Annotated in this window: 56 protein-coding genes (1 of these 56 running past the window's edge); 17 read left to right on the top strand and 39 right to left on the bottom strand. The window is 38.5% G+C overall.

Annotated features, from left to right (window positions below):
- Together BKO01S_RS13370 and BKO01S_RS13365 are read right to left on the bottom strand one after the other, a co-directional pair.
- On the bottom strand, positions 1 to 274 hold the 5' portion of the coding sequence (locus BKO01S_RS13370) for a carbohydrate ABC transporter permease (RefSeq protein ID WP_066054609.1). It extends 1,013 nt beyond the left edge of the window; 274 of the gene's 1,287 nt are visible here — the first part of the coding sequence; its start codon is at positions 272 to 274; its stop codon lies beyond the left edge, outside the window.
- 121 nt (positions 275 to 395) lie between these two features.
- On the bottom strand, positions 396 to 1,679 hold the full coding sequence (locus BKO01S_RS13365) for an extracellular solute-binding protein (protein WP_066054605.1): 1,284 nt from the start codon (positions 1,677 to 1,679) through the stop codon (positions 396 to 398).
- 349 nt (positions 1,680 to 2,028) lie between these two features.
- Here BKO01S_RS13365 and BKO01S_RS13360 point away from each other — a divergent pair, with 349 nt between their 5' ends.
- Entirely contained in the window at positions 2,029 to 3,786 is a 1,758-nt protein-coding gene (locus BKO01S_RS13360) for a glycoside hydrolase family 13 protein (RefSeq protein ID WP_066055023.1), read from the top strand.
- A 98-nt stretch (positions 3,787 to 3,884) separates the two neighbouring features.
- Positions 3,885 to 5,240 (top strand): MATE family efflux transporter, encoded by a 1,356-nt coding sequence (locus tag BKO01S_RS13355; RefSeq protein ID WP_066054601.1) that lies wholly within the window; start codon positions 3,885 to 3,887, stop codon positions 5,238 to 5,240.
- 51 nt (positions 5,241 to 5,291) lie between these two features.
- On the opposite strand, the gene asnB is transcribed toward BKO01S_RS13355, so the two are convergent.
- On the bottom strand, positions 5,292 to 7,145 hold the full coding sequence (gene asnB, locus BKO01S_RS13350) for an asparagine synthase (glutamine-hydrolyzing) (RefSeq protein WP_066054598.1): 1,854 nt from the start codon (positions 7,143 to 7,145) through the stop codon (positions 5,292 to 5,294).
- A 183-nt stretch (positions 7,146 to 7,328) separates the two neighbouring features.
- On the opposite strand from asnB, the gene BKO01S_RS13345 reads away from it, so the two are divergent.
- Complete coding sequence (locus tag BKO01S_RS13345) at positions 7,329 to 7,889, top strand: DUF2777 domain-containing protein (protein WP_066054597.1); 561 nt, start codon at positions 7,329 to 7,331, stop codon at positions 7,887 to 7,889.
- A gap of 33 nt (positions 7,890 to 7,922) precedes the next feature.
- Here the strand turns inward: BKO01S_RS13345 and BKO01S_RS13340 are convergent, their stop codons facing one another.
- The 4 genes from BKO01S_RS13340 to BKO01S_RS13325 form a co-directional block, all read right to left on the bottom strand.
- Positions 7,923 to 8,291, bottom strand: a complete 369-nt coding sequence (locus BKO01S_RS13340) for a YisL family protein (protein ID WP_066054593.1) — start codon at positions 8,289 to 8,291, stop codon at positions 7,923 to 7,925.
- Positions 8,292 to 8,400: 109 nt separating this feature from the next.
- Entirely contained in the window at positions 8,401 to 9,267 is an 867-nt protein-coding gene (locus BKO01S_RS13335; protein WP_066054590.1) for a fumarylacetoacetate hydrolase family protein, read from the bottom strand.
- Entirely contained in the window at positions 9,264 to 10,385 is a 1,122-nt protein-coding gene (locus tag BKO01S_RS13330; protein WP_232311239.1) for a DUF418 domain-containing protein, read from the bottom strand. Before BKO01S_RS13330 ends, BKO01S_RS13335 begins: the two co-directional genes overlap by 4 nt.
- Positions 10,386 to 10,540: 155 nt before the next feature.
- Positions 10,541 to 12,133 carry a long-chain-fatty-acid--CoA ligase gene (locus BKO01S_RS13325; RefSeq protein WP_066054585.1) on the bottom strand — a complete coding sequence of 531 codons (1,593 nt, stop codon included), beginning with the start codon at positions 12,131 to 12,133 and terminating at the stop codon, positions 10,541 to 10,543.
- 179 nt (positions 12,134 to 12,312) lie between these two features.
- Between BKO01S_RS13325 and BKO01S_RS13320 the strand changes: the two genes are divergently transcribed.
- Genes BKO01S_RS13320 through BKO01S_RS13295 form a run of 6 tightly spaced genes read left to right on the top strand, consistent with a single transcriptional unit; the run spans position 12,313 to position 14,267 of the window.
- Positions 12,313 to 12,534: a spore germination protein gene (locus BKO01S_RS13320; RefSeq protein WP_066054582.1), complete on the top strand. Its 222-nt coding sequence runs from the start codon at positions 12,313 to 12,315 to the stop codon at positions 12,532 to 12,534.
- A 15-nt stretch (positions 12,535 to 12,549) separates the two neighbouring features.
- On the top strand, positions 12,550 to 12,813 hold the full coding sequence (locus BKO01S_RS23960) for a spore germination protein GerPB (RefSeq protein ID WP_084362073.1): 264 nt from the start codon (positions 12,550 to 12,552) through the stop codon (positions 12,811 to 12,813).
- 19 nt (positions 12,814 to 12,832) lie between these two features.
- Entirely contained in the window at positions 12,833 to 13,450 is a 618-nt protein-coding gene (gerPC, locus tag BKO01S_RS13310; RefSeq protein ID WP_066054580.1) for a spore germination protein GerPC, read from the top strand.
- Positions 13,450 to 13,632 (top strand): spore germination protein GerPD, encoded by a 183-nt coding sequence (locus BKO01S_RS13305; RefSeq protein ID WP_066055020.1) that lies wholly within the window; start codon positions 13,450 to 13,452, stop codon positions 13,630 to 13,632. Before gerPC ends, BKO01S_RS13305 begins: the two co-directional genes overlap by 1 nt.
- Before the next feature lie 2 nt (positions 13,633 to 13,634).
- Positions 13,635 to 14,009 (top strand): spore germination protein GerPE, encoded by a 375-nt coding sequence (locus tag BKO01S_RS13300; protein ID WP_066054577.1) that lies wholly within the window; start codon positions 13,635 to 13,637, stop codon positions 14,007 to 14,009.
- A gap of 39 nt (positions 14,010 to 14,048) precedes the next feature.
- Complete coding sequence (locus tag BKO01S_RS13295; protein ID WP_066054576.1) at positions 14,049 to 14,267, top strand: spore germination protein; 219 nt, start codon at positions 14,049 to 14,051, stop codon at positions 14,265 to 14,267.
- A 14-nt stretch (positions 14,268 to 14,281) separates the two neighbouring features.
- On the opposite strand, the gene hlpB is transcribed toward BKO01S_RS13295, so the two are convergent.
- From hlpB to BKO01S_RS13270, 5 genes are all read right to left on the bottom strand, one after another.
- On the bottom strand, positions 14,282 to 14,593 hold the full coding sequence (gene hlpB / locus BKO01S_RS13290; protein ID WP_066054572.1) for an HNH nuclease-like protein HlpB: 312 nt from the start codon (positions 14,591 to 14,593) through the stop codon (positions 14,282 to 14,284).
- A 57-nt stretch (positions 14,594 to 14,650) separates the two neighbouring features.
- The gene (gene addA, locus BKO01S_RS13285) at positions 14,651 to 18,424 is read right to left on the bottom strand and encodes a helicase-exonuclease AddAB subunit AddA (RefSeq protein ID WP_066054569.1); all 3,774 of its coding nucleotides are present in this window, start codon (positions 18,422 to 18,424) and stop codon (positions 14,651 to 14,653) included.
- Positions 18,390 to 21,896, bottom strand: coding sequence for a helicase-exonuclease AddAB subunit AddB (gene addB / locus BKO01S_RS13280; RefSeq protein WP_066054567.1), 3,507 nt, complete (start codon positions 21,894 to 21,896; stop codon positions 18,390 to 18,392). Before addB ends, addA begins: the two co-directional genes overlap by 35 nt.
- A gap of 203 nt (positions 21,897 to 22,099) precedes the next feature.
- Positions 22,100 to 22,966, bottom strand: coding sequence for a Cof-type HAD-IIB family hydrolase (locus BKO01S_RS13275; protein WP_066054565.1), 867 nt, complete (start codon positions 22,964 to 22,966; stop codon positions 22,100 to 22,102).
- Positions 22,959 to 23,741 (bottom strand): DeoR/GlpR family DNA-binding transcription regulator, encoded by a 783-nt coding sequence (locus tag BKO01S_RS13270; protein WP_066054563.1) that lies wholly within the window; start codon positions 23,739 to 23,741, stop codon positions 22,959 to 22,961. The genes BKO01S_RS13275 and BKO01S_RS13270 overlap by 8 nt, the downstream gene beginning before the upstream one ends.
- Positions 23,742 to 23,938: 197 nt before the next feature.
- Between BKO01S_RS13270 and BKO01S_RS13265 the strand changes: the two genes are divergently transcribed.
- A complete protein-coding gene (locus BKO01S_RS13265) occupies positions 23,939 to 24,706 on the top strand; it encodes an alpha/beta fold hydrolase (protein WP_066054561.1) in 768 nt (255 codons plus the stop codon).
- 141 nt (positions 24,707 to 24,847) lie between these two features.
- On the opposite strand, the gene fabG is transcribed toward BKO01S_RS13265, so the two are convergent.
- From fabG to BKO01S_RS13250, 3 genes are all read right to left on the bottom strand, one after another.
- Positions 24,848 to 25,588: a 3-oxoacyl-ACP reductase FabG gene (fabG, locus tag BKO01S_RS13260; protein ID WP_066054559.1), complete on the bottom strand. Its 741-nt coding sequence runs from the start codon at positions 25,586 to 25,588 to the stop codon at positions 24,848 to 24,850.
- 57 nt (positions 25,589 to 25,645) lie between these two features.
- Positions 25,646 to 26,275: a TVP38/TMEM64 family protein gene (locus tag BKO01S_RS13255; protein WP_066054557.1), complete on the bottom strand. Its 630-nt coding sequence runs from the start codon at positions 26,273 to 26,275 to the stop codon at positions 25,646 to 25,648.
- 154 nt (positions 26,276 to 26,429) lie between these two features.
- A complete protein-coding gene (locus BKO01S_RS13250) occupies positions 26,430 to 28,418 on the bottom strand; it encodes a S9 family peptidase (RefSeq protein WP_066054555.1) in 1,989 nt (662 codons plus the stop codon).
- Positions 28,419 to 28,629: 211 nt separating this feature from the next.
- Between BKO01S_RS13250 and BKO01S_RS13245 the strand changes: the two genes are divergently transcribed.
- The gene (locus tag BKO01S_RS13245) at positions 28,630 to 29,004 is read left to right on the top strand and encodes a YhjD family protein (protein WP_066055017.1); all 375 of its coding nucleotides are present in this window, start codon (positions 28,630 to 28,632) and stop codon (positions 29,002 to 29,004) included.
- A gap of 23 nt (positions 29,005 to 29,027) precedes the next feature.
- Here the strand turns inward: BKO01S_RS13245 and BKO01S_RS13240 are convergent, their stop codons facing one another.
- A complete protein-coding gene (locus BKO01S_RS13240; protein WP_066054554.1) occupies positions 29,028 to 29,591 on the bottom strand; it encodes a competence protein ComK in 564 nt (187 codons plus the stop codon).
- Between the two features lie 192 nt (positions 29,592 to 29,783).
- Between BKO01S_RS13240 and BKO01S_RS13235 the strand changes: the two genes are divergently transcribed.
- Positions 29,784 to 30,020 (top strand): IDEAL domain-containing protein, encoded by a 237-nt coding sequence (locus tag BKO01S_RS13235; protein WP_066054553.1) that lies wholly within the window; start codon positions 29,784 to 29,786, stop codon positions 30,018 to 30,020.
- 42 nt (positions 30,021 to 30,062) lie between these two features.
- Here the strand turns inward: BKO01S_RS13235 and BKO01S_RS13230 are convergent, their stop codons facing one another.
- From BKO01S_RS13230 to BKO01S_RS13195, 8 genes are all read right to left on the bottom strand, one after another.
- Complete coding sequence (locus tag BKO01S_RS13230; RefSeq protein ID WP_066054551.1) at positions 30,063 to 31,337, bottom strand: M48 family metallopeptidase; 1,275 nt, start codon at positions 31,335 to 31,337, stop codon at positions 30,063 to 30,065.
- A 128-nt stretch (positions 31,338 to 31,465) separates the two neighbouring features.
- The gene (locus tag BKO01S_RS13225) at positions 31,466 to 31,771 is read right to left on the bottom strand and encodes an AzlD domain-containing protein (RefSeq protein WP_066054549.1); all 306 of its coding nucleotides are present in this window, start codon (positions 31,769 to 31,771) and stop codon (positions 31,466 to 31,468) included.
- On the bottom strand, positions 31,761 to 32,492 hold the full coding sequence (locus tag BKO01S_RS13220) for an AzlC family ABC transporter permease (RefSeq protein ID WP_066054547.1): 732 nt from the start codon (positions 32,490 to 32,492) through the stop codon (positions 31,761 to 31,763). Before BKO01S_RS13220 ends, BKO01S_RS13225 begins: the two co-directional genes overlap by 11 nt.
- Before the next feature lie 159 nt (positions 32,493 to 32,651).
- Positions 32,652 to 33,446 carry an ABC transporter ATP-binding protein gene (locus tag BKO01S_RS13215; RefSeq protein WP_066054545.1) on the bottom strand — a complete coding sequence of 265 codons (795 nt, stop codon included), beginning with the start codon at positions 33,444 to 33,446 and terminating at the stop codon, positions 32,652 to 32,654.
- The gene (locus BKO01S_RS13210; protein WP_066054543.1) at positions 33,421 to 34,452 is read right to left on the bottom strand and encodes an ABC transporter permease; all 1,032 of its coding nucleotides are present in this window, start codon (positions 34,450 to 34,452) and stop codon (positions 33,421 to 33,423) included. The genes BKO01S_RS13215 and BKO01S_RS13210 overlap by 26 nt, the downstream gene beginning before the upstream one ends.
- Before the next feature lie 69 nt (positions 34,453 to 34,521).
- Entirely contained in the window at positions 34,522 to 35,514 is a 993-nt protein-coding gene (locus BKO01S_RS13205) for an ABC transporter substrate-binding protein (protein ID WP_066054541.1), read from the bottom strand.
- Between the two features lie 178 nt (positions 35,515 to 35,692).
- On the bottom strand, positions 35,693 to 36,469 hold the full coding sequence (locus tag BKO01S_RS13200) for an enoyl-CoA hydratase-related protein (RefSeq protein ID WP_066054539.1): 777 nt from the start codon (positions 36,467 to 36,469) through the stop codon (positions 35,693 to 35,695).
- A 59-nt stretch (positions 36,470 to 36,528) separates the two neighbouring features.
- Positions 36,529 to 38,082 (bottom strand): fatty acid--CoA ligase family protein, encoded by a 1,554-nt coding sequence (locus BKO01S_RS13195; RefSeq protein WP_066054537.1) that lies wholly within the window; start codon positions 38,080 to 38,082, stop codon positions 36,529 to 36,531.
- 227 nt (positions 38,083 to 38,309) lie between these two features.
- Here BKO01S_RS13195 and BKO01S_RS13190 point away from each other — a divergent pair, with 227 nt between their 5' ends.
- The gene (locus BKO01S_RS13190; RefSeq protein WP_066054534.1) at positions 38,310 to 38,840 is read left to right on the top strand and encodes a nuclease-related domain-containing protein; all 531 of its coding nucleotides are present in this window, start codon (positions 38,310 to 38,312) and stop codon (positions 38,838 to 38,840) included.
- A 508-nt stretch (positions 38,841 to 39,348) separates the two neighbouring features.
- Entirely contained in the window at positions 39,349 to 40,017 is a 669-nt protein-coding gene (locus tag BKO01S_RS13185; protein WP_066054530.1) for a spore coat protein, read from the top strand.
- Positions 40,018 to 40,055: 38 nt separating this feature from the next.
- Here BKO01S_RS13185 and galE read toward each other — a convergent pair whose 3' ends face one another.
- The 3 genes from galE to BKO01S_RS13170 are packed head-to-tail and all read right to left on the bottom strand — an operon-like array spanning position 40,056 to position 42,797.
- Complete coding sequence (galE, locus tag BKO01S_RS13180) at positions 40,056 to 41,042, bottom strand: UDP-glucose 4-epimerase GalE (RefSeq protein ID WP_066054527.1); 987 nt, start codon at positions 41,040 to 41,042, stop codon at positions 40,056 to 40,058.
- A gap of 18 nt (positions 41,043 to 41,060) precedes the next feature.
- Positions 41,061 to 42,050, bottom strand: coding sequence for a lipoate--protein ligase (gene lplA, locus BKO01S_RS13175; RefSeq protein ID WP_066054525.1), 990 nt, complete (start codon positions 42,048 to 42,050; stop codon positions 41,061 to 41,063).
- A 12-nt stretch (positions 42,051 to 42,062) separates the two neighbouring features.
- On the bottom strand, positions 42,063 to 42,797 hold the full coding sequence (locus BKO01S_RS13170) for an MBL fold metallo-hydrolase (RefSeq protein ID WP_066054522.1): 735 nt from the start codon (positions 42,795 to 42,797) through the stop codon (positions 42,063 to 42,065).
- 158 nt (positions 42,798 to 42,955) lie between these two features.
- Between BKO01S_RS13170 and yhfH the strand changes: the two genes are divergently transcribed.
- Positions 42,956 to 43,090, top strand: coding sequence for a protein YhfH (yhfH, locus tag BKO01S_RS23955; RefSeq protein WP_084362072.1), 135 nt, complete (start codon positions 42,956 to 42,958; stop codon positions 43,088 to 43,090).
- Between the two features lie 49 nt (positions 43,091 to 43,139).
- Here the strand turns inward: yhfH and BKO01S_RS13165 are convergent, their stop codons facing one another.
- The 5 genes from BKO01S_RS13165 to hemE all read right to left on the bottom strand — a co-directional run bounded on the left by BKO01S_RS13165 (position 43,140) and on the right by hemE (position 49,622).
- Positions 43,140 to 45,296 carry a YhgE/Pip domain-containing protein gene (locus BKO01S_RS13165; RefSeq protein WP_066054519.1) on the bottom strand — a complete coding sequence of 719 codons (2,157 nt, stop codon included), beginning with the start codon at positions 45,294 to 45,296 and terminating at the stop codon, positions 43,140 to 43,142.
- A gap of 72 nt (positions 45,297 to 45,368) precedes the next feature.
- Positions 45,369 to 45,941: a TetR/AcrR family transcriptional regulator gene (locus tag BKO01S_RS13160; RefSeq protein WP_066054516.1), complete on the bottom strand. Its 573-nt coding sequence runs from the start codon at positions 45,939 to 45,941 to the stop codon at positions 45,369 to 45,371.
- Positions 45,942 to 46,067: 126 nt separating this feature from the next.
- Positions 46,068 to 47,477 (bottom strand): protoporphyrinogen oxidase, encoded by a 1,410-nt coding sequence (hemY, locus tag BKO01S_RS13155; RefSeq protein WP_066054513.1) that lies wholly within the window; start codon positions 47,475 to 47,477, stop codon positions 46,068 to 46,070.
- 34 nt (positions 47,478 to 47,511) lie between these two features.
- Entirely contained in the window at positions 47,512 to 48,447 is a 936-nt protein-coding gene (hemH, locus tag BKO01S_RS13150) for a ferrochelatase (RefSeq protein ID WP_066054511.1), read from the bottom strand.
- Positions 48,448 to 48,578: 131 nt separating this feature from the next.
- A complete protein-coding gene (gene hemE / locus BKO01S_RS13145; RefSeq protein WP_066054509.1) occupies positions 48,579 to 49,622 on the bottom strand; it encodes a uroporphyrinogen decarboxylase in 1,044 nt (347 codons plus the stop codon).
- A 254-nt stretch (positions 49,623 to 49,876) separates the two neighbouring features.
- Between hemE and BKO01S_RS13140 the strand changes: the two genes are divergently transcribed.
- On the top strand, positions 49,877 to 50,392 hold the full coding sequence (locus tag BKO01S_RS13140; RefSeq protein ID WP_066054507.1) for an antibiotic biosynthesis monooxygenase family protein: 516 nt from the start codon (positions 49,877 to 49,879) through the stop codon (positions 50,390 to 50,392).
- Positions 50,393 to 50,411: 19 nt separating this feature from the next.
- Here BKO01S_RS13140 and BKO01S_RS13135 read toward each other — a convergent pair whose 3' ends face one another.
- The 3 genes from BKO01S_RS13135 to liaF are packed head-to-tail and all read right to left on the bottom strand — an operon-like array spanning position 50,412 to position 52,896.
- A complete protein-coding gene (locus tag BKO01S_RS13135; protein ID WP_066054504.1) occupies positions 50,412 to 51,059 on the bottom strand; it encodes a response regulator in 648 nt (215 codons plus the stop codon).
- A complete protein-coding gene (locus BKO01S_RS13130; RefSeq protein WP_066054501.1) occupies positions 51,052 to 52,101 on the bottom strand; it encodes a HAMP domain-containing sensor histidine kinase in 1,050 nt (349 codons plus the stop codon). The genes BKO01S_RS13135 and BKO01S_RS13130 overlap by 8 nt, the downstream gene beginning before the upstream one ends.
- 9 nt (positions 52,102 to 52,110) lie before the next feature.
- Positions 52,111 to 52,896: a cell wall-active antibiotics response protein LiaF gene (gene liaF, locus BKO01S_RS13125; RefSeq protein WP_066055014.1), complete on the bottom strand. Its 786-nt coding sequence runs from the start codon at positions 52,894 to 52,896 to the stop codon at positions 52,111 to 52,113.
- Positions 52,897 to 53,147: 251 nt separating this feature from the next.
- Here liaF and BKO01S_RS13120 point away from each other — a divergent pair, with 251 nt between their 5' ends.
- On the top strand, positions 53,148 to 54,542 hold the full coding sequence (locus BKO01S_RS13120; RefSeq protein WP_066054498.1) for a hypothetical protein: 1,395 nt from the start codon (positions 53,148 to 53,150) through the stop codon (positions 54,540 to 54,542).
- A gap of 37 nt (positions 54,543 to 54,579) precedes the next feature.
- Here BKO01S_RS13120 and BKO01S_RS13115 read toward each other — a convergent pair whose 3' ends face one another.
- From BKO01S_RS13115 to BKO01S_RS13100, 4 genes are all read right to left on the bottom strand, one after another.
- Complete coding sequence (locus BKO01S_RS13115) at positions 54,580 to 55,362, bottom strand: Cof-type HAD-IIB family hydrolase (protein WP_198158819.1); 783 nt, start codon at positions 55,360 to 55,362, stop codon at positions 54,580 to 54,582.
- 53 nt (positions 55,363 to 55,415) lie between these two features.
- Positions 55,416 to 55,682 (bottom strand): phosphocarrier protein HPr, encoded by a 267-nt coding sequence (locus BKO01S_RS13110; protein WP_066054495.1) that lies wholly within the window; start codon positions 55,680 to 55,682, stop codon positions 55,416 to 55,418.
- A 21-nt stretch (positions 55,683 to 55,703) separates the two neighbouring features.
- Complete coding sequence (locus BKO01S_RS13105) at positions 55,704 to 57,140, bottom strand: glycoside hydrolase family 1 protein (RefSeq protein ID WP_066054493.1); 1,437 nt, start codon at positions 57,138 to 57,140, stop codon at positions 55,704 to 55,706.
- A gap of 124 nt (positions 57,141 to 57,264) precedes the next feature.
- Positions 57,265 to 57,591 carry a PTS lactose/cellobiose transporter subunit IIA gene (locus BKO01S_RS13100; RefSeq protein ID WP_066054491.1) on the bottom strand — a complete coding sequence of 109 codons (327 nt, stop codon included), beginning with the start codon at positions 57,589 to 57,591 and terminating at the stop codon, positions 57,265 to 57,267.
- Between the last annotated feature and the right edge of the window lie 80 nt (positions 57,592 to 57,671).

The raw sequence follows: 57,671 nt of genomic DNA, 5'->3' as shown, positions 1-57,671 counted from the left end.
CTCCTAATCCTAAGACTGTAACAATCAAGGCGATTATTCCATCAATTAAAAGAAAGATGGAATGGTCCACTTTAGGTATTTCACCTAGTGTAAACAACCCCCAAAATCCCATGTTCAAAATGTCTCCGAACACAATACCAAATGATGCTGCTAATACGAGAAAAATGATACCTTTTAAAAACTGACGATTGTAAATCTGTCCCATTCCAGGGACAATTGATAGCAACGTTGAATTTCTAGCATGCTTTGTTGTTATTACTTTTTCCGCTTCCATTTGACTTCTATCCCCTTTCTAACTTGAGGAGGAATGTATTTTTTATTGCGCAACCGTTTGCCTAAATAAATGTAATGATAGGCAATACCAGAGGTACTGCCTATCGATTGTACCACAAAATTTATTTTGCGTGGTTAGTTTCAATCTGCTTCTTAATTGTATCTACTGCAGAATCTAAAGCTGCTTTAGGCTCTGACTTTTGAGTAGCGATTTGTTGTAACGCTGATGCCATTGGAGACCAAACCTCAGCCATTTCTGGAATATTAGGCATTGGAATTGCATATGAAGACTGAACAGCTACTGCTTTTGCAGCTTCGTTTTCAGCAATAATTGGATCTTCAATTAAAGTTTTAACCGGTGGAATTTCTCCTGTTGTTTCAAAACGAGTTTTAGCACTTTCTTCGTTTGTTAAGAATTCAACAAGTTTTGTAGCCCAGTATTGATTTTCAGTGAAAGCTGTTACGTGCCATCCTTTAACACCCATGAATGTTTTCACGTTTTCACCATTTGGAAGAGTTGGAAGCGGAGCTACACCATAGTCAATTCCAGCATCTTTCATTGCTTGGAACGCCCAAGGTCCGTTCATAACAGAAGCAACTTTGCCTTCGTTAAATAGCCCGTCCATAGCGGATCCACCAGATTCACCGATGATTCCTTTAGGGAATAAACCTTCTTTATACCATTGTTGAATGTATTCAGCACCTGTTACAGCGCCCTCGTTATTAAGTCCAATATCCTCACGGTTTAGAGCACCATTTTCATCTTTAAATACGTACGCACCATTCCCACCCATAATACCATGAGCAAAGTAATAGTTATCCCAAAGAGCTAAGAAACCATAGTTATCACCTTTAGTGAAGTCCTTTGAGAAAGTGTATAACTCATCAAAAGTTGCTGGAGCTTTTTCCATTAACGCTTTGTTATAAATAAATACAGGTGTTTCTGTAGCTTTTGGTAGTCCATAAAGCTTACCATCATACATTTGAGCTGAAACAGAAGATTCTGTGAAAGTATCAAGTACATCTTGATTGACTTCAATTTCAGAAATTAATCCTTCAACAACTACTTGACCGATTTGATCATGTGGCAAAGTGACAACATCTGGAGCATTACCAGCAGGACCATCTAGACGAAGTTGGTCACGGATTTTGTCAGCCATACCTAGTGTTTTATATTCAACCTTAATGCCATATTCTTTTTCGAAAGCTTCAATTGCAGGTTCTAACGCAACCTCTTTATCTGTATCTTCCCATACAACTAGTTTTTCTGGTTTTGCTGGTTCTTCACCGGCATTGTTTTCAGTTTCCTTCTCTGTTGAAGTGCCTTCTTCACGATTTGGTCCACATGCAGCAAGAACTCCAAATACTAACATGATCATCATGAAAAGCGATAATGCTTTTTTCATTATTGACCCCTCCAAAATTGTATGTTTTTTATATTTCTCCAGCTGTACAAACGATTGCACAAATCTATAAAAACAGTACTCTATGAAAACGTTGCCACTAATAGTTAAAAATACATAACTTATTGGTCTTACACGCACGTCTGAAAGAATTGATTCGTGAAAACGATTGCACAAACTATATTTTTTATTATACCTAGATTTTTCGTTTTGACAACTATTTTCACATAAAATACATAGAAAAAAATTTATAAAAGATTTACCAGGTATTTGTTGAAGGGTTTTCATATATCTGCTAACGTTAAGAAAGTAGAATTAAATGCAATCGATTGCACTAGGAGGATATAATATGATTACTCGCTCTTCCATCTATCATCGCCCTACAGATGAATACGCATATCCCGTTGATGAACAAACATTACATATAAAACTGCGTACTCGTAAAGAAGAAATCCAAACCGTTCAGTTACTATTCGGTGATCAATATGAATGGAAAGATGGAGCTTGGATTTCCCAACAAACAGATATGGAGAAAGTAGCAACAGATGCTCTTTTTGATTACTGGCTTCTAAGTATCCAACCTGTTCATAAACGAATTCGCTACGGATTTTTCGTTTGTGATGGTGAAGAAACAATTCTATATACGGAAAAAGGATTCTATGAAAAGGCACCTGAGGATCCAGGCTATTACTTCTCTTTCCCTTTCCTTCATGCAAGTGAAGTGTTTCGTGCTCCAAGCTGGGTAAAGGATACTGTCTGGTATCAAATATTCCCAGAGAGATTCGCCAATGGTGATCTTACCAATGACCCGGAGGGAGCACTACCATGGGGAAGCGAACCACCAACACCTAAGAACTTTTTTGGTGGCGACTTCCAAGGGATCATTGATCATATTAGCTATTTAGTTGACTTAGGTATCACTGGTATTTACTTTACTCCCATTTTTAAGGCATATTCGAATCATAAATACGATACGATTGATTATATGGAAATTGACCCTCAATTTGGGGATAAGGAAACCTTTAAGAAGCTCGTCCAAACTTGTCATAAAAACGGAATAAAAGTAATGCTCGATGCCGTGTTTAATCATAGTGGATACCACTTCCCTCCTTTCCAAGACGTGTTAAAGAATGGGGCAGACTCAAAGTATGCAAGCTGGTTCCATACGAAAGAATTCCCGTTAAAGGGTGGAGAGCTTCCAAATTACTCTACATTTGCTTTTGAGCAAACAATGCCAAAGCTTAATACACAAAATGAAGAAGTTAAGCAATATTTGCTCGAGGTAGGAAGATATTGGGTACGAGAGTTTGATATTGATGGATGGCGTTTAGACGTTGCTAATGAAATAGACCATCAGTTTTGGAGAGAGTTTCGTCATGCTGTTAAAGAACTCAAGCCTGAACTATATATTCTAGGAGAAATTTGGCATGATTCCATGCCATGGCTTCGGGGAGATCAATTTGATGCAGTTATGAACTATCCATTCCTTACAAATGTGTTAAATTACTTTGCTAAAGAACAGATTACAAGGGATCAGTTTATTGAGAACATGACCTCTGTTATTCAAATGTATCCAAGCAATGTAAATGAGGTAGCTTTTAACCTGGTTGGTAGCCATGATACACCACGTATTCTGACAGAGTGTAATGATAACATAGATAAAATGAAGCTCATCTATACTTTTATGATGACTTTTATTGGCACACCATGTATTTATTATGGAGATGAGATTGGCTTAAGTGGAGTGATGGACCCTGGTTGCAGAGAGTGCATGCCATGGGAAGAAGAACGATGGAATCAAGAAATGCGTACACATGTCCAATCATTGATTAAGCTTAGAAAAGAAGAAAAGCTTCTAGCAAATTCAGGAACCTTTTCCTTCCTTTCTCATTCCAAAGAGGACGTGTGCATTTCCTACTCGAAAAAGGACGAAAACAAAACAATTGTAATTATTTTAAACCCTACTTCTAAAGAAGCAACATATGCCTTACCATTTAATTTAAAAGGAAAAAAGCTCACTGACTTATTAAAGAGTGATGAATTTGCTGCTGAATCTGATCAACTTTCAGTTATGGTTGCTCCTTTCGGCTTTGAAATAATCTCCTTTTAAATAAACACACCATCTGTTAGAATGAATTGTTTCCTAAGTAGTCTTAAGCACTCCGCTTAAGACTATTTCGTTTTATTATGTCAGGGGGTCAAAGAATAATGAACAAAAATCGAAAAAAACAAAAGATGACCCTAGTTGCTCTAACATGGCCTATCTTTATTGAAATACTATTGTATATGCTAATGGGAAATGCTGATACATTAATGCTCTCACAATACTCTGATGAGTCTGTTGCCGCTGTTGGTGTATCTAACCAAGTCCTTTCGCTAATAATCGTTATGTTTGGTTTTGTTGCAACAGGAACAGCTATTCTGGTTACTCAGAATTTGGGAGCGAAGCAGGAAAATATAGCTGCAGAAATTTCGATCGTTTCCCTCGGAGCAAACCTCGTTTTCGGAATTCTGTTAAGTATTGGAATTTTCCTCTTTAGTGAACCTATTTTAAAGATGATGGATTTACCTGCTGAACTAATGGATGAGGCGAAATCTTACTTATTAATTGTCGGAGGGTTTTCCTTTGTTCAAGCCTTTATTATGACGATAGGTGCCGTTATTCGTAGTTATGGGTTTACAAAAGATGTTATGTATATCACTATTGGTATGAATATTATTAATGTGATTAGTAATTACTTTTTCATCTTTGGTCCTTTTGGATTTCCGATACTGGGTGTTGAAGGGGTAGCTATTTCAACTACCGTTAGTAGGCTCCTAGGCTTGACTATAGCGATCATCGTGATGATTAAAAGAATTCCTGTCAAGCTGCCGTTTCATATGCTCTTCCGTTTTCCGAAGGTGCATATTAGAAACTTACTCAAAATCGGCATTCCATCCGCTGGCGAACAGCTTTCCTATAATGGTTCCCAGATGGTTATTACTTTCTTTATCGCTACGTTAGGTACGGAAGCACTAACATCTAAAGTGTATGCTCAAAATCTCATGATGTTTATCTTCCTATTTAGCATCGCTATTAGTCAAGGTACACAAATATTAATAGGTTATATGATTGGCGCAAAAAAGTATGAGGATGCCTATCATCGTTGTTTAAAAAGTCTACGACTCGCTATTATCATTTCCTTAGGCGCAGCCATACTCTTCTCGTTTTTCGCAAAAGACCTAATGAAGTTATTTACAAGTAACGAGGACATCATTGCACTTGGAAGCACGTTGATATTACTAACAATTATTCTAGAGCCAGGACGCTCGTTTAATTTAGTAATTATCAATTCATTACGAGCCACTGGTGATGTGAAATTCCCAGTATATATGGGGATACTATCAATGTGGGGAGTGGCTGTAACCTTTTCTTATTTGCTTGGGATTACCTTTGGTCTTGGTCTTGTCGGAATATGGATTGCATTTATTGCTGATGAATGGCTAAGAGGATTACTTATGCTTTGGCGTTGGCGCTCAAAGGTCTGGATTCGCCATTCCTTTATAGAAGATAAGGCAGTTTAAACGAACAAATTAAGAAGCCTACACATATGTGTATAGGCTTCTATTTTTTTATTAAGATTCAACAATATTAATATTGTAATCGTTAAACCAGATATGAATTTGAGCTAAATGGGCTAATAGCTGTGGGCCGGTCATTAACTGGCCGAACCAAGGTTCTTTAAAGGCAGCACCTTCAGTAGTAATGATTTCCTTTAATTTTACTTCATCAAAGAACTCATAAAGAACAGAACTTCTGTCAGTCATGATCTCTGCTAGCATCTGCTGTACAGCTTTTGTATATTTAGGATTATGAGTTTTCGGATATGGACTTTTCTTTCTATACAATACTTCCTCTGGGAGAATCCCTTCCAACGCTTTACGTAGCAATCCTTTTTCACGGTTATTATAATTCTTCATATCCCAAGGGATATTCCACACGTATTCAACTAAGCGATGATCCGCAAAAGGTACCCTTACTTCAAGACTTGCTCCCATACTCATACGATCCTTACGATCAAGTAGGGTAGTCATAAACCAAATCATATTCAGATAAAATAATTCTCTTCTTTTTGCTTCTTGCTTTGATTCTCCGTCTAAAGCAGGAGTCTCTTGAACAGTCTTATTGAATTGTTGAAGCATGTAGTCCTTTAGCTGTAACTTTTTACGCCATTCTGTACGTAACAAGCCCTGCCTTTCTTCAATCGATCTCATCCACGGAAAGCCTTCTCGAGTAAGGTCCGCTTCACGTCGGAACCAAGGATAGCCACCAAAGATCTCATCCGCACATTCACCAGATAGACCAACAACAAAATCCTTTTTTATCTCCCGGCAAAACCAAAGAAGAGAAGAATCTACATCAGCCATCCCTGGTAAATCTCTTACATGGACAGCTTCAATTAAATGTTCAGCGAGCAACTCTTGAGAGATTACACTATTGTGATGAGTCGTTTGAAACTCATCAGACATCTTTTGAATATAGACTCCGTCAGAATTCGGTTGAAATTCATTTGCCTTAAAAAATTGGTCATTTCCTTCATAATCAATGGAATACGTATGGAGGCTCCCTTTTCCTTCCTTTTGATATTCCATTGCGGCAATAGCTGTAATCGCACTTGAATCTACTCCGCCTGATAAAAATGTACAGAGAGGAACATCCGAAACTAACTGGCGTTTTACTGCATCAGTAAAAAGAAAGCGAACCTGATCAACCGTATCATTCAAATTATCTGTGTGCTTCTCACTTTTTACATTCCAGTATCGCCAAATTTTTAGTCCCTTGCTTTTTGATAGAGTAAGCGCATGAGCAGGTCTTAGCTCTGATACTCCTCTAAACACCCCATTTCCAGGTGATCTAGATGGTCCTAATGCAAGGACCTCGGCTAACCCTTCACGGTCAATTTCCGTTTTCACTTCCGGATGAGCAAGGATTGCTTTAAGCTCAGAACCGAACATAATCCCCTTTTCTGTTGATAAATAAAAAAGCGGCTTAACGCCAAGTCGATCCCTACCAATAAAGAGCTGTTCCTTTCTCTCATCCCAAATTGCGAAAGCAAATATGCCATTCAAATGCTCCACACAATTTTCTTCCCATTCTATATATGCAGTTAATAGAACTTCTGTATCAGAATGACCGTTAAAGGAATATCCTTTTACTAACAGTTCTTTTCGGATATCTTCGGTATTATATAGTTCACCATTATAACAAATCGTATATTTATGGTTATTTTTTGACTTAGACATTGGTTGCTTTCCACCCTCAGGGTCAACAACAACTAAGCGTTTATGTCCGAATCCTGCATGAATATCTGTCCATACATTTGTATCATCTGGACCGCGCTTTGCCAAGGTTTCAGCCATTTTCGTAATCGAGTCGCGTTCTTTTCTCATATCTCTTTGGAAGTCAATCCAGCCTGTTATGCCACACATATGTTTTCATCCTCTCAAAGTAGTGCGTTTGTTTGGTCAGTCCGAACATATACCCATACTATGCTGGGCGCGAAAAATGGTTAATTGTCCAATTTTTAAATGTGGGCGTTTAAAATACAAACAAGATGTCAAAGTTTATGAAGATAACTCTTTAAACCTTTAGCCTGTAACGGAGGTCTTACCATGAATAGACAGCAACGACTAAAACTTTTTGAGTATCAAACGAGAGCATTTATTGAAGGAACGGTAGAGAATATAAACAACCAATGGATTTTTTTCGATGAGGAAACAGATGAAGCATCCATTTTAGATGAATTTTTACACCAAGAAATTGAAGTATTTCGATTTAATCGATGGAAAAAGGGAATTTTATTTGAGGATGGGAAAGTAACTTTCGGAAATGAAACCTTTCATCTAAAAAACCAAGATGTAGTAAGAATCCGCAAACACTTAATGTATTCACTTGAACGATTGCTTGAAGAGATAAACGATGACTCGTTTCATCAGTTTATTTCCCATTTAAATTCGATTGGCTTTTCGATTTTTGATTGTATTTATTGCTACAATCATTTAACTTTTTTAAAGGATACCGAAAGAAAAAGTGGTGTGAATTTTATGATCTTTGATAACCAAGAAGATATTTGTAATGTCCAACACCATTTCTGTTATTATAAAAAGCAAACCGACCGTTTTGAATTTACACTTAATGCTGGTAAAAGAACAATCATTGAAAAATTTATATAAAAAAACCTGCTCCCGTTTAGGAGCAGGTTTTCATTAAAATAGTTGAAATCCAAGTGGTAGACGAAGTCCTAATAAGATTGCTAAAACAGCAGCAACATAAAATTGGATCCATAGTGACTTCGTTGCTTTTCCTTTTACGGTACGAACGAGAACCATTTCCATTGCTGCAATTACCCATATCCCAATTAAAACCTTAGCAATGTACTCACCTGGTTGCATGGAGAATAACGTATGAACAAGCATTCCACCTGTTGCAAACACAATGATATACAAAACTCTCAAAATCATATGGACGATTTTCGCAGCCTTTGCTTTTCCGCTCTTATGTAATGAGTTTGCTACAAAAAATAGTACTAGTGCGAGAACCCATGCAGTAATATGGGCATGTGTGTTAATCGACATAAATTAGCCTCCCTATTAAATATCGACTTTATCATACCATAACAGTGTTAAAAAAACTAAAAAGAAAGTCGGTATCCAATTCTAGATTATTCAAACGTTCACATTATTTTCAAATCTCCAAGCTTACTTTATTTGTAAGAGTTCCAATGCCCTCAATTGTAATTTCTATTTGGTCACCTGGTTTAAGAAAGCGGGGTGGTTTGAATCCTTTTCCTACACCTGCAGGAGTACCAGTAGCAATCACATCTCCAGGTTCGAGTGTCATTCCCTTTGAAATGGTAGAGATTATTTCTTCTACAGAAAAAATAAAATGTTTAGTATTGGAACTTTGTCTTACTTCTCCATTTACTCTCGTTTCAATTTGTAATGAATTCGGATTTCCAATGCTCTCCTTATGAACGAGAAAAGGCCCCATCGGGCAACTGGTATCTAGGCTTTTTCCAAGAAAAAACTGCTTATGCTTTTCCTGAAGGTCCCTTGCTGTAACATCGTTTACGATGGTATAACCGAAACAATAGCTAAGGGCCTCCTCTATTTTAATATTTGTCCCTTTCTTTCCAATTACAATGGCTAACTCCCCTTCATAGTCTAACTGCTTCGTAATGGATAGATGATTTTTGATAAGATCAGCTGGCCCAATAATCGTAGTAGGAGCTTTACTGAACACCATAATATGCTCAGGAATATCCTCCTTGCTTCCCATCTCAATCGCATGATCCACATAATTTTTACCAACACATATAATGTTTTTTGGTGGATTTGTAATAGGAGAAAGCAATGTCACTTCTTCTATTTGAAAATAATCCTCCTCGCTTGCAGCTTTGATTTTTTCATGTATTTCCTGTAAAAATTCTTCTCCCTTTGCTATACAGTCAACCATGGAATCTGTATGGCTAACAGCAAGAACCTTCCTTTCTGTGGAATCTAAAACACCAACAAAAACTTTGTTTTCTTTTTTTCCGGTAATTAGCTTCATTTAATATCTCCTTCTTTCCTTATCTTTTGCCACTGCCAATACGAAACCGATCTCCACACCCACTCGAAGGGGCCGATACGAAAGTACTTTAGCCATATATAACTATAAATTAATTGTATTAGAAATATCATTAGAGCTAAAATCGTTCCTTCCACAACCGACACTTGTCCATATAGACCAAGACCGTAAGAATAAAATATCGTCGTCGATACTAATGATTGGACTAAGTAATTAGTAAAACTTAGCTTCCCAACAGGTCCAAAGACTTTTAGTACTTCTAAGCCTCGATGATTATTCGTAATCAATACGATTATCAGTATGTATGAAATGGAAAGAAGAGGCCCACCAAGCATATCTTGAGCATACTCTGTTGCCCAGTTTCTTGGTATCCAATAAGGAGAACTTTTTATGGATATTCCAATGAGCAAAGCTATGGCTAAGGTCACTTGAAAAGGTCTCGTCAATTCTATTCCTCTTCTTAACCAGTCCTCCTTTGCCGCTCCTCCGCCAATCAAAAACATTGGAAAGATGGAAAAGAGCATAAAAAACATATTTCCTGGGTTATTTACTAAATACCAGTCAAGAGATCTCTGTTCACTAATTTCCTCAAAAGTCCCCATTTGGTAAACGTTATACGATGCATTAGCACTTGTTTCATTAGCCATCGTAAAATCCCCATTCCCAGTAACGGAAGATGCTAAGATCATCAATATCGTAATAACCACATTAGGCACAAAATATAAAATAATACCCAATAATACAAGCACTTTTCCGCTTAACCTGATAAAGAGCAGTAGGAGGAATCCAAACAAAGAATAGGTAAAGAGAATATCTCCATGCCAAATATAGTTGGCATGGGCCCATCCTATGAGTAACAAGAAAAGTAATCTTCTTATTGCTATAGCCGGAAAGCTTTCACCCTTTGCCATTGTCCTCTCTCGTAAAATAATAAAACCATATCCAAATAAAAAAGAAAATAAAGGGTATATGCTTCCTTGGATGAACAAATCAATCAGCATGTAAAACACGTGGTCACTAGTGGTTGTCCATGTTACATGTGGGTCAATATAAAGGATTGGTGAATGAAAGGATATCATATTTACTAAGAATATCCCCAATATCGACAAACCCCTCATTATATCAATGGAAATAATTCTTTTTTGATTACTCATTTCTTTTACATATCCCTTCCTCTGTCCCTTGAAACCTATTATACTTGATAATTTTCCCAATAAACATCAAAACCGTTCCCTAAAACGGGAACGGCAAAACTTTAGTTAACAAATCTGCCTGATTTACCATATGACTCCCAGTAATCATTTCTAAGATGCACCTTTTGAATTTTTCCAGATGCAGTTTTTGGCAATTCTTTAACAAACGTAACACCTGTAACCGCTTTAAAATGAGCAAGTTTTTCACGTGAGAAAGAGATGAGATCCTTCTCTTCCACCGAGTGACCTGATCTAACAACGACAAAAGCGTGAGGTGTTTCTCCCCATTTCTCGTGTGGAACAGCAATCACTGCAGCTTCTAGTACACTCGGGTGCTCATATAACACTCCTTCTACTTCAATAGAAGAAATATTTTCCCCACCACTTATAATGATATCCTTCTTTCGATCCACAATGTCAATAGTGCCATATGAGTCAACTGTTGCCATATCACCAGTATGAAGCCATCCATTTCGTATGGTCTCCATCGTAGCCTCTGGATTTTTCCAGTACCCCTTCATTACCCCATTGCTTCTAGTTACCACTTCACCTATTTCCTTTCCGTTCTTTTCCACCTCCTGACCACTATCATTAATAACGCGAACATCACATCCAATCATGCTGACACCAGCCTTCGCTTTTAAACGATACTGATCATTTAATGGAAGATCACTTAAATGAGAACGAATGGTTGAAATGGTACTTAAAGGAGAGGACTCGGTCATTCCGTAAACTTGAATAAACTCCCATCCAAGCTCTCTTTCTACCCTTGTTACAAATGCTGGTGGTGGTGCTGAGCCAGCAATGACAACTCTTACCTTATGATTGATTTGAGGTATATTTTGCTCATAATATTGGAGAAGGCTATTTAAAACAGTTGGTGCCATATGCATGACGCTTGCTTTAAATTTCCCTACGGCCTTAAAAATCTCCTCTGGAGTAGCTTTTCTCAAACAGATTTGGGTAGATCCGTTAGCTGTATAGTAAAAAGGTGACCCCCAGCCATTCACATGGAACATCGGGAGAATATGAAGGAGAACATCTTGATCACTCACTCGCAAATGATGCATCGTCGTTAGTGCATGTATATAATTATTACGGTGAGTTAACATAACCCCTTTGGGATGACCGGTTGTACCACTCGTATACAACAAGCTACAAATGTCATCCTCATGAAGCTCTTCCCTTGGAAACGCTTTCCCTTCTTTACTAGCCAACCATTCGTCGTATCCAATTTCCTTCGTCCCATCATCTTTATAATGTACAATAATTGTCTCAACCGTTTCTAGTTTTTCTTTAATAGGGAGTATAAGATCATAAAGCTCTTGGTCTACAAATAATACCTTTGATTTACTATGATTTAAAATAAACAAATAGTCCTCAGGCTTCAACCTAATATTTAGCGGTACCATCACTCCACCAAGCAAGAAGACGCCATAAAAGCCTTCAAGCATCTCAACGGAATTAGGAGCTAAATAGGCTATCCGATCATTTTTATTTACTCCGAGTTCCTTTAATCCATGTGCAAGCTTGTTTACCCGTTCTCCTAATTGACGGTATGTAAAGCTCCTTTCTCCACAATATACTGCTTCCTTTTCTCCATAAAGAGACACCGCACGGTCTAAAAACTGGGTTAACACTAAAGGTACATTCATTGCACACCCACCTTTATCAAAATATTGGTAATTATATAAATATTTTACCATAACACAACGGAACTTAGTGGAATTCTGTTATAGTACAAAACTCGCAATTCAACTTTTTCCCCCAAATAATTCACATCTATTATCTAGGCACATACAATGTAAGGAATCTTAAACAAAGGGTGTAGTGTATGCCAGCAATAGTCGGTGTAGCTCAAGTGATATCAATCGGAAGTAGCTCTGTCTTTCATATTGGAGATGTATATAAAATTATGCCTATTTCCAATGCCAAGACGTACTCTGGGGCAGGGTCCTTTAATACCGGAGATGGGTTACATGTGTACAACAGGTTTAGTTCAACGAACACGTATGACCATGATGGAATAGATCAAGGCAATATTTTAAATGCTTAGTTAGAAGGTGATGAAATGAACTTCTATATTCAACAAAATATATCTATTAATCTCCTAAGAATTGATGCAATAACGAATTCATCCGTTCTACAAATAGGGAGTGCAGGGATTATCAAACCAACCTCCCATTTATACAATACAGGGGGGTTTACAGGGCCAGCACCCGACCCCATTCATCCCGGGGGTACATTCGTTTCCACTCAAGATGAGGTAGGTTTTGTAGGGGATGGTACAGGATCCCCTATCGAGGCTCCATCTGTACCATTATCCATTTCATAAAAGAAGGGAAGATGTCGCTATGAATAATGAATTCTACGAATACTTAAGACAACTTCACCAACTTGTGAAAAACCAGGAAAACCGAATACGAATGCTAGAACACAGCTTACTTCAAGTGCAAACAGAGATGTCTAAACTTAAAGAGAAGCCCCCTATTCATGTCGATCGAATTGAATATAAATTTGATCAACTTAAGGTAGAATCCCTTGATGGTACATTAAATATCGGCTTAAATCCTTCCGATTTACAAGGAATCGATGAATTTTCCGTTCCAAATCAATCGGTTAAGACTCCTTATTCTCCAAAGCAAATGTTCCAAAGATCCATGGAATTAGAAGATAAAGTATATGATTATATGGGTCATCATCTTCCTTCCATTTTCGAGACCACTCAAGCAAAGCTACAAACAACTCTCGATGAATCGTACTATCACTTTATTGAAGAAGATATCAGAAAACAGATACCTAAAAGATTGGAACTTTATTTACGAGAAATTTCTGCAGGAGAGAAAGAAACACTGGACACTCAACAAATTGATGATAAAGTTCTTGAGCGGTTCCACAAAGAAATGGAGTATGGGGTTGAGGCATTTATTAAAAATTTACCTAAGAATGTGAAAGGGATGAAGCAAGAATGATGAATTTTCAAGTATACAATCGTGACTTACACGTTGGAGATATCCGTGTAATCGGTGTATCTAGTTCTTCTATAATGATGGTAGGGGATGCCGAAATCATCCAACTCGTGTCAGCGTTTGATACTCCTGCTGAGTCCCTCATTATTGGACCTTTTGTTCCTTTAGCAGTGGAAGGTAGGTAGCAATGCTTCAACGCTCAAGCTCGGTTAAGAATATAAAGATTACCAATGCAGCTCTTTCATCTGTCATTCAACTAGGAGATTCTAGTATCATTAATGGTCTAAATAGAGCAATAGCTGTTCAACGGGAAAAGCAGTTATTTATAGGGGATGAGGAGGATTTTTTTAAATATCCTATCTTTCGACGCCCGATTGTGATTCCTCCAGATAAAGAGGAAATAATGATTTCCTCCTTTCATCAAAACCCAATGATTCATGTGAACTCTATAAATGTTATTGCCTTTTCTTCCTCCTCCATTCTTCATGTTGGAAACACAAAAACAATCAATATGGAAGCGCGAATCAAACATATTCGTCAGCTCTTACCAAGAAGTACTTGAAACTGACTGGTTGAAAATTTTTAAAAAAGGATGTTTTTCATGCCGGCAATTATTGGCCCCGTTCAAATTACAACTGTAAGTGGAGGGATCGTCCAATTTGGTGATTCTCTCTATATTTCACCAAAAAGTAATTCTAAATCTGTCACTGGTGCTGGTGCTGCCAATACAGGCGGATTAGTCATAACGAATAACGGAGTATCAGCAAGCAATGTGTTAGATACGAATTTGATTGACCAGCCAACACTTGGAAATAATTAGGTGAGACACCCGTTTCACCTCTTTTTTTGTCTTCTTTCCTTTGATTTCGTTACACTGATTAGCTTTGTAGAAGGCTGTTTTTGAATCCAGCGGACAAACTTCTTTATCGTATCATCATCCCGTAAACGTTCTATTGTGTTCATTCGAGTAGCTAATTCCTCATTTGTATATATAGCATGGATTTGCTTATGACAGGGTAAACATAGCTTGGCCGTCGGTAAAAACGTACCCCCCAGCTCTTTCGGTGTTAAGTGATGGATGGTGATTTCCACATTTGTCCGATAGCAAAGCTCACAATCCCCTAGAAGTGTTTGTTTCTTCCCCATAGCCTTCCCTCCTAAAAGAATAGCCAGCAAGAGTAATATCTCCTGCTGACTACATATTTAATCCATTTTCATGATATGTGCACCGTCGAAGAAGAATAAATACGACTCATTCACTGTCTTCTTCCAAATTTCCTCTAATGCTTTTTTATATAACTCAATCTGGACTTTGTATCGCTCTTCAAGAATCGATTTCGCCTCTTCAAAGCCACCTTTGTATCGATCATGAATTCCATCCGTCTTAAAATCAAGTAAGACAAGACCTTTCTCATCTTCAAAGACACAATCTATGATACCTTGAAGGAGAACCGCCTCCTCCTCTCCCTTCCAATTAACATACACTTCACTAGCTGGAAGAGATAAACTGAATGGAATTTCACGTAGAACAGTGTTTGCACTTAGTAGTCTAGAACCAAGTGCCGATTCAAAAAATTGCACAATCTGATCAACATCTATTACCTCAAGCTGCTCAAGTGTTAACAGTTCATGCTGAACCATATCATTTAATTGACTGTTAATACTATCATTTGTAATTGGTTTATTTACATCTATCTGCTGCATTACTGCATGCATAGCTGTTCCTCGTTCCGCTGGTGTTAAGGATTTCTCTTGCATAAAACGTGGACGGTTCATTAGTGGTTTTCGGAATTTGCTTTGCATGTCTGTCGCACTCTCTTCATCCTGCAATTCTCTTTGCCTTTTCACCTCTGAGACAGATTGCTTAGAACGATGAACCGATGGTGCAAAATATTCATACTTGAAATTCAATTGTGATAGAACTTGTTCGTTTCGCTCCGATTTGACTGGAAGCTCCTTCCCATCAATCACAAGATCCAATAAGCTGTCCTTTTCTTCTTCTAACATTTCCTTCAAAGAAGCTAATTGGACTCCATCAACGATTTCTATCTTCCAGCACGATGAATGGTTTGAGATCTCCGCTGGAACGTGTTGTCCGATATCCTTTCCATTTCGTAACTCCAGACAATCTTGATGTCTTATTAGAGATGGTCCAATCCAGTCTAAGTAGCCCTTCGCTGATTGACGGTCGTACTCTTTTAGTAGCCATTCCGAGTGAGTTGAGAATTTCCCCCAATCCTCAAGCTTCTTGTCTGCATCCTTTACCGTTCCAATCAAATATAAGTACTCTTTTGCACGGGTTAATGCTACATATAAAACACGCATTTCTTCGGCCAGCATCTCAAGCCGCTTTTTCCGTTTAAAAGCAAGCTGCGGTAACGATGGATAAGATATTCTCTTTTTAGGGTCGACATATCTGGCAGAAAAGCCGAGCTCCTTGTCGAGCATATAGGATTTCCTTATATCCATCATATTGAACTGACGGCCTAATCCAGCAACAAATACAACTGGGAATTCTAATCCTTTACTGCTGTGAATAGTCATGATCCGAACAACATCTTCACTTTCCCCCAGTGCGCGAGCAGCGCCAAGGTCGTCCCCACGTTCTCTCATGCGTTCAATAAACCGAAGAAAGCGGAACAACCCACGGAAGGATGTTTCCTCATATTGACGAGCTCGGTCGTACAGAGCACGTAAATTTGCTTGACGTTGTTTCCCCCCAGGTAATCCACCTACGAAGTCAAAGAATCCTGTTTCACGGAATAACTGCCAAAGTAACTCTGATAAAGCACCTTGTCTAGCAGAAGCCCTCCATTTCGATAGATTCTCCATAAACGGAACGATTTTCTCATGAGCCTCTTCCGTTGCTTCTGTTGGAGCTTTTCGATAAAAGGCTTTGAGAGCTTCGTAATACGAACCACTTCGGTCCTCCATTCGGATATGTGCGAGGTCTTCTTCTGTTAGACCAACGATAGGAGAGCGCAGGACAGAAGCAAGTGGGATATCCTGATATGGATTATCAATAACATTTAATAGTGACATCATGATCACTACTTCTGTTGCTTCAAAATAACCTGATGATAGATTCGCATAAACGGGAATTCCCTGGTCCTTTAATTCCTCCATAATTTGTGGAGCCCAAGTCATGGATCTGAGCAATATGACGATATCTTTATATGAAGCTTGTCTAGAGCTTTTTGTTTTTGGATTATAAACCGGCTTTCTCCCTTGAATTAGACCATGTATTTTACTTGCAATTAGTTTTGCTTCAAGCTGAGATTGTGCTAGTTCTTCTTCATCAAAAGAATCCCCTTGAATCTCACTTTCCCCTTCTTCATTTGGAGGGTCCTCTTTTCCGTCGCTATTGATGATAAACAACTCAACCGGGACAGCTTCCTCTGGGTATGACGCTCCATTAATTAATTCCGCTGTTTCATCATAGGTAATTTCCCCAACCAAAACGCCCATGATTTGCTTAAACAAATAGTTTGTTCCATGAAGCACTTCCTTGCGGCTCCGGAAATTTCGAGCTAAATCAATTCGAAGTCCTGAGTCGTCACCATGTGAGGTAAAACGATTGTATTTTCCTAAAAATAAATTTGGTTCAGCTAAGCGGAAGCGATAAATCGATTGCTTTACATCTCCCACCATAAACAAATTCCCTGTCTTTTCTTCATCCTTTGTAACTAAGTTTAATATTGCTTCCTGAACCATGTTTGTGTCTTGGTATTCATCCACAAGCACTTCTTTAAATTGACGACGATAGGATAGTGCTTCCTCAGAGGGTTTGAAGTCATGATCCGTACTCTCTTCTGAATCGGATAAAATCTGAAGGCAATAATGCTCTAAATCAGCAAAGTCAACTAATCCTTTTTCCCTCTTAATAGAGTCAAATCTATTAGCAAATTCCTCAACAAGTCTTACTAGTGTTTGAATATAAGGCTTCATTTGTTTCATATCATGAATGAAGCTTTGTGGTTTTCTTGAAAATAATTCCGCTTGAATCGCTTGAACCATTTTCTTTCCTTTGTCTCTAAGTTTTTGAGATTTTTCAATTAGTACTTCATCATAATCTGTTTTTTTACAGGTCTTAAGCTTAGAAAACGATTCACTGAGAAGTGTATTATACAATTCTTCCCACGAATGGTTACTCGCTTCAAGTAGCCGATCAATAATTCTTATATCATCTGTAAAATTTTCTGCTCGAGGACTTGGTCCTTCCGGAAGCTTCGTTAAATCAAGGGCAGCCTCAAATAACCCTCTAGCACCTTGAAGCTGGAGGCGAATGTCGAATATAAGAGTTGGATAAAACGGCAACGATTCAATCGTTGTTGCTTCATTTACATCATACATATCAATAATTGATTGTAGATACGACTTTGTCGAAGGATTTGAGCGTGCAAAGTCATAAAGTTCTCGAATAATAACTTGAAGCGCAGCATCACTTCGGTCATTTGAAAACATATCAACTAAATCAAAAAATTCAGTATTAGCTTCCAACCCATACTCTTCTTCAAATAATGTATCTAGTACCTCATCTCTCAAGAGCTGTGCTTCCGTTTCATCGGCTATTCTAAAACCGGGGTCCACTTCAATTTTATAATAAAATTTCCTAATCACCTCTAAACAAAAAGAATGGAGAGTTGATATGCTTGCCTTATTTAATAGACTTAGTTGTTTTCTCAGGTGCCTAGATGTGGGATTTTCATCAATCGCCTTCTCAAGTGCCTCTCCCATACGATGCTTCATTTCTGCTGCAGAGGCATTTGTAAAGGTAACGACAAGCATCTCATCAACGTCCATTGGGTGATCTTCAGAAACAATTTTCTTGATCATTCTCTCTACAAGAACAGCTGTTTTTCCAGACCCTGCTGCTGCCGCAACTAATATATCTTGTCCGTTTGCAACAATTGCTTTCCATTGATCATCTGTCCAGCTCACATCACTCGGCTTCGGTGGCAGATTCATTCTCGCCATTTTCAACACTCTCCTTTCTCATTTTTTCTACGACAGTTTCCTTATTTTCTACCTTCAACACCCTGTATTTATTATCCTGTAATGATTCATCAAATTGACAGACAGACTTGAAAGAACAGAAGGTACAAGGTGTCTGTTCCTTCATTTTATAAGGAGAGATTTGAACAGCCCCATCGACTATACTGTTTCCCGTTTTCACGTACATACTTCTAACATACGATCGCAATTGATTAAATTCTTCCTTACTTGCCACTTTTGACCTCTTCGTTAGTGACCCGTCTTTTTTAATCCCTGCTGAGATAATCGTGGATTCGCCGGATTCCAATGTTTGATCCATGAGTTTGATTACATTTTCTTCCCCTAACAATAAACCGTTCATCTTAAATTTTTTGAAAAGCTCTGCTTCAATCTCATCTAACGTTAGCATTTTGCTCGTGCTTATCATCGGATTATGCACGTGAAAATAAACAACACCAGCAGGGCTAGCCTTGGATCCAATGAAAGATTCAGAGTTTGAAATAATAATATCTAAATACGTAAGCATTTGGAGAGCCAGACCATAATAGACTTCGTTTACATTTATGTCTTTTGCACTGGATTTATAGTCAAGAATTCGCAGGAACACTTCACCGTCATGGGAGGCCTTGTCTACTCGGTCAATTCGACCCACTAACTCCATCTTTGTCCCATTTTTCAGCGTAAATGGTGCAGGCTTTATCTGTTCTGCAGGTCCAAATGGTAATTCCAGTCCTACCGGAGCAAACCCACTTGCCTTGGCATGGTCACGCAGAATAAGCGAAGCCCTTTGAATAATTTGTTCAAGCTTTCTTTTAATATAATGATGACGATTCGAGCTTAATAAAATTTCATTTTGTAACTTGGGTGCAAGTACATCCACTGCTTGTTTTGCTAACTGTTCCATTTCATCCTTAGATACATCGGACCATGACAACTTGCTTGCCATAATGGTTTCGGTAATATACTTTAATGCCGCATGGAATAGTTCTCCAATATCTGGTGCTTCCAGCTTGAATACTTGGCGTTCTCTAAGCTTTAACCCATGCTGAGAGAAATGTGAAAACGGGCAGCTATGGAACATCTCCATTCTACTTACACTAGATTGGATTTGTTCTCCATACAATTCCTTGCTGGTCTCCTCGGATAGCTTGGTTGTCCGATTTTCATACGTTAAGCTGGAAAGTACCTTCCGTACATCTCTATGGAAATGTGGTTTCGATTGGTAATAATTATACACATCCCACCATAAGTCATAGATGGGGTAATTTCTTTTCTTAAGTTGCAGCTGTGAAGTTAAATAGGCAAGAGCTGTATTTTCATGTGCTACAAATTTAAGCTGTTCTAATTCACCAAGTTCTGAAGGTTCAGACATGAATGATAGAGCTTCACTATCAGGGAACATATCAACCATTCTTTTAATATATGGAGAGGCAATTAACGCTTTTCCTTCAGAGTTTGCTAATGGATAAGAAACATACAACCGCTCAGACGGAGTCGTAAATGCCTTATAGGCGATAAACTCCTCATCTAATAAGCGAGTTTTACTGCTAGCAGCAATCTTTAAACCATTTCCTAATAACTGTTCTCGATCCTCGTCAGCAAATATTCCATCCTCCGAAAATTTTGCAGGAAGAACACCTTCAGTTATCCCAATGATAAATGCAACCTTTACATCAGTTAGACGGGATTTTTCTAGATCTGCACCTAGCACTTGATCCATTGCAGGGGGCACTAATGAGAACTTCAGTGATTCTAGCCCTGCATCCAAAATCGTTAAAAATTGCTTCGAAGATACTTTTTCATCACCTAACATTTCAACGAACTGATCAAGAAGCTCAATAACCCCGTTCCACGCTTGGTCATGCTCTCTTGCTTTCGTTAATTCGCCCTTTTCTTCTTCAGCTATTTTCCATCTTTCAAGCTTTGCAGGTATCTCTAGTTCCTCCAGATATAGAAAAAGTGCCTCAGCTAATTTGCTTCCATTCTCAGCTTTTTTCAATCTTCTTGATAATCGAAGAATCGGTGCTGAAATCATTAATCGTAGCTCATTTAACTTCTGTTCACGTTCTTTTTCCTTAGTGGTTTGGGCTACAGATTCTAATTCCAGTCCCCTCATTCGGCGATATACCCAACGGTCACGCCTTGTCCATTTATCCCCTTGTATTCCGAATGCGAGGACAAAGTTCTCAAGCTGATCCATTTGTTCTCGCATTTTATTAGGATCAACATGAAGGGGATAAAGAAGTTCTGTTTTCACCGCTCGAAATACTGGCTCATACCGCCAGTATCCATTAATCACTTCAAGTGTAGAGCGAATAAGTTCAATAACTGGATGATGAAGCATCGTACGTTTTTGATCCACAAAAAAAGGAATCTCGTAATCATCAAAAACCGTTTCAATTAAATCCTTATATTCATGACCATTCCTCATCATAATAGCAATGTCTTTGTATCTATATTTTTCTGTTCGAACTAGCGAGAGGATTTCGCGTGCAATTCCTTCAATTTCCGCTCGACGATTAACCGCTTGTCCTATGCTGACAGCAGTTCCCCCTGTATATACATTTGTTGGCCGTGTATCAAAAAATGTTTCCAAATGCTTGAGCGATGGATGCTTCCATCTCTTTTGTTCAGATAAAATGGTTTCTTTTATTTCTAATCTTTCTACTCTAGCAATCTCATAAAGACTTTGACAGGTCTCAGCATTCATGCGGAATAAATGCAATTCATCTGGATATTTTTCATTATAGGGCTCATCTAATGTAAGAGTGATTGTAACTTTTTTGCAGTGCTTCATGAGTTGGCTAATAATAAAATATTCTTGAGGTGTAAAACTGTAAAACCCGTCAATATATATTTCTGCGTTTTTTAAATAAGTTGATAACGGAATTTTTTCAGCTAATAATTTGAAATAATCCTCGGAGTCGACGTACGAACCAAAAAGAGCATCTTCAAAATGTTTATAAATCAGCTCTAAATCATGTAATTTGTCCTTAAGGACTTTATTCATTTGCTCTGATTCCTGCTGAATGAGTAATTCTTCTGGTCTAACTAAATATCGTTTAAACTCAACCAACATTTGCTCAAGCTGCCCAATAAACCCATTTTTATCAGCGGAAAGATTAAAAAGCTTTAATTCTGCTTTTCTCTCTTCAACAATCTTTCGAATTAACATATTAATACCGACACTATTTAAGTGGTATCTAGTATTTCCACCTGTCTCCTGCAACACTCGCCACGCTAGTCTTGAAAAACTAAAAACCTGAGTTCGAATCATTCCCCCAAGCCTAGGTGTTGTAATCAATTTATATTCAGAAGAAAAAGTCATTTGGTCAGGTACTAGGTAAACAATTGGATTTCCTACTGGCGATTGAAGCATTTCCTCTCTTATCTCTTCCAAACAAAAATGCGTTTTTCCAGTTCCAGATCTCCCGATAACTAAATGAACTGCCATAAGAAAACCTCCCTCGTCGTTCCTTCTCTATCCTATTATCTTACCATAGGTATTGCCGGAAATAGGGTATAACCTACTTGATGTGAACCGCTTTTTCTTTCCAGTTACAAATGACGCCTAGAAAGTAAATAGGCCAACCGATATGGTTGACCTTATATCTAGGTTGTCACGCCTTACCTTCAAGTTACGCCAACCATTGATACCTATTTTTTTAGAAGACGATAGATAAAATGAGCCACTCCATGCTCGTGATTTTCAAGAGTTACTTCATGTGCCTTCTCTTTTACTGCATCATCTGCATTCCCCATGGCAGCACTTCTGCCTACCATCGTTAGCATGGATATATCATTGTAATTATCTCCCACTGCTGCCATTTTTAGAAGTGGAATTTGTATGATTTCTCCTAATTTTTCTAAAGCCTTCCCTTTGGAGGCATTTTCATGAATAAATTCGAAATTATGTTTACCTGATGAAACGATATTCAACCCTTCCAAAGCGTTAAAATTCTCTTTTCCTCTATTTAATTTTTCATCATGAAAGGAAAACGCAAGAATATTATAAAGATCCGCATCATAACTAATAATGTCTTGGTAGGAGGATACAAATTCAAATCCTGTTTGACTGTACTGAGTGGCTAATGCTCGTTCAATATCTTCTTCTTTAATAGAAGGATTTTCTTTTCTAAGTCGATCAGCTTCCTTCGATAGTATATCTCTACCATGCTGTGGAGTAAGTAGTCGATTGTCGGCAAACACTTCATAGTAGTACCCTTCATCCTCTAGCCATTTTAATATCGGTTCTGCCGTTTTTTTATCAATGGGTACGGAATGAACTTTTTCACCATTCGGATGATGAATAGTTGACCCATTGGCTGAAATAATCCACGGATTAATGGGAAGGCTATACTCATTAAGTATATTCTTAACATCGTGATAAGAACGCCCTGTCGCAATCACGATCATTACCCCTTGTTGATGAGCATAATCTAAAGCCTTGATATTTTCTGAGCTTATTGTATTTTCATGGCTTAACAATGTACCATCTAAGTCAATTGCAATTAAATTAGTCATTTCCCTCTTCCTCTCCCTCACCAGCTATCACGAGCTCGACCCCATTTTCTTGCAAAAGCTGGATAAAATCACTACTCGGCATACGGTCCGTTATTAGTACATCTATATCTGTAAAATTCCCATATTGGAAGAACCCATTGACTCCAAATTTCGTATGATCTGCTAAAACAATCACTTGTTTTGCTTGCTGCATCATTTTTTTCTTTAACATTCCATCCTCTTCATGAGCACTTGTCAAACCTGATTCAGATATACCAACTGCTCCAATAAAGGCTTTATCTACAGAATACTGAGCCATTTTCTCAATAGCCTGCGATCCAAACAAATAACGGTGCTTCTTATGGAACTCTCCTCCTACGAGATGGATGGAAACAAGTGGGTGCTTTGATAAGATCTCTGCAGAATTAATGGAATTCGTAATAATCGTACATTCCATATTTTCTACATGCTCAGCACATGCTTGCACTGTAGTGGAGGCATCTAAGATGATGTCATCTTCTGCTTTTAGAAAGGTCGCAGCTTTTTTTCCAATCACTTGTTTTTCCCTAGAAACAACCTTTAAACGATGGTTATAGTCCATAACGATGTGATGTTCAGCTGGTAGCAATGCCCCACCCCTCGTTCGGATAATTCTCCCTTCCTCTTCAAGACGAACTAGGTCTCTTCTTGCCGTATCCCTTGAAACCTCTAATTCTGTACAAATTCCTTCAACTGTAATTCGTTTATGTTCTTTCAAATAACTAAGAATAGCTACTAAACGTTCCTCTTGATACATAATTTTTCAACTCACTATGGTTATTTATAAGTAATTATAAGTAAAATTATTTAATTTTTCAATTGGTTTTAAGTTTTTTTAATCATTTTTAAGTATTATTGCGATTTTGTGCCTGTTTTGGTTGGTATTTAATTCCTTCTCTGAATTCCACTTCTTTTCACATACTATCTATAAAGAACTCGATAGGAGATAATCGAATGCAGAGCATGACATTAAAAGGTGAACTCATTTGTTATGATGATATAGGAGAAGGTCTCCCCATTATTTTCCTCCACCCACCAGGTATGGGCAGAAAAGTTTTTGATAGGCAAAAAATGCTCTCTAAGCATTTCCGGATACTTTTGCCCGACCTCGCTGGACACGGGGATAGCTCCTACAATGTTACAAGAGAAGTGACCGTTGAACGATATGGTGAGGATATTATTGAGTTTATGAATCAGTTGGAAATTACAGCGGCTGTATTATTTGGTTATTCCTCTGGAGGAGCCATTGCTCAATATCTAGCCATTCATCACCCAAGCAGAGTTCACACGCTCATATTATCTGGGGGTTATCCTATTGTGGATCATTGGACTATAAAAAATGAGCATCGTTTGGGCGTATTTTTTGCAAGTAAAAGTAAAAAGCTGATGTCGGCAGGGCTTGCATTTGCTCACACAAAGGATCCTGAACTTCGCCGTCTGTTAAAAGAACATATGCTTAAATCAAACCCTCTCGTATGGTCAAAATACTACTATGACGTAATGCATTTTAACTGCAAGGATGGTCTTGCAAAAATTACTGCACCAGTTCTACTCATGTACGGTAGCAAGTCTGACGTATTCAATACGTATATCAAAACTTATAAAAAAGAATTGGCTGATGTTGAGATCTTTATCATTAAGGGAGAATCTCACCAACTTCCAACAAGACAACCAAGTTATGTCAATCAGATCATTACGGGGTATTTGTTGAATAAACAGTAGGAAGGTGGGTTCTAATGCCGCTTAAAAGGGAATTGTTGTCCTGATGGGCGGTTAGAACCTTTCTATTTGACCGGCCAAAAAAGGAGAAATCTCTAATTAAGAGATTTCTCCTTTACAATCAAGCATTATCCTTCCACTCTACTACATCATGATGCCACCATCGACATGTAGCACGGTTCCATTCACATAGTTGGATTCGTCCGATGCTAAGAATAAATAGGCATTCGCAATGTCCTCTGGATTTCCTAGCCGGCCAAGTGGTACCATCATTTTCATTTGCTCCATTACTTTCTCAGGTACTTTGGCTGTCATCCCCGTATCAATAAAGCCAGGCGCCACTGCGTTTACATTGATCCCTTTACGCCCAAGTTCCTTGGCCCATGTCTTAGTCATCCCCACCACCCCTGCTTTTGTGGCAGCATAATTGGTTTGCCCAACATTGCCATTTATACCAGATACGGATGAAGTATTAATAATTTTACCTTTTCCGTTAGCAACTAATATAGGAAGTACTGCTTGTGTACAATGAAAGACCCCAGTTAAATTCACATCAAGCACTTGCTGAAAGTCCTCAACTGTTAGCTTGGACAGCATCGCATCGCGTGTGATTCCGGCATTATTCACGAGAATATCAATCCTGCCAAACAGGCCAACTACCCCTTCTACCATTTCATTTACACTATCACGATTAGCCACATCTACTCGAAAAAAAGCTACTTGATAACCTTGTGCCTTTAACTCTTCTGTCTTTATTTCTCCTAAATCTGCATCGTAATCCACTAAAGCAACCCTTGCTCCTTCTTTTGCAAATAAACTAGCAGCCGAGAAGCCAATTCCATTTGCAGCCCCTGTAATGATTGCCACTTTCCCCTTTAATCTCATATTTTCCCTCCTCATTTAATAACTATATTTTTACCAAGAGAAGAATTTTTGCTTTGTTCATGATTTTGATCTTTGCGGTTCACTTACTCTTGTTTCAACACGGTTTAGGCGGGCTTCAATTCTTTTCCCAATAAACCAAAGTAATGCGATGACAAATCCAACAATCGCAGTACGTACTGGTTGTGTAATCAAAGAATGTAGGTCATATCCGACAAAGCTAATGGTAAAAATCATTACCATTTTCCCTGTTAGTACAGCTAGCATATATTGAGCAATACTTATCTTTGACAGTCCTGCAACAATGTTCACAACAGCTGACGGTGTAAAAGGAAAGCATAGTAGTAAAAACAGTGGGCCAAACCCGTGGTTCTCTACCCAAACCATTAATTTTTGTACTTGAGGATGCTTCTTTAAAAAGTTCAATATTCTCTTTTGACCAAACTTCCTAACTAAGAGGAAGACAATTAATGCTCCACCCGATGCCCCTATCCAAGAGAATAAAAAACCTAACCATAACCCAAAGGCACTCGCATTCGCCATTACAAATAGGAAAAGTGGTAAAAATGGAAGAAATGCTTCTAGTAACGGTAGTAAAATCCCTGGAAACGGTCCAAAGGATCTGTATTTTTCAATTACTTCCATAATATTTTCAAGAGTAAACCAAGCTTTGATTAATTCTAGATCCATTACTAAATCCCCTCACGTAAATAAACAGCATATTATTCTAACATGGTCCTTTTTTTCATATTGTACACCTCCTAATTAAAAAAGAGAACGAATTCAACCCTTTTATGACAAAAATACCCACAGGACTTGTTTCCTATGGGTATCGATTGGATCATTAAATATATTCTTTAAACCATTGAAGAATATGATTTAGTCTCTCTATTCTTAAATTCGGCTTTCCACTTCTTGATAACTCATGATTCGACTCTGGGAAACGGACGAACTTTGTTTCTTTTTTACGATGCTTTAACGCAATATATAACTGCTCAGCCTGCTCAATTGGACAACGGTAGTCCTTCTCACTATGTAGGATGAGTAGTGGTGTATCTATCCTTTTAACATAAGCGAGTGGTGAATGCTTCCACAAAGTTTCTAAGTCTTCAAGCTCCGCTTTAATTTGCCATTCATTAAAGTAATATCCAATATCACTTACGCCATAAAAGCTAATCCAGTTTGAGATAGAGCGTTGTGTAACTGCAGCCTTAAAGCGGTTCGTATGTCCAACAATCCAGTTTGTCATAAAGCCGCCATAGCTTCCACCAGTAACCCCAAGTTTGGTTTCATCTATGAAGTCGAAATTCTCCAATGCATAATTTACCGCATCCATTAAATCTGCATAATCTCTTCCACCATAGTCTCCACGGACCGCATCCACAAATGATTGCCCGTATCCATGGCTACCTCTTGGATTAATGAATAACACAGCATATCCGGCCGCTGCCAACATTTGAAACTCATGAAAATACGTATTTGCATACATCGCATGAGGTCCGCCGTGAATTTCTAAAATACACGGATATTTTACATCATTTTTAAAATCAGCTGGCTTCATAATCCACCCATGTAACTGCCAGTCATCAGTTGAGGTAAATTCAATTTCTTCCACTTCTGCAAGTTGAACCTCTTCTAAAAATCCCTTATTAACACTTGTCAGTTGTTTAAGCTCTCCCGTTGGTACATCCAACAAGTAAAGGTCTCCTGGCTCCATTGGTTTACTTATCGCAACAACTGCTCGGTTCACTTGTCCGCCCGTAGTTGCACCATATACATGCTGGTTATCTAGCAATGCTGGGTAGAGTTCTCCTTCTACCGAACCGTAGTATAAAACGGTATTTCCATGATCGCTCGCAAGGAAATAAAAGCTTGTGCTATTATCTCCCCAAAGTACCCCTGGAGTTACTACCCCCTGATGAAAATCTCCGATTGCAAAGTCTCCAACCAGTAAGTCTGTTCCCTCCGTTAAGCAAGTCAATGTTTCCTCTTCGACGTGATAAATCCATAGCTTTGTCAAAGTCGCGTTCTCAAATTCTCTTTCGTGACCTAATAACCCTATATATCTTCCATCCGGAGAGAAGCTAGCACTCCCAAAGTAACCTGTACCTTCTGTTATTTTCTTTAGCTCTTTTGTTTCTACATCTAATAAAAAGAAATCATTTATGAACGAAAAATCAGTATCTTCATTAAAATCAGCTGATACAGCAAGTTTTTTTCCATCGGGAGACCAACTTTGTAAATGGATATCCGCGTCCCCTGAAGTTAGCAGCTGTCCTTCTCCACTTTCGACGTTCACGACCCCCACCTGTTTTACTTTACCGTCCAAAAATCCAGCTGCATCTGATTTATACTTCATCTTTTCAACTACTAATGGTTTTAGAAGATTTGGATGTTCCTCTTGCTTCTCCTCTTTCCCGGAAAGATCATCACCTGGCTTTAATGAGGTGTTAAAGGCAATTTGTTTTCCATCAGGTGACCAAACTGGATTGCTTGCACCATTGGCTACGTCAGTAAGCTGTTTCGCTTCCCCACCCTTTTTATGTAAGATGTAAATTTGTCCCTTCCCGCTTCTCGTTGAGACAAATGCTAGTTTTTCACCACATGGTGACCATCTTGGTGAAAAGTTTCGATCCGTACCAAATGTCCATTGAACAGGGTTTGATTCTTCCTCTACATTCATGTAAAAGACATGGGAAACATAATCATTTTTCTTTTCATCAATGGACGTCTCAATATACACAAGGTCTTGTCCATTGTTAGCTAGCTGTGGGTCTGCTACTGATTTCAGATTAAATAAATCCTCTGCCAATAAAGTTCTTTTATTTGTCACCCATATCATCTCCTTTATTTTTACTTATTTATTTCGATAACAGAAATATTATTCCTTCTAAAAAAATTAATTTTTTCTTTTTTCTTTTCGTAAACTACGCACATCATACTCGTTTCACTCGGAAGGAGATAACATCTTGCCTTTCTCTCCTGAATCATATAAAATAAATAAGAACAAACGTTCCTATTTTAGTCTGAAAGGTTCGATAAAAATGACTAGAATTCCACCAGAAGAAAGAAATATGATTGAGCAGGCCATCTATTTACCGATGGTACTGACCGTCCTTAATCGTGACATTCAGAGCATTAACACAAGTACCATTAAGTTAAAGGAGCCTTATCTTCATTTAATCGAAGAAACGATGAAGGTCGTCCAAAAGGAGCTTAGTGAAATTAAGCGCCACATGAGTAAAAATAAAATTAAAGTATATCAGTCTAATCATGACGAGGCCTTTACGATGTTTACCTTTCTTTATAAAGGGTATGAAGAGCATCATAATTATTTTAATCCAAGAATCCGAAACAAAGTCCAGGAACTTCTTGAGTATTACTTATTTAAGCGAGAAAATAACAAAACAGAAGCATAGAGTTGCTCCTGTTCATGTTTAATTTAACGCCCGTAATTTCCATAATCTAATTGGTTTTCCGATGCCCTCATCTTTTTCCCAAAATTCACATACATCGTTCTTGTATCCTCAAGACGTTTTCCCAACTTAGATCGTACGAGCAATGTTCTTGAGATTTGATTGTGAAAGGAGTTAAAGGAAATGGGAATGTTCATAACCTCCTTGTTCGTGAACAAGACAGTCGTTTGACTTTTATCTCCCTTCTTATAATCGACGATATGTTCATGAGCAAGCCAAATACATTCCGAATTATCGGGGGAAGTGGTTGGGAAAAAATAGATGAAGTTTGTTGGGGAAACAGGAATGGGGACCTTATGCGTGATTCCAGTTAGCTGTCTAACTCCGTCCTTTCTACCTTCGTAGCTTGATCCAAAAAACTGACAGCTTTTTTTTATTATATCAATGGGCTTAAAAGGGGAAAGACAATTATCTTCTGTTTCCAATACCTTGGAATAAGTTTTACACCCATAAGTGGTTGGCATAATCACCATTGTAAACGGGTTGATTTCATACTCCTCTACAAGATTTCGCTGGTGCGGCATTCTCATTCTTTCATCTCCTTATCACAATATTAATTCACCTCCTATCATATCAGCTCAATGAAAAACAATATCAAATTTTGTAAAAAATTCGGAATTAGTTCACAATTTGAGCTTGAACTTTCTAAATTTTTTAAAAATTCTGTTGATAATTTCAATAAAGTTAAATATAATATGAAAAAGACATCAGAGGTGATTTCAATGAAAGAAAAATCTTATACAGAACTGATGAAATCCAGTGCCATGAATCGTAAAAAAGCGAAGGAATCATTTGTGTTAGATTTGTACGTTGAGATGCTGCTGTCAGAATCATTGCTAAAAGCGGAAAAAGAAAAATTAACAAAGCGAATTGATCAGGCCATTGATGAAAGAAATAAACCAGAATTTTTTAAGCTAACAAATGAATACAAGCTATTAACCAAGAGATTCGGAACATAATAATAAGTAAATGGGGCTCCTCTAGAGGGCCCCATTTACTCATTATGGCTGATTTCTCTGCTCCACTTCATATTCCTCAATTCTTGTAATACGTTCAAGCATGGTTGGATGACCATATCGGAATAGTTTCACAAGTAGAGGTGGATTTACCTGACTGAGCCCCGCTTTCGAAAGCTCCTGGAATGTTCCAATTGCAGCCTCAGAGTTCTGAGTCATTTCAATGGCATAACGATCGGCCCTCATCTCTTGATATCGTGACACCGTGTTAGAAAATGGACTTGATACATACATCAGCAATGATAGCAGCAGGAGAAATAATGGGAGCGACCCAATATCATTCACTGCAGAAATTTTTAATGCGTCTCCCCATCTGCTAACAATCACTCTCATTAGCCTCGAGATAATGTATAGTCCAAGTAAGGAGAATACCAAATAACCAGCAATTCCAATATATAAATGCTTTTCCACATAATGTGCCATCTCATGAGCCATGATAAATAGAATTTGATCCTCAGTTAATCGATTAAGAGTCGTATCCCACAAGACGATTCTAGAGTTGGATCCAATTCCAGTTACATACGCATTAAGTGCATTTGTCTTTTCTGCCATATTCACTTCGAATACATGCTCCGCAGGAATCCCAGCAGAATTTGCTAAATCAAGAATTTTAGACTCAAGCTCTTTATTTTTTAATGGATAAAAATCATTGTACAAAGGGTCAATAATGACTGGCTGTAAAAACATCATAAATAAAGTGAATGGTATGGAAATTAACCAAGCGAAAAACCACCACTTCTTACCGCTTTTCCTCATCAGCCAATACAAAACGGTCACAATAAGAAACAAAGTTCCGTAGTTAATCCAAAAATCAATCAGCTCATCCTTCATCCAGGATGAAAAGGATTGGGTTGAAATATTGTATTTCTTTGAAAGCGAGTAGCTAACATAACTTAATGGAGTCGTAGCAATAAATGCCGCCACCGAAAGCCACAGTAAATAAATGGCTTGTTGGAGTACTCGATATTTAGCCGACTGCTCTGACCATCTCTTAAATGCCTTCGAAAGGCCAAACAGTAAGATTAGCAAATAAAAAAGCCATTCAATTGGAGTAGAAATAAAAAATAAGAAGTTGCGAATTTTCGAGTATTCCTCAGATAACATTAACTCTTTTTCATTTAAAAAAGTGGCAGGATCTGCCTTTGTCCCCTGATATTCAAATGGCAAGCTTGATTGTGAAAAATAAAATAAATACCAGTAAAAAAAGAGTACATATAAACAAACGGCCAGCACACCGTACAAGCCAATTTTCTTTGCCAAAAATGATCTCCCCTTTCCACCTTGTCCAATCCTTTTGTACTTATTTTAGTAATAAAAATAGGATTTAGAACCAATAATTACTATATCCCAAAAGATAATAAAAAAACTGTTCCTCCAGGAGAAACAGCTTAGAAAAAATAGGAATAAACCGTCAGGACCGTAATAGACCCAATCACAACTACTATTACATTTGCACCGAGAAAAGCAGCAATAAAGGCGGCTGCAGCCCCTAGAATGCCATACCAAAGGTCCTCCTGAATATATAAAATCCCCGGAAATATTAGTGCTCCAAGCGTTGCGTATGGCACATTTTTCAGAATTCCTTGCAAAAATGAGGGTAATTCTTTTCCTTGAAAAAGGACGAACGGAAGCATTCTTGGAATATACGTGACTAACCCCATTCCAACAATCATCCATAGAATCTCACTTTTCATTCTCCTGCTCCCCCTCCTGCCCTCGTAATGTTTGGACCACTTCTACTATAATAGCTGAGAGCAAAGTGGCTGAAACAATAGACCACCCTGTAGAAAGAATTTCTGTCATGGTAAATATCGTATTAAAACACGCTGCTATTACGGCTAAAAATACCACCTTTACGCTTCTTTTCATCGAAGGAACAACAAGTCCGATAAACATAGCATATAGGGCAACTGACATACTTTCCTGCAAAGTCTGCGGAAGTGAGGCACCAATAATATGACCCACCCCAGAATTTATGACCCAGCTTGAATACGAAACAGTAATGACTCCAAAAAGAAAGCCTGTCGTAACCTTTTCATCTCTTAATGCTGCAACAGAAAACGTCTCGTCCGTTATTCCAAAAGAATAGAGCATTTTAAGTCCCGTTGATTCCTTTTCTACATTCTCATTCAGGGAAGCAGACATAAGAAAGTGTCTGATATTCACAATAAAAGTTGTTAATACAATCTCAAATATTCCCGTTCCAAGCGTGATTAGACTTAGCGCAATATATTGAGAAGCCCCCGCGAATACAATAATACTCATTAGTACGGTTTCAGTAACCGTAAGTCCTGTTGTTTTTGCGAGCAATCCAAATGTTAACGCAATCGGAAAATAGCCAATGCCAATCGACACTCCTGCTTGTATTCCCTTTCGAAACTCACTGCTACTTCTTACAGAAACTACTTCTTCCAAAAAAAATCACCACCCATGTTGACTATCCTCTACGAATCTATGATGATACCAAAATACATAAAACTGGAAGCTCACCATCGAATATTATACCTGTACAAAAAATATCCATCAAGAGACACAAAAAAAGAAAACACACAGAGAGTCTCTCTGATGTGTTTCCTATACAAGCACTGAACGGTCACTACTCATTTTTGAACCGCGAATACGTTGGAATTCCTCTAGAAGCTTTTCAACAGTTAGCTTTGATTTTTCTTCTTCATTTGCTTCAAAAATGATTTGGCCACTATCCATCATGATCAGTCGGTTGCCAAGATCTAGTGCCTGTTGCATATTGTGAGTAACCATTAATGTCGTTAAGTTGGTTTCATTCACGATATCTCTAGTTAAGTTGGTAATAAGCTCCGCCCGTGATGGATCAAGAGCAGCTGTATGCTCATCTAAGAGAAGGATTTTTGGGTCAGTAAAGGTTGCCATCAATAAGGACAATGCTTGGCGTTCTCCACCTGATAATAATCCAACCTTCGCCTGAAGCCTATTTTCAAGCCCAAGGTGCAGTGATTCTAATTTTTCTACAAAAAACTCACGACGTTTTTTTGTAACCCCTCGACTCAACCCTCGTGAATTTGCCCTTGAATAGGCGATAGCTAAATTTTCTTCGATCGTCATAGACGGAGCCGTTCCAGCCATTGGATCCTGGAATACTCGACCTATGAGGCGTGAGCGCTTATGCTCTTTCAACGTCGTAACATCCTGGTTATCGACCGTCACCTGGCCAACGTCTGGAAACATTTTCCCAGATATTAGGTTCATAAGAGTAGATTTTCCAGCTCCGTTACTTCCAATCACAGTCACAAAGTCTCCCTTATTCAAAGACAAATTGACATGATTAATAGCTATCTTTTCATCCGGTGTCCCTTCATTGAACACTTTATAAATCTGACTTAGCTGTAGCAAGCTGTTCACCACTTTTCTCTAAGGAGTTCTTTTGTTTTAGCGCTGATTCGATCAGTCGCTTTTTCTTCCGTTGTCTTTCTTTTTGCTGGTTAACAAGCTTAGGAACAACAAGGGCAGAGACGACGATAATTGCAGTAATCAACTTCATATCTCCCGTTTCTAAAAACTCTACTCGTAAGGCCAACGTAACTATGATTCGATAAACAATGGCTCCACCAATAACAGCGAAGGTCGCACGAACAATGTTTTTCGCCCCAAAGATTGCCTCACCTATGATGACGGAAGCCAAACCAATAATGATCATTCCAATACCCATACCAACATCACTAAAGCCATTGTACTGAGCAATCAGTGCACCGGCAAAGGCAACAAGAGCATTTGATAGACCTAAACCAAGTACCTTTAAAGTATCCGTATTAGCAGAAAAGCTTCGAATCATTGTTTCATTATCACCTGTTGCACGTAATGCAAGGCCAATATCTGTCTTCAAAAACGCATCAATTAACCCTTTAATAATAAATGCGAGGATAATCATAAATAGGAAAATCCCCCACGTTCTCGGAGTATAGTCAGCTAACCCAATGGAAGCAAATAACGAGCTGATGGTTTGATCAATATTTAAACTCGTCCAAAAATCCGAAAGCTTTGTAATAACCGTTTCCTCTGATAAAAGAGGAACATTCGATTTCCCCATGATTCGTAGATTGATTGAGTATAGAGCAATCATCATTAAAATTCCAGATAATAAGGGATTAATTCCTCCCTTAGTGTGTAGAAGCCCCGTCATGCAACCGGCAATAAAACCTGCAACAAGTGCAGCCATTGTTGCAATAAAAGGATTGGTACCTGACACAATTAATATAGCAGCAACCGATGCTCCGGTAACAAAACTACCATCCACCGTTAAATCAGGAAAGTCTAATATTCTAAAAGACAAGTACACTCCAAGCGCCATAAGCGCGTAAATGGCACCTGCCTCCACTGATGAAAAAATCGCTGTAAACATAGATGCTTCTCCTTTCTTAACATACGGAAGGGCTTCAGGGAATAAATCCAGAAGCCCAAACCAATATACTTAGTCTACAAGTTCTGCAAGTTCTTTCCACTCGTCCTTTATTTCAATGCCCATTTCCTTTGCAGCCGTTTGGTTGATTAATAGCTTTAGGTTTTGTGGATATTGAACAGGTAACTCTGATGCCTTCTTTTCACCTTTAAGGATTTGTGCAGCCATCACTCCAGCTTCATAACCGATATCACTGTAATCAAAGCCGTATCCTGCAAAACCTCCGCGTTTTACCGAATCTAGCTCCCCTACAAACAGTGGCAAATCTTCGTCATTAGCTACTTGAATAACAGACTCTAAAGCTGAAACAACTGTATTATCAGTAATGATATAGAACATATCAGCCTTACCAATTAATGATTCAGCGGCTTGCTTTACTTCAGAAGAAGTAGAAACGGTAGCTTCAGCAAGCTTTAAGTCTGTTCCTTTTAGAGCATCCTTAACTAGATCGATTTGGGCAATTGAGTTTTGTTCACCTGAATTGTAGATAACTCCAACGGTTTTACCGCTAAAGTTCTCGTTCATAAACTGAACCATATTTGGAATCGCGTCAGGATGTGTATCAGTCGTACCTGTGATATTTTCCCCAGGCTGATCCATTGCCTTAACAAGCTCCGCACCTACTGGGTCTGTTACAGATGTAAATACAATCGGAATTTCCTTCGTTGCGTTTAACGCACTCAATGCACTTGGTGTAGAGTTAGCAAAAATTAGGTCCACTTTATCACCAACAAAATTGTTAGCAATCGATTGATTGTTATTTTGATCACCCTGTGCGATTTGCACATTATATTCTACTTCAAGCCCTTCCTCTTCAAGCGCTTTTTGGAAGCCTTCAAGAGCAGCATCTAACGACGGATGCTCAACAATTTGAGTCACACCGACTTTAATTGTTTTTTCTTTTGAGTCTCCATTTGCAGAATCTGTTTCTGAGCTACCACAGCCACTTAAGAACAGTGCCCCTGCAACTGAAATGGCAGCCAATGATTTCATTTTTCCTAGCATAATATTTCCCCCTCTTACTCTCTCTCTATCACTTTTTTACTTTTATGCTTTCATGCACTAAAATATCTACCTATTATTATATAAGGAGCAGAGTTTTTCTACAAGTCTTTTTTGTAAATTTTCTAAATATTTATTATACTACAAAAAGGAACCAATCGTTTCCGACTGGCCCTCTTTCTTATTTTCCTTGAAAGTTCGGTTTTCTTTTTTCACTAAACGCTTGCAGCGCTTCTGTACGATCAGCAGTGGGTAAGGTTACCTCATACGCTTTCCTTTCAACTCTTAGGGCTGTATTCAGATCTACATTCATACCCTGCCTAATGGAAAATTTTGCTTGTTGCAGGGCGATCGGAGCGTTTTCAAGCATTTCGTTGGCTAGCTTTAAGGACTCATTCATAAGTTCTTTCGTTTCCGCCACTTTATTAACGATTCCTAAATGTTCTGCTTGTTCAGCTGTTATTTTTCTAGCAGTTAAAATAAGCTCTAATGCTTTTGTTTCACCAATCAGCCTCGGTAATCGCTGTGTCCCCCCTGCACCTGGTATGATTCCAAGGCTCGTTTCAGTCAACCCCATTTTCGTGCCTTTTACCGCAAGTCGGAAATCACAAGCTAGAGCGAGCTCCATTCCACCTCCAAAGGCGTATCCATTAATAGCCGCGATGGTTGGCTGAGGGAGCTCACTTACTTCTGAAAAAACTGTACCTATTTTATCTACATTTCTCATCACATCTTCTGGTGACAGGTGTTTTCGTTCCTTTAAGTCCGCACCAACACTGAACGCCTTATCACCTGCGCCGCTGAAAATAACGACACGAACCTTAGGGTCATGGCGGATTTGTTCAACGATCTGCTGAAGTTCTAACAATGAATCGTAATTAAAAGCGTTCAGTGCATTGGGACGATTTAAGGTAACAAAACCGATGAAATCCTTTTTTTCAAAGAGTACTAGGCTCACAGACTCATTCCTCCTTCGATAAAAAAAGCAGACATATTTCAGCCTGCTTTTTCCTAATACTATGCTTGAAAGATTTGTTGTTTTAACGCTCTTCGTAAAATTTTCCCGGTTGTATTCTTTGGGAGCTCCTTTAGGAAATCTACTGAACTAGGAATTTTGTATTTTGCTAAGTGCTCATGGCAAAAAGCGAGAACGTCCTCCTCTGTCAGGTCTGCATTTTTGCTTACCACATAACTTTTAACTGCTTCCCCTTGTTCTGGATCAGGGACACCAAGCACGGCCACCTCGATAATATCTGGATGGCTATAAAGGACTTCCTCTACTTCTCTCGGGTACACATTGTAGCCACCGACAAGAATTAGATCCTTTTTCCGATCAACGATATAAAAATATCCTTCCTCATCCTTTCTAGCAAGATCCCCTGTGTATAACCATCCGTTACGAATGGTCGCCTGTGTTTCCTCAGGCATTTTATAATATCCCTTCATCACATTTGGCCCGTGAACAATAAGCTCACCAACCTGCCCTACAGGAACCTCTTCACCTAATTCATTCACAATTTTGTTTTCCACATGAATAATAGACTGACCAATCGAGCCTGCTTTTCGTGGACGATCAAGCGGATTAAAGCAAGTGACCGGTGAAGCTTCTGAAAGACCATATCCCTCAGAAATGAGGACGTTGAACTTTTTCTCAAAGTTCTCTAGCAATGAAACTGGCATAGACGCACCACCGGATATACATAATCGTAAAGATTGTAAATCCTTTGGATCTCCCGCTTCGTGTTGGTAAAGGAAGTTATACATGGTAGGTACACCAGCAAAGACTGTTGGTTTATATTTTCTTGATAAGCGAAAAATTTCAGCCGGACTAAATTTAGGATCGATTAAAATGGTAGCCCCACTTAATAAAGGAGCATTTAATGCGACCGTTAAGCAAAATACATGAAACATGGGGAGAGTGGTAATGACTCGGTCGTCCTCATTCATTTTCAAATAATCTCCTGTATCCTTGGCATTGCTGTATAAATTTTTATGAGTGAGCATGGCGCCCTTTGGCTTTCCTGTAGTTCCTGAAGTGTACAAAATCACAGCCACATCATCCTCATTTAGCTCTGGGCCCTGATAGCTTAAATCACCGGACGCGAGGATGCTTGTAAAAGTATGTAGCTTAGCGCCAACTGCTAAATTGCTTTCATTAAGTCCACGCTCCTTACCTTGGGGTGTTTCACAAATGATATAGTTTTCAACCTCAGGCAATAAATGATGCATTTTTTCAGCAAGCGGAAGTAACAGATCCAGTGCAACAACCGTTTTAACATCTCCGTTTTTAATAATATAGCCAATTTCATCCGGTGTATAAATGGGATTAATCGGAATCACTGTCGCCCCTAATCGAAGTGCCCCGTACAAACTAACAACAAAATAGGGGGAATTCCCCAAAAGTAAAGCAATATGATCCCCTTTTTTAACCCCAAGTGACTCAAGCCCTGACGCAAACTTTGTAATTGCCCCATCCAATTCAGCATACGTGCTAGCCTCATCATTAAAATAATATGCTGTTTTTTGAGGCATCGCTTTTGCCGTCTCGTGAAGCTGAGCAGATAAATTCATCGCTCCATCCCCTTTAAATGGTTGTTTTTGGTTGTGTTTTGGTTCGTATGGTGATCTCAGTTGCTGTTGTTCTTTTTATGAATGGTCATTCATTCATAAATAATTAAAAACCCCTACTTCCATTATATTGAATGAATTTTACGCTTACAAGTGTAAACGCATACATTTACGAATTTTTAGACAAATCGTTTTAGAAAAAGTACACTATTGGGGAAAGGATGTGGACAATGCTACTTAAATCAAGAAATGAGTCCGAACAATTATTGTTATATCGTAGTTTATTTTTACGTATGAGTCTGTGTGAAAAAGATGTTACTCATTACCAACATCTTGAAAAGGGCTACGCCGGCGAATTGTTGTTCGATCAATATGTAAATTCATTGATGAATGAGTTTCTGCTGTTAAATGACGTCTTGCTTGATTTCGGTAATAACCTTTTTCAAATGGATTCTCTAGCTATTTTTCAAGACTCCGTGCGGAAGGGAATTTATTGTTCTCATTGTTATACATTTTTCAACGAAGGTACTGATACAAAATTGATCTGTTCATGCGGAACAATTGAAAGCATTGACGATTCAATCATTAGGAGCGTCCGTGAATTTCTGCTGCTGTTTCCAGATCGATTAGTGACAACGAATGCTATTTATGATTGGTGTGGGGGTGTGGTGAGATCGAAGAAGACTGTGAGGCGGGTGTTGTCAGCGCAATTTGTATTAAAGGGCCATAGTAGGAACGCGCATTTTGTTCTAAAAAGTTAAATTGTAGAATAATGAAGCATTTGAAGAATTTTCTTTGTACTTAAACTTTAATTACCGATATAATCATTTTTTTTGCTCGTGGGAATCTAACGCCTACTTTAATTACCACCAAGCTCTTTTTTCCTTACTCTCGGGAACCTATCTCTTACTTTGATTACCTCCAGGCTCTTGTTTCCTTACTCCCGGGAACCTAACGCCTACTTTGATTACCACCAAGCTCTTTTTTCCTTACTCTCGGGAATCTAACTCCTACTTTGATTACCGCCAGGCTCTTACTTCTTCGCTCACGAGAACCTAAATCACTCTTTAGTTACCACTAAGCTCTTTTTTCCTTACTCACGGGAACTTAACTCTATTTTGATTCCCACTTCGCTCATTTTTAAGTTTCTAGGGTAACCTAACTTCCATTTTTCCCAAAATTTCACCCTGTATGCTTCCTCACATCTTTCACCATAATAGACACGTACGGTAATTAGCTGTACAAAACCAAAAGTGGGGGTTGAGACGGATGATAACACAACAACAGCAAAACAACATGCAAACAGCTTCTACAAACAATATGATGGCTTCACCTAATATGGCAAGAAAAGTAAATCACGGGGCACATGAAATTCTTGATGTGCATGAAGTGATTTCGGGGACTCTTGGTACAGTTGACCAATATTTAATGTTCGAGCAACAAATTAAGGATCCTGAGTTAAAGGATATTGCCGTTCGCCAACGTCAATTTATCACGGATCAATATAATGTGTTGGTTGAGTGTTTTAAAACGGGACAAGATCCAAGTCACCCGACTTCTAGCTATATGATGAAGCAGTCAAACGATGTTGTTTATGGTATGAAATCCTCCCAACCGACTAAGCCGAAGCAGTCTGCAGCTGAGATTGATGATAAGTGTTTATCTTCCATTATGCTTAGCTGTATGAAAACATCAGCACAGTCGATGACGATGGCTGCTGGTGAAGCAACGAATCCGATTGTTCGACGCGTGCTTCAGGATAGTATCCCTAACTATTTGGAAATGGCGTACGAAATTTTCTTATATCAAAACAAGAACCAGTATTACCAAGTTCCTCAGCTAAAAGAAGAGGACACGCAACAACTGCTTAATTCGTATGCGACAACAGGTGGTACACAAGGCGTGCAAAGCAACCAGCAAAACCGAATCCTTCAATAACACAAAATGGGGCTCCATCTCACGGAGCCCCCCACTTCCTATTTCTCATAACCACCTGGATTGTTCTGATGCCAGTTCCAAGCCGTTTCAATAATCGTTTCAAGCTGGTTGTACTTTGGCTTCCAGCCAAGCGTTCGCTGAGCTTTTTCCGATGAGGCGATTAATACAGCTGGATCACCGGCACGCCTTGGACTAACCACCGCTGGAATTTCATGCTTTGTAACCACTCTCGCTGTTTCAATCACTTCTTTTACTGAAAAGCCTCGGCCATTTCCTAAGTTGAACACATCGCTCAATTCATTTTTTCGTAAATGCTCTAACGCTAACCAGTGAGCGTTAGCAAGGTCCATTACATGAATATAATCACGGATACAGGTTCCGTCCTCAGTCGGATAATTATCACCATAGATTCCAATATGCTCTCTTTGACCCAATGCTACTTGCAATATAATAGGAATTAAGTGCGTTTCCGGGGTATGGTCTTCTCCGATAATTCCTTCCGGATGAGCGCCAGCTGCATTAAAATAACGTAGCGATATCGACTTTAATCCGTAAGCCCCATCACACCAGCGAAACATCTTTTCCATAGCAAGCTTTGTTTCTCCATATGGGTTTGTAGGTGATGTTTCTGATTCCTCAGAAATGGGAACCTCTTTTGGTTCACCATAGGTCGCAGCAGTGGAAGAAAACACAATTTTTTTTACCCCATGCTCCACCATAACAGAGACTAGTGAGTGTGAAGCAATCAGATTATTTTCGTAATACACAAGTGGCTTCTCTACACTTTCTCCAACTAGAGAGCTCGCCGCAAAATGAATCACCGCTTCAATAGAATGCTTTGAAAATACATCACTTAACGCTTTTGAATCACGCAAGTCCACTTGGTAGTATGACACTCCCCTCACTGCTGGGAGGTGACCGGTTTGTAGGTTGTCTACCACCACTACTTCCTCTCCATGATTCAAAAGCTCTACTACTGTGTGGCTACCAATATAGCCGGCTCCACCTGTTACTAAAATTGCCATCCAAAATCCTCCAACATGTTAATAAAGTAATTGCAAGAAATCCTCTTTTGTCACATTACCAAAATAATGTTTAATATTTACATCTTCCAACGCTAATTGTATCACAGCTTTTTCGTAACGAATTCCTGTTAGTTTTTCTTCTATATCGTTGACATCTCCAACTCCAAAGAAATCTCCATATATTTTGCAACTTTCAATCATGCCTTTATTCACTTCTAACCTGACATCAATATGTCCCACTGGAAAACGATGCGAGTGCTGAAGATTAAATTTCGGGGATCTTCCATAATTCCAATCCCAATTTTGATAGCGCTCGTTTGAAAGTTCGTGTATATTCTTCCAATCATCTTCTGTTAAAACATACTCATTTACCCTCTCTATCCCACCAAATATTTTCCCAAGTAACAAGGACCGAAATTCTTCCATTGATACCTTTTCGGTTAAAAACTCAGAAATATTCGCTACCCTGCTTCGAATCGATTTAATTCCTTTTGACTCGATTTTATCTTTACGTACTTTCAATGCTGATACGACGTGGTCGATTTCTGAATCAAGCATAAGCGTTCCATGACTGAACATTCTTCCCTTTGTGGAAAACTGTGCATTCCCAGAAATTTTTCTGCCTTCTACGACAATGTCGTTTCTCCCACTTAATTCCGCTTGTACGCCTAGCTCACGCAATGCTTCAACGACTGGGTCCGTAAACTTTTTAAAATTATGAAAGCTTTCCCCGTCATCCTTGGTAATGAAGCTGAAATTCAAATTTCCTAAGTCATGATAAACAGCACCACCGCCAGACAATCTGCGGACAACATGAATACCGTTTTCCTCTACGTAATCTGTATTAATTTCTTCAATGGTATTTTGATTTTTCCCAATGATAATCGATGGTTCATTTATGTAAAAAAGAAGATAGGTTTCGTCTATATTTAAATTTTTCAAGCAATATTCTTCAATAGCAAGATTTACTCTTGGATCCGTGATTCCTTTATTATCAATAAATAACATTCTTCTCACTCCTTATATTTCAAACACTTGTCCCGTATGTGCCAAGCTTATTTGACCACTGAAATGTTGTTTTGCTTCTTCCACTAACTGCTGGAGTTCTCCATAGTGTGGAAGATGAGTTAACACAAGCTGCTTAACGTTTGCTCGAGTTGCAAGCTTCCCCGCATCAAAGCTGTTCATATGACCTGCTCCACTACCATCCTGATTTCCATAGAAATTACATTCGGACAAGAGTAGCTCTGCTCCCTCACTAAATGACACAAACTCTTCGATATAAGATGTATCTGCTGTGTAAACAAGGGCTTTGCCATCAACCTCAAATCTCATCGCATAGCAAGTGACCGGATGCTTTGTTAATAAAAATCGTACGGTAAATGGGCCCACTTTTAATGCTGCTTTAGGATCATAAGTAATCCCCTTTGTTATGGTTTTGTAAGTCAGCTTAGAAAACTCATACGAATGAGCATCATGAGCATAGATCGGTAATGTATTCATCTGTTTACCTAAAAACCCTTGAATTAGTCTCGCATGTTGCAACGCACCAATGTCAGCAATATGATCAGCATGATAATGAGATAAAATGACAGCATCTAGCTCTTCCGGCTGATAGAAATTTTGTAACTTGGATAAAACCGCGCTCCCACAGTCAATCAATAATCGAAAACCGTCATGCTCTAACACATAGCCTGTACTAGCTTCATTAGCCTTTGGATAACCAGCCCAAAAACCTATTATTGTGAGTTTCATTAACTTCCCTCCGTTATTATTATAACTATCGTTTATTATAGCTTTTTTGTTTATTTATGAAAAATAGGTGAAACAACAATTGACAGCTTCCCTCTGTTATAATACAATCTAATTAATAATTAATCTGTTTCAAACACCATAACTAGGGGGAAACATATATGTTTGAGAGCATTGTTGAATTTTTCAGAAACTTGCCACCGAAGGAATGTGTACAATGTGGGAATAAAATTGAAGAACAGCATGAGTGCTACGGTAATAAGTGTGAGCATTGCATGGATGTAACAAACATATAGATTCGTAGTTTACAATAAAGGCCCCAGTCAAGCTGACTGGGGCTATTTTTTATTCTGCCATTACATGGAACTGGCGATTATGCATTTTTGAAAAATAAAGAATGGTACCAGTCATACATACAACAGCAAACGATAATAGAATCCATGCATTATGCCACATAAATGAGTAATCACCGCTTGAAATGACAGCTTTAAATCCTTGTACCGAATAAGTCATTGGCAATAATGAATTAAACGGCTGTAACGCATTTGGTATAAGTTCTAATGGAAACGTCCCTGCACTTGTTGTCAATTGTAAGATTAAAACAATAATGGCAACAAAGCGACCTGGATCTCCAAGTGTTGTGACTAATAATTGAATTAATGCCACAAACGTGATGCTAGTGATTATTGTAAACACATAGAAGTAAAGGGTACTCTCCACGTGTAACCCTAGTCCTAAAAGCAACACGGTAGCAGCGACAATCCCTTGTAAAACCCCAACTACTCCAATAATTGAGAATTTGCTAATAAACCAGTTGATTCCACTCTTTGGAATAGATGCTGGCTCCTTTAAGGGAAACACAATTGACAGAAGTAGAGCACCCACAAACAATCCTAACGACAAGAAATACGGAGCGAACCCAGTACCATAATTAGATACTTCATTTACTTTCTTTTCCTTTACTTCAACTGGCTGTGCCATCATATCAAATGTTTTATCCGTAGCTTCTACACTTGATACTTTATCTGCACCCTCGGAAAGCTTAGTTGACAGTTCAGTACTACCGTCTACTAGCTTGTTGTTTCCATCAACAATTTTACCGCTACCTTCCTCTAACCGATCGGCACTTGATGCAATTGTTTTCGAAGCCTTCGATAGCTCAGTAACTCCGGAAACCAACCCGTTTGTACCATCACTTATCTTTTTAGCACCAACTGTTGCTTCGGTAAGCTTTTGCTGGAATCTTTCCATGCCAGACTCGAAAGTTGTTTGTCCCGCTGCAAGTTCAGAAGAACCTGCTACTAAAGCATTCGTTCCCTGTTCTAATTGTTTTAACCCATTTTGAAGTTCTTTTTGTCCAGCTAATAAAGATCCCATACCATTTTCTAGATTGCTTGCACCTGTAGAAAGAAGCGCAGATTTTTCTGCTAGTAATTTTGTGTTTGCATCTAAAGAAGCGAGTGTTTGTTCAAGCGTTGTTCTCTCCTGTCCCTCTGGCATTTGAGAGATTATTACTTGTAATGATTGAGTGAGCGCCTTTACGCCACCATTAACCGCCTCGGCACCTTTTTGCCATTCAACAAGTGAAGTTGCAAGAGTTTCTGCCCCTTTCGTTAAATCACTTGTTCCTACAATTAACCCAGGAACTTTTTCATTTACTGTACCTAACCCAGAATTCACATCTGTAATTCCTTGATTTAGACTACCTAACCCCGATTGAATTCTCTTTGATGCTGTAACAAGTTCGGTTTGCCCATTGGTTAATTGTCCTAAACCGGCTGATAATGAGGAAGCACCTTCATTAAGGGTGATTGTTCCGTTTGTGGCATTTGTCAGTCCTTGTGAAAACTTCGCTGTACCTTTTGAAAATTCAATTAGCTTTTCATGAAAGGTTTCTGTGCCAGTTAAAAGGTCAGCTGCACCCGTGCTCAACTCATTGGCACCTTCACTAGCTCTCGTCATTCCATCAGCGAGCTCTCCTACTTTTTCAAACATACTTTCGGCATATGTTTCTGTAACTTTTGCTGAAAGAGATGCTTTTATTTTTTCAATTGCTGTACCACCAATTTGTGCAGCTAAAAAGTTATAGCCCTCATTCGGTTTATACGTAAGAGAAAGCTTCTCTGGGTTTTCATTAAGAAGTGTCGTCGCATTTGCAGAAAAATCCTCTGGGATTTCGACGATCATATAGTACTTTTGATTTTCAAGGTCATCGTTTGCCACTTTGCCATCTACAAATTCAAAATGGAAATCTTTACTTTCCTTTAACTTATCGACTAAGTCATTACCAAGGTGAATTTCCTTTTCCTCAAAGATTGCTCCCTCATCTTCATTCACAACCGCCACGGGTAAATCCTTTAAATGTTCATATGGATCCCAAAACGCCCATAAAAACATTCCACTATATAGAATAGGAATAAAAAGTACGGCGATAAGCGGGATTAATAATTTTCTGTTTTTAAAAACCGCTGCTACTTCTTCTTTAAGAAGGTTGTTTTTCAATGTTTATTCTCCCCTTTATCTTCATACTGACTAAAATGTTCATTTGGTCAATTCAGAATAAAAAATAAGGGCTTATTTAGCTAAACCCTTAAATATATATTGTTCAAACAGCTTGGCAATCTCGTCTTTTTCAAGTGGTGGATTATTTTTTTCCCAATCGAAAATAAGAGCAATATAAAGCTTCAGCATGACAAAAGCCGTTACCTTTGGATCACACGATTGTAGACTTCCCGTTTCCATTGCTTTGGCCACTCGTTCTTCAATATTTCTCAATATATTATTTTCCATGCGATTAATTACATCTACTACTGCAGGTGTACCAATTTCTCTAGCCTCCTGAAAAAGCTTAATGGTAAGTTGGTGGCTGATCCGAAATTCAAGGATCTGATACATTGCTTGATGCAATTTTTCATGAAATGGCAAGTCTCCTAAAAATGCCTCATCTGCAGTTACTTTTAGCTCCTTTATTAAGCTAGAAATAATCTCGTCAAATAGCTCTTCCTTGTTTTTAAAAAAGGTATAAATCGTTCCTTTTCCAACATTAGCAATTTTGGCAACTTGGTCTATTGTCGTAGCTTTATAGCCGAACTGCGAAAATGATTTCGTTGCAGCATCGACAATTAGCTTTTTTCGATCAATCCCCATGTATTCACCTCAATCATTGACCAAATGAACAAAATGGTCATTTTGTATAATAAGTAATTTACCACCGTCTAGAGGTTGTGTCAATAGTGAAAAAGAGACTCCCTGCTAAGAGTCTCCATGTAAAGATTATTGAAGATATTGTAATACCTTTTTTACTGCTGCCTCACCTTGATCAATACAATCAGGAATCCCTAATCCTTCAAAGGAAGCTCCTGCTAAAAAGACGCCAGGTAATTCCTTTGCAACATGCTCATTGATCGTTTGAATTCTTTGTTTATGGCCAACGGTGTATTGAGGCATAGACTCCTTCCATCTTGAAACAACCACAAAGTCAGGATCCATCGTAATATTCATTGTCTTATTTAAGTCTTCTAGAACGATTCTAGTTAATTCATCATCAGATAAATCCACAATCGCCTCATCACCAGGACGACCGACATAACAACGAAGCAGAACACTACCTTCCGGGCATGAATGTGGCCATTTTTTATGTGTCCACGTACAAGCAGTAATTGAATAATCACTATTTCGAGACACGACAAATCCTGTCCCATTGATATCTTTTTCTACTGCTTCCTTTGGAAAAGCCAACGCAACAGTTGCTACCGAAGTAGATGGCATTTGTTCAAATGCATCAAAGAAATCATATTGCTGAAACATCGCATGAGTCACATGATGTGGAACTGCTGAGACAATGGCATCAGCTTTAAGGTTTTCACCGTTGTTTAGCTCAAGCTTGTAACCTTTATCTACCTTCTTGATTCGATCGACACGAATCCCCTTCAATACTGATCCTGTCTCTAGCTTTGCTTCAATTCCGTCCACTAGAGACTGTAAACCAGATGTAAGCGTTAAGAATATCCCTTTACTTTTCGTTTCAGAAGTTTTTTTCGGTGCTTGTGGTGTTGCTTTTTTCATTCCAAGTACTAAACTGCCATACTTTTGTTCCACCTGATAAAATTGAGGAAATGTAGCCATAAGACTCATTTGGTCGATATCCCCTGCGTATATACCTGAAAGAAGTGGTTCAATTAGGTTTTCAACCACTTCATCTCCTAATCTTCTTCTAAAGAAGGAGCCTAGTGGTTGATCCTCTACTGGATTAGATTTTGGTAAAACGAAATCAGCAGCGGCTCTTAACTTTCCTTGAATAGAAAATAATCCGGTCGTAACAAATGGGGCCAGTTGTGTTGGGATACCCATAACAGAACCACCTGGCATCGGATGAAGCCTCTCTTGAACTAATACATATGATTTCCCAGCTGTATTGTTCACTAGCTTGGACTCCATTCCTGCTTCCTTTACAAGACGCGTGGCACTTTGCTTTCTCTCGAGGTAGGAGTCAGGGCCTCTCTCAATAACAAAACCGTCCCGAACAACAGTCTGTATTTTCCCCCCTAAACGATGAGAAGCTTCTACAAGACGTACGTCAATTGGTAAGCCCTTTTCACGTGCTTCCTTCTGTAAGTAGTAAGCTGTTGATATACCAGTAATGCCTCCCCCAATAATGACAACCTTCTTTTTTTCTTCCAACACTGTTAATCGCCTTCTTTTCTAAAAGTTGTTTACGTTATCTCATGTTTAATTTGTTCAGTACAACTGTTGCCATAGCATCAATAAATAGTGCTTTAGAATTCGGCATTTCAGGTCGGTAGTATGATACACCTAATTCCTCGGTAATGATCTTACATTCATAGTCATTATCGTAAAGTACCTCCAGATGGTCTGCAACAAAGCCAACTGGTGTGTATACGAACGCTTTATACCCATTCTTTTCATGTAACTCTCTCGTTAAATCCTGAACATCCGGTCCAAGCCATGGCTCCGGTGTGTTTCCTGCACTCTGCCAGCCAACTACATAGTTTTTTACACCCGCACGTTCAGCGATTAAATCGGCTGTTTGTTGAAGCTGATTTGGATATGGATCCCCCGATTGAAGGATTTTTTCAGGTAAGCTGTGTGCAGAAACAATTAAAACCGAATGACTCTTTTCTTCTTCCGGCATAGAATCAAAAGTTGCCTTTACTTTTTCAGACCAATACTGAATAAACTTTGGCTCATCATACCAGCTTTCGACTGATGTAATTTTAATGTTCCCAAGCTTCTCTGCTTCCTCATGAGCTCGTCCATTGTATGACTTAACGCTAAAAGTAGAAAAATGCGGTGCAAGCACGATGCTCACTGCTTCTTGAATACCATCCTCGTGCATTTGTTTCACTGCATCCTCAACGAACGGTTCAATATGCTTTAGACCTAAGTAAAGTTTAAATTCCACTTCATCCTGAACTTTATTTAAATGCTGCTGTAGCTTCTCTCCCTGTTCCTGGGTTATTTTTGCTAGTGGAGAGATGCCCCCAATTGCTTCATAGCGATTTTTTAAATCCTCTAGCATTTCAGGAGACGGCTTACGGCCATGACGTATATGCGTATAATACCTTTCAATATCCTCTTCCTTGTAAGGAGTTCCATAGGCCATTACTAAAAGCCCCATTACTTTCTTTGTCATAATATCCCTCACATCCTGTTATTCACGTTTTTTCAACAACTTTCTGATTCAATCATTTATTTTGCCAAAAAAAACGTGAAAGTGCTAGTAATAATGTTTTAAAAATAATAATAATTATCACTAAAGAATTATTAACGTTTGTTTGCTGTAGTATATTCATGAACAAAGGTTGTTAATCGCTTTAATGTTTCCGGATTGACTGAAGGAAACACACCATGTCCTAAGTTGAAAATATGTCCTGGGTGTGCAAGTCCCTGATCTAGGATGGCTTTTGCGCGCTCCTCAATGACTTCCCACGGAGCCAACAAAATAGCAGGATCTAAGTTTCCTTGAACTGTCTTGTTCACACCCATCTGGCGAGCCTCTTCTATTTGTAGACGCCAATCTAACCCAACAACATCGAGAGGGAGATCATTCCATTCTAGTGCTAGATGGCTTGCACCAACGCCAAACATAATCAATGGGACATTTTCTTCTTTAAGCGCACTAAAGATTCTGTTCATTACCGGCTTAATAAAATAACGATAGTCCTGAACGTTCAAGGCACCGACCCAAGAATCAAATATCTGAATGGCACGTGCACCCGCATTTATTTGGGATTTCACATATGTAATGGTCATCTCTGCCAATTTATCCATTAGCGCGAACCATGCCTTTGGTTCTGAGTACATAAATGATTTGGTTTTGTTATAGTTTTTTGATGGTCCACCCTCAATCATATAGCTAGCGAGTGTAAAAGGTGCTCCAGCGAATCCAATAAGAGGAACGTTAAGCTGTTCCTGTGTAAGCATCTTTATTGTATCAAGCACATATGGAACATCCTCTTCCGGATGAATCTCCCCTAATTTTTCTACATCAGCTAAAGAACGAATAGGGTTTGAGATAACCGGACCAATTCCTGATTGTATTTCTACATCTACTCCGATAGCAGGAAGCGGGGACATAATATCTTTATAAAGAATAGCTGCATCAACATCGTATTGCTCAACCGGAAGTCTTGTTACATACGCACAAAGCTCAGGCTGATGTGTTATTTCAAATAAAGAATACTTTTCTTTGATTTCACGATATTCAGGTTGTGACCTTCCAGCCTGCCTCATATACCAAACAGGGGTATAATCCGTTTTTTCTCCCCTTGCTGCCTTTAAAAATGTTTCATTAATTTGTCTTACCATTCATGTTGACCCCTTTCAAAAAAACAAGCTATCTCCCATTTTAATATACTTTACTCATATTTAAAAATAACTGCGCTTACATACACATCTTTTAATATAGCTTTTTCTCCTATAGATGTATAGATAACTGTCCCATCTGTCAAAAAATCTTCTTTTTTTATCTAATGATTTTTCTTTTTCAAACTAGTTGAAATTTGGGTTAGGAATTATTTCTCGTTATAATAAATCTATATATCGGTAAGGGGTGACCAAGTTTGAATCTCTATATGACAAATGGAACGTATGATTTTATGCACTCACTAAAGGAAAAGCATCTACAGGAAAAGATGCTACTTATGCAGGATAATGAAACGACACTTCTCATTCATGAAACAGAAGGTAGCACAGTCTTTGCCTCCCCAAGGAAGTATGAAGTAATAGATCAATCAGGGGAATTGGCAAATGGAGCATTTTTTGTGTTTAACAATATTCCTGTAAGTGATGAAGGTAGGCCTGTATTCGAATATCGCTTTAAAAACCGAGCTAGACTCATTGAACAGGAGCCTGGATTTGCAGCTATTCGAGTATTACGTCCCCTTTCCAACGATACATACATCATTTTAACGGCATGGAAAGAAGAAAAAGACTTTTTACATTGGCAGGAGTCTAAAGCTTATGAAAAGGCTCATGAGAAAAGAAAAACTGAAAAGGGTATCGATCAGCAACAACCACAAATTTTTACAAGACCTTCTTTCGTGACAAAGTACCACCTCGTAAAAGATAAGGAATAAGGAAAAGCCGGGTATGCTATCAGTCCCGGCTTTCTTTTACCTTCATAAGTCCATTTCGATTTGCATATACAGCCGCCTGAGTTCGGTCGGCCACATGTAGCTTGCTCAGGATGTTACTCACATGAGTCTTCACTGTTTTCACACCAATGTATAACTCATTACTAATTTCCTGATTCGTTTTCCCATCACCAATACATATCAATACTTCCATTTCTCTTTCCGTGAGTTCATCATGGGGTTTCTTTTCTTTCACTCTCAAGTGGCTCATCATCCGATTCGCTACCTTTGGTTCTATCACTGCTTCCCCTCGAGCCGCTTTCCTAATCGCTTGAACAATTTCATCAGCTGTGGCTGTTTTTAGCATATAGCTAAATACCCCAGCCTCAATGGCTGGAAATACCTGTTCATCATCGTAAAAACTAGTTATGATTATAATTTTACAATTGGGGTTAAAGGATAGAATTGCCTTTGTTGCCTCAATCCCTGTCCCATCTTCCATTAGCAAATCCATCAGAACAACCTCTGGTTTTCTGTCAGCAACAAGTGAGACTGCATCTCTACCACAATTGGCTTCTCCTACAATTTCGATATCCGTTTCTGTTTGTAAATATGAAATAATTCCTTTTCTTACAACTTCATGGTCATCCACAACAACTAATCTAATCATACTGGCCCCTCCCGGTCACGGGTATTCTAATATCAATATATGTACCTTCCTTCTTTTTGGAGCGAATGGTGAAAATGCCACCAATTTCTTCACAGCGTTCTCTCATTGTTTTCATTCCATAAGATGTCATACGGACAACCTCTGGGTCGAAGCCTTTCCCGTTATCTCCTATAAACAAATAAATATATGATTCTTTTTCTGTTAATGTAATAGTTATTTTTGTAGCTTCGGCATGCTTCAAAATATTAGAAAGCGCTTCTTGAATAATTCGAAACAAATGCTCTTCTGTTGCTTTTGAAACACAATCGAGCTCATCAATGCTTGCTTGAAATTCAATGCCTGTTTTTCCTTTTAACTCTTGAATTAATTTAATTACCCCATCACATAAGCTATCATCTTTTAACTGAACGGGTCGAAGATGAAGTAATAATGCTCTCATTTCACCTTGTGCTTTAACAGCTATTTCTGATATTTGTTCCAATTGTTCCTTAGCTTTCAACGGGTTTTTATCAAATGTACGGAGGGTTGCAGAGCTAATCATACTGAGTGCAAACAGCTGCTGACTAACCACATCATGAAGATCCCTTGCCAGTCGCTGTCTTTCCTCCATGACCGCAGCAGCATGTGCCGTCTGTGCCAGTGCGGTCTTTTCATCAGCTAATCTTCTCGTGGAATTTACTTGTTCCTGTATGTATTCTGCTAAATGGTTTAATTCCTCTGTAATAAGACCAATTTCATCCTTCTCAAATTCCGGTATTCTCTCTGAGAACTTCCCACTTCTTAACGTGGAAATAAATAAGTAGATATCTGACAATCTTCCTTTAATCAAATAACTTCCCTTAATCCCGAAGTATCCTCCGATAAGCAAAAGGATTAGAAGAACGTAGAAGGTAAGCCAAAATGTAGTATATATAGATAAGTTAGAGGATTGCACGTTAAATAAATAGATTTGTAATCCGAGAAAAAAACAAAGAGAACTAATAAATGCCATCATGATAAAACTTTGTAAAAACCAAAAACGAATGCCTACTCTCTTTTTCATAAGCTTCACCTATACCTTATCAATACGTACGGATCCTATTTTCAACTCAATGGTTATCTTTAATTTGCGAACGGCTTCCTCATAGCCTGGTGATTGATAGGTTAACCCGCGATTAATTGAATCGGTTTCCTTATCAAAGATACGAATATCTCCTACCTTTATATAAGATTGAACAAAAACAGGAACATCCTCTGGTATGATCATTTTGACATCACCAATCCATCCTTGAACGATAATAGGAGTTTCTTTTTCCGGAATATATGCTTGGCTAAAATCAATAAAATAGTCTCCAATCGTGTTATAGAGCTCCATTGGTTCTACTGACCAATTCGCTTGTTTAAAACTAACATCCCCAATTGAGAAACCTCTTGCTCTTTTTCTTTGGTTCTTTCTCTCTTTTTCATCAACTGATTTGAATGCATCTTTAGGCATGTCTTCATTAAAATGAAACTTAATTTTATTTTTTCTACTTAGTATGTTTAACCCAATGTAAATAATGATATATGGCCAAAGCTTCCAAAACTCCCAAAATCCAAAATCTAATTTCCCGAATCGGTCAAGTATTAATATTGAAGAAAGAAGCAATAAAAATATTGATAAAAAGAAGCTTTCCCTTTCAACAAGTGCCTTAATGAATAGAATCATTGCAATGATCAATAGCAGAAACGGATAGGAAACGACAAATAACTCTGTTATTTCCAAGGAAATGACACCTAGATTAGCGAGAAGGAGAACACCTCCTATTAGTAAGAGCATGATGGCAAATAGTACTTGGTTTATAGTTTGATATCTCAATATAGTTCGCCTACCTTCAATCAATAGCTTAGTAATTCGATATTTTTCTTTATTCTCCTTCATTCATATTACTTCTTCTCCTGAAAATTCGAACCATACCAAAGAGGTTCCCTTTCTCCGTCTAGAGACGGAAAGATTTTCTTTTCCCTCTCACATCTTTGCCCATTTTACATATCCTGTAGCAATTAACCATATTAGGGAAAAAGCCTAAATGGCCATGTCCCCTTTTATAGGAGAAAGGAGTTTGTGCGATGGGTATTGAGTTAACAGCTTTACATTGGATTTACCTTTCCTTTATCATTTTAATTATAGGTTTTATGGTCATGCGAAGAGATACTACATTAGTATGTATTATAGGAATTTTTCTAATAGCACTAACTGCTACTGGCTCCCTAAGTGCATCCATTAGTGATATATTTTCAAGCTTTATTTATGCTATTACTGAGTTACTTCCTACGATTCTAGTCATTTCTATTATCGTTGCTATGAGTCGAAGTCTTACTATTACGGGAATCAATGATGTGATGATTTCTCCTTTCGCAAAAATCATTCGTACACCAGCCCTTGCATACTGGACAATTGGTATTTTAATGATGGTTATCTCTTGGTTTTTTTGGCCATCTCCTGCGGTTGCTCTACTGGGGGCGGTATTACTGCCTGTAGCTATTCGAGTCGGGCTTCCTGCCCTGGGTGTGGCAATGGCGATGAACTTATTTGGCCATGGAATTGCTTTATCTGGTGACTTCATCATTCAGGCTGCGCCAAAATTAACTGCCGATGCGGCTGGCTTACCAGTAGGCGAGGTCATTAGTGCTAGTGTTCCTCTTGTGATCGTCATGGGGGTTGTCACAACCATTACTGCCTTCCTCTTTTTGAAGAGGGACATGAGACTCGGAAAGTTACCTACAACCTCTTATATCCAATCAAAGTCACCAAATGAAGAAACAGAGAAAAACTTATTATCCCATAAGCAGAAAGGTTTTTTCTCACTGCTCATCCCCATTTTGTTTTTATTAGATGTTGTCGCTATGTTCCTACTTGATTTACAGGGAGCGGACGCAACAGCATTAGTTGGTGGTACATCCATCGTTATTCTCATACTAATCACAGTCGTTGCGCATAAAAACAAAGGACTTGAAAAAACAACGAGCTATTTAATAGAAGGATTTCAATTTGGCTTTAAGGTGTTTGGACCTGTTATTCCGATTGCAGCGTTTTTCTATCTTGGGGATGCTGGTTTTACAACCATCATTGGAGAATATTTACCTGAAGATTCACAAGGCATTGTGAATGACCTTAGTGTCTCCTTAGCGGGGATTGTTCCGTTAAGCAACGAAATTGCTGCAATTACTCTGACAACAGTTGGAGCGATTACAGGTTTAGATGGATCAGGTTTTTCAGGCATTTCACTGGCTGGTTCTGTTGCGAACCTGTTTGCCGAGGGTATTGGTGCAGGAGCTGCTACACTAACAGCTCTCGGGCAAATTTCAGCCATTTGGGTTGGTGGAGGCACTTTAGTTCCTTGGGCTCTAATTCCAGCTGCTGCCATTTGTAATGTCGACCCCTTTGAATTAGCTCGACGAAACCTCCTTCCTGTTTGTATCGGTCTTGTCGTCACTACGGTTGTAGCAATCTTTCTAATATAAAAAGAAACATCGTCAGATCTTCTCTGACGATGTTTCTTTATTTTAACAGTCCTACCAATTCCAGTCCGTATGCAATCCCATCTTCATCCACATGCTTTGTTATGTATTTAGCAGCACTCTTTGCTTTTTCATGTGCATTTCCCATAGCTACACTATTTTTTACAAACGAAAGCATTTCAATGTCATTTAATCCATCTCCAAATGCATACACATGCTCAGGAGCAATTCCAAAATGATTGATGGCCGCTTGAATCCCTACTGCTTTTGATCCTCCGGCAGGTAACACATCAACTGCATATTCATGCCATCGAATAAAATCCAATGCTGGGAATGCTGATTTGTAATCCACCTGGTCCTCGTCTCTATATATTAAAAAGGATTGATAGATTTCTCTATCTCGGTGGTATAGGGGGTCATATCCAACCTTACCATTAACATTTAAAGATCCAACTGCTTTTTCCAACAACGTATGTGATTCCACATTCCCTTTCATATCCTCGTGATTTAAATACACGATAGGATGTTGATTTTCTGCAGAATAACTTGTTAGCTCTTCTAAAACTGAAACGTTGATGGGATTTTTATATACCACTTGACCATTCAACACGACATACTGGCCATTAAAGCTTACATAGTTATCTATTTCTAATTCTTTACGAATGTCCGTAATATTAAAAGGGGATCTACCTGTTGCAATAGCTACCTCATGGCCTTGTTGCTTTAACCGCTGAATTGATTCCTTTGCCGATTTTGGTAGTTTTTTTTCTTCATTATATAATGTTCCATCAATATCAAAAAAAACCATTTTTTTGGTCAAGATACTTCTCTCCCTATTTAAAAACCCCATCCAAAAATGAATGGGGCTTCTTGATTTTATTCAGCAAGTCCTTCTTTAGCTAAAACATCAGTAAGACCATTTAATGCTTCCTCTTCATCGGCACCCTCAGTTGTAATTGTAATAGATGCTCCCTTAGGAATACCTAAAGACATAACACCCATGATTGACTTGAGGTTAACTTCCTTTTCTTTGTATGCTAGCTTCACATCTGAATTGTACTTACTTGCCGTACTTACTAAAAGTGTCGCAGGTCTTGCATGAATCCCTGTTTCATCAATTACTGTAAAAGTTTTCTTTGCCATTAATAAAACCTCCTATTATGCTTATAGCTTCTCACCATTTGACGCGATCACGGATTGGTACCAATCAAAGCTCTTTTTCTTAATTCGACGAAGATCGTGTTCGCCTTCTTCATGCTGATTCACATAAACGAATCCGTAACGTTTTTGGAATCCATTCAACCAGCTTAAAAGATCAGTAAATGACCATACGCAATATCCCAGCATTTCAACTCCATCTGAAATGGCCTCTTGAATGGCTACTAAATGCGTGCGAATATAATCGATACGGTAGTCATCATTTACTACATCATTCTCTTCAAGCTTATCATACTCCCCTAATCCGTTTTCACTAATTAAGATTGGTAAACCGTATCTGCTTTGAATGCGGCGGAGACCAATTCGAAGACCAACCGGATCTATATTCCAGTCCCAGTTAGTTCTTTCTAAATTGTCGTTCTTGACGGTTTTGAATACACCTGGAATTCCTCTGTCTTTTGTTGTACCTTTTTGACCAGATGTATTAAAATGACCTTCAGTTACCCCATCAAGCGGGTTTTCCTCGTATGTGGTTGTTTGGTAATAGTTTACACCCATAAAATCAGGTTTTCCAGCTTTTAATAATTCAAAGTCACCATTTTCTACTTGAGGCGCTAGCCCATTCTTTTCTAAGTAGTTCCACGCTGCTTCTGGATATTTCCCCCAGGCGTAAACGTCCATCCACCAATGGCTAGTAAATTCCTCTGCATTTTCTGCTGCTAAAATATCTGTTGGCTTTGATGTCGCAGCATAAGCAGGTGAATAAGCAAAGCTAGGACCAATCTTTCCATCTGGAACATATTTACGGAATTCTTTGATAACACTTGCATTTGCTAGGTTCGCATGGTGGTTCACTTGATAAAATAGCTTATCATCTTTTACTCCCGGTGGATGAGCTGCCCACTGATACCCAAGCATAGTAAAAATATTTTGTTCATTTAAACTCACCCAGTACTTAACACGATCACCAAAACGTTTGAATAAAATTGTACTGTAATTTGTAAAGTCTTCAATGATCTTTCTTGATTCCCACCCACCATATTCATCTTGTAAAGCTTGTGGTAGGTCCCAATGATACAGTGTAAGGATAGGTTCTATATTATGCTTTACGAGCTCATTGATAAGATTGTCGTAAAACTGCAAACCTTTCTCATTAACTTCCCCTTTTCCCTCTGGAAGAATTCTGGTCCAAGCTACTGAAAAACGATATGCCTTCATACCCATATCTGCCATTAATTGCACATCTTCTTTATATCGATGGTAATGATCAACAGCTACATCACCAGTTGTCCCTTTAAACGTTTTTCCTGGGATGCGAACAAATAAATCCCAGTTAGATGGTCCTTTTCCATCTTCGTTCCAAGCACCTTCAACTTGATAAGCTGCAGAGGCTGCCCCCCAAAGGAACTTTTCAGGAAACGGCTTCAATTGTTTATGTATCATAAAAGATCTCTCCTTCACATTTTCCCTTTTTCCAAAAGTAATGAATATGGTCCTGATGCTTTCACACCAGAACCCACTCATTTGTTATTATGCTTCTTTCCGCACAAATTACTGTAATAAATTGTTAGCTGGAAACTTTCTCTAATTTAATCGTTTCGTACAAATCCACAAATTCTGTAGCTAAATCCTTAAGTGTAATTGCATTCATTAAGTGATCTTGAGCATGAACCATTAATAAAGAAATTTCTACTTTTTCTCCTCTAATTTCTCCTTGAATCAATGAGGTTTGAACATGGTGTGCTTCGTTCAGTGCATCTGCTGCTTCCTGTAGTTTTGCTCTTGCTTCTGTAAAATCTCCGCGTTTTGCAGCCGCGATCGCTTCCATTGAAGAACTTTTTCCGTTTCCACCATGTAGAATAATCTGAAATACTGTTTCTTCCATTGTTGCCATTGTAAGTCCCTCCGTCTAAAGAGGTATTCTCACATAACATTCATGTGAGAATACTCCTTCTAAATTTGTATAAGGTCTAA

It is taken from the genome of Robertmurraya korlensis NBRC 107688, assembly GCF_001591645.1.
Classification (GTDB): Bacteria; Bacillota; Bacilli; order Bacillales; family Cytobacillaceae; genus Robertmurraya_A.
The sequence above is the reverse complement of the archived record's forward strand: the minus strand, read 5'-3'. Positions and strand labels throughout refer to the sequence as shown.

Excerpts from the sequence above, each read along its gene's own strand:
- BKO01S_RS13345 (WP_066054597.1), top strand. The coding sequence starts at position 7,329 with ATGAATAGACAGCAACGACTAAAACTTTTTGAGTATCAAACGAGAGCA.
- BKO01S_RS13205 (WP_066054541.1), bottom strand. The coding sequence starts at position 35,514 with ATGCTAGGAAAAATGAAATCATTGGCTGCCATTTCAGTTGCAGGGGCA.
- gerPC (WP_066054580.1), top strand. The coding sequence starts at position 12,833 with ATGAATAATGAATTCTACGAATACTTAAGACAACTTCACCAACTTGTG.
- BKO01S_RS13355 (WP_066054601.1), top strand. The coding sequence starts at position 3,885 with ATGAACAAAAATCGAAAAAAACAAAAGATGACCCTAGTTGCTCTAACA.
- BKO01S_RS13245 (WP_066055017.1), top strand. The coding sequence starts at position 28,630 with ATGACTAGAATTCCACCAGAAGAAAGAAATATGATTGAGCAGGCCATC.
- BKO01S_RS13105 (WP_066054493.1), bottom strand. The coding sequence starts at position 57,140 with ATGATACATAAACAATTGAAGCCGTTTCCTGAAAAGTTCCTTTGGGGG.
- BKO01S_RS13110 (WP_066054495.1), bottom strand. The coding sequence starts at position 55,682 with ATGGCAAAGAAAACTTTTACAGTAATTGATGAAACAGGGATTCATGCA.
- BKO01S_RS23960 (WP_084362073.1), top strand. The coding sequence starts at position 12,550 with ATGAACTTCTATATTCAACAAAATATATCTATTAATCTCCTAAGAATT.
- BKO01S_RS13185 (WP_066054530.1), top strand. The coding sequence starts at position 39,349 with ATGATAACACAACAACAGCAAAACAACATGCAAACAGCTTCTACAAAC.
- BKO01S_RS13335 (WP_066054590.1), bottom strand. The coding sequence starts at position 9,267 with ATGAAGCTAATTACCGGAAAAAAAGAAAACAAAGTTTTTGTTGGTGTT.
- BKO01S_RS13170 (WP_066054522.1), bottom strand. The coding sequence starts at position 42,797 with ATGAAACTCACAATAATAGGTTTTTGGGCTGGTTATCCAAAGGCTAAT.
- BKO01S_RS13120 (WP_066054498.1), top strand. The coding sequence starts at position 53,148 with ATGGGTATTGAGTTAACAGCTTTACATTGGATTTACCTTTCCTTTATC.
- BKO01S_RS13100 (WP_066054491.1), bottom strand. The coding sequence starts at position 57,591 with ATGGCAACAATGGAAGAAACAGTATTTCAGATTATTCTACATGGTGGA.
- addB (WP_066054567.1), bottom strand. The coding sequence starts at position 21,896 with ATGGCAGTTCATTTAGTTATCGGGAGATCTGGAACTGGAAAAACGCAT.
- hemH (WP_066054511.1), bottom strand. The coding sequence starts at position 48,447 with ATGACAAAGAAAGTAATGGGGCTTTTAGTAATGGCCTATGGAACTCCT.
- hemE (WP_066054509.1), bottom strand. The coding sequence starts at position 49,622 with ATGGTAAGACAAATTAATGAAACATTTTTAAAGGCAGCAAGGGGAGAA.
- addA (WP_066054569.1), bottom strand. The coding sequence starts at position 18,424 with ATGGCGAGAATGAATCTGCCACCGAAGCCGAGTGATGTGAGCTGGACA.
- BKO01S_RS13190 (WP_066054534.1), top strand. The coding sequence starts at position 38,310 with ATGCTACTTAAATCAAGAAATGAGTCCGAACAATTATTGTTATATCGT.
- BKO01S_RS13240 (WP_066054554.1), bottom strand. The coding sequence starts at position 29,591 with ATGAGAATGCCGCACCAGCGAAATCTTGTAGAGGAGTATGAAATCAAC.
- BKO01S_RS13130 (WP_066054501.1), bottom strand. The coding sequence starts at position 52,101 with ATGAAAAAGAGAGTAGGCATTCGTTTTTGGTTTTTACAAAGTTTTATC.
- BKO01S_RS13305 (WP_066055020.1), top strand. The coding sequence starts at position 13,450 with ATGAATTTTCAAGTATACAATCGTGACTTACACGTTGGAGATATCCGT.
- asnB (WP_066054598.1), bottom strand. The coding sequence starts at position 7,145 with ATGTGTGGCATAACAGGCTGGATTGACTTCCAAAGAGATATGAGAAAA.
- BKO01S_RS13320 (WP_066054582.1), top strand. The coding sequence starts at position 12,313 with ATGCCAGCAATAGTCGGTGTAGCTCAAGTGATATCAATCGGAAGTAGC.
- BKO01S_RS13295 (WP_066054576.1), top strand. The coding sequence starts at position 14,049 with ATGCCGGCAATTATTGGCCCCGTTCAAATTACAACTGTAAGTGGAGGG.
- BKO01S_RS13160 (WP_066054516.1), bottom strand. The coding sequence starts at position 45,941 with ATGGGGATTGATCGAAAAAAGCTAATTGTCGATGCTGCAACGAAATCA.
- BKO01S_RS13135 (WP_066054504.1), bottom strand. The coding sequence starts at position 51,059 with ATGATTAGATTAGTTGTTGTGGATGACCATGAAGTTGTAAGAAAAGGA.
- fabG (WP_066054559.1), bottom strand. The coding sequence starts at position 25,588 with ATGAGATTAAAGGGGAAAGTGGCAATCATTACAGGGGCTGCAAATGGA.
- BKO01S_RS13210 (WP_066054543.1), bottom strand. The coding sequence starts at position 34,452 with ATGTTTACAGCGATTTTTTCATCAGTGGAGGCAGGTGCCATTTACGCG.
- galE (WP_066054527.1), bottom strand. The coding sequence starts at position 41,042 with ATGGCAATTTTAGTAACAGGTGGAGCCGGCTATATTGGTAGCCACACA.
- BKO01S_RS13235 (WP_066054553.1), top strand. The coding sequence starts at position 29,784 with ATGAAAGAAAAATCTTATACAGAACTGATGAAATCCAGTGCCATGAAT.
- BKO01S_RS13195 (WP_066054537.1), bottom strand. The coding sequence starts at position 38,082 with ATGAATTTATCTGCTCAGCTTCACGAGACGGCAAAAGCGATGCCTCAA.
- BKO01S_RS13225 (WP_066054549.1), bottom strand. The coding sequence starts at position 31,771 with ATGAAAAGTGAGATTCTATGGATGATTGTTGGAATGGGGTTAGTCACG.
- BKO01S_RS13275 (WP_066054565.1), bottom strand. The coding sequence starts at position 22,966 with ATGACTAATTTAATTGCAATTGACTTAGATGGTACATTGTTAAGCCAT.
- BKO01S_RS13340 (WP_066054593.1), bottom strand. The coding sequence starts at position 8,291 with ATGTCGATTAACACACATGCCCATATTACTGCATGGGTTCTCGCACTA.
- BKO01S_RS13300 (WP_066054577.1), top strand. The coding sequence starts at position 13,635 with ATGCTTCAACGCTCAAGCTCGGTTAAGAATATAAAGATTACCAATGCA.
- BKO01S_RS13325 (WP_066054585.1), bottom strand. The coding sequence starts at position 12,133 with ATGAATGTACCTTTAGTGTTAACCCAGTTTTTAGACCGTGCGGTGTCT.
- BKO01S_RS13365 (WP_066054605.1), bottom strand. The coding sequence starts at position 1,679 with ATGAAAAAAGCATTATCGCTTTTCATGATGATCATGTTAGTATTTGGA.
- yhfH (WP_084362072.1), top strand. The coding sequence starts at position 42,956 with ATGTTTGAGAGCATTGTTGAATTTTTCAGAAACTTGCCACCGAAGGAA.
- BKO01S_RS13265 (WP_066054561.1), top strand. The coding sequence starts at position 23,939 with ATGCAGAGCATGACATTAAAAGGTGAACTCATTTGTTATGATGATATA.
- BKO01S_RS13255 (WP_066054557.1), bottom strand. The coding sequence starts at position 26,275 with ATGGATCTAGAATTAATCAAAGCTTGGTTTACTCTTGAAAATATTATG.
- lplA (WP_066054525.1), bottom strand. The coding sequence starts at position 42,050 with ATGTTATTTATTGATAATAAAGGAATCACGGATCCAAGAGTAAATCTT.
- BKO01S_RS13270 (WP_066054563.1), bottom strand. The coding sequence starts at position 23,741 with ATGTATCAAGAGGAACGTTTAGTAGCTATTCTTAGTTATTTGAAAGAA.
- hlpB (WP_066054572.1), bottom strand. The coding sequence starts at position 14,593 with ATGGGGAAGAAACAAACACTTCTAGGGGATTGTGAGCTTTGCTATCGG.